Origin of the sequence: Flavobacterium caeni, assembly GCF_900101895.1 — a bacterium.
Lineage (GTDB): Bacteria > Bacteroidota > Bacteroidia > Flavobacteriales > Flavobacteriaceae > Flavobacterium > Flavobacterium caeni.
The window spans coordinates 1-57,671 of the sequence record NZ_FMVF01000013.1 but is presented as its reverse complement, the minus strand read 5'-3'; the positions used below and the strand labels follow the sequence as shown (position 1 = coordinate 57,671).

General features: G+C 48.2%; 49 protein-coding genes and 1 tRNA gene (1 of these 50 running past the window's edge). 29 read left to right on the top strand and 21 right to left on the bottom strand.

The features are described 5' to 3' along the window. The 3 genes in view from mnmG to BLP55_RS12705 are tightly spaced (at most 22 nt apart) and all read right to left on the bottom strand, a layout consistent with a single transcriptional unit that may run on beyond the window. Nucleotides 1–1,054, bottom strand: the 5' portion of a protein-coding gene (gene mnmG, locus BLP55_RS12715) for a tRNA uridine-5-carboxymethylaminomethyl(34) synthesis enzyme MnmG (RefSeq protein ID WP_091144864.1). It extends 818 nt beyond the left edge of the window; 1,054 of the gene's 1,872 nt are visible here — the first part of the coding sequence; the start codon lies at nucleotides 1,052–1,054; its stop codon lies off the left edge, out of view. 22 nt (nucleotides 1,055–1,076) lie between these two features. Beyond that, nucleotides 1,077–1,493: an rRNA maturation RNase YbeY gene (gene ybeY / locus BLP55_RS12710; RefSeq protein WP_091144861.1), complete on the bottom strand. Its 417-nt coding sequence runs from the start codon at nucleotides 1,491–1,493 to the stop codon at nucleotides 1,077–1,079. Next, on the bottom strand, nucleotides 1,490–4,834 hold the full coding sequence (locus tag BLP55_RS12705; RefSeq protein WP_091144858.1) for a hypothetical protein: 3,345 nt from the start codon (nucleotides 4,832–4,834) through the stop codon (nucleotides 1,490–1,492). The genes ybeY and BLP55_RS12705 overlap by 4 nt, the downstream gene beginning before the upstream one ends. Nucleotides 4,835–5,109: 275 nt before the next feature. On the opposite strand from BLP55_RS12705, the gene gltX reads away from it, so the two are divergent. Further along, a complete protein-coding gene (gene gltX / locus BLP55_RS12700; protein WP_091144854.1) occupies nucleotides 5,110–6,621 on the top strand; it encodes a glutamate--tRNA ligase in 1,512 nt (503 codons plus the stop codon). 28 nt (nucleotides 6,622–6,649) lie between these two features. On the opposite strand, the gene BLP55_RS12695 is transcribed toward gltX, so the two are convergent. Next, nucleotides 6,650–7,234 (bottom strand): hypothetical protein, encoded by a 585-nt coding sequence (locus BLP55_RS12695; protein WP_091144850.1) that lies wholly within the window; start codon nucleotides 7,232–7,234, stop codon nucleotides 6,650–6,652. Between the two features lies 1 nt (nucleotide 7,235). Continuing rightward, the gene (locus BLP55_RS12690) at nucleotides 7,236–7,889 is read right to left on the bottom strand and encodes an outer membrane beta-barrel protein (protein WP_091144847.1); all 654 of its coding nucleotides are present in this window, start codon (nucleotides 7,887–7,889) and stop codon (nucleotides 7,236–7,238) included. A 70-nt stretch (nucleotides 7,890–7,959) separates the two neighbouring features. Between BLP55_RS12690 and BLP55_RS12685 the strand changes: the two genes are divergently transcribed. Next, nucleotides 7,960–8,946, top strand: coding sequence for an SPFH domain-containing protein (locus BLP55_RS12685; protein WP_091144844.1), 987 nt, complete (start codon nucleotides 7,960–7,962; stop codon nucleotides 8,944–8,946). Nucleotides 8,947–8,956: 10 nt separating this feature from the next. Here the strand turns inward: BLP55_RS12685 and BLP55_RS12680 are convergent, their stop codons facing one another. The 4 genes from BLP55_RS12680 to BLP55_RS12665 all read right to left on the bottom strand — a co-directional run bounded on the left by BLP55_RS12680 (nucleotide 8,957) and on the right by BLP55_RS12665 (nucleotide 12,229). Next, a complete protein-coding gene (locus BLP55_RS12680) occupies nucleotides 8,957–9,226 on the bottom strand; it encodes a DUF6327 family protein (protein ID WP_091144841.1) in 270 nt (89 codons plus the stop codon). A gap of 1 nt (nucleotide 9,227) precedes the next feature. Beyond that, the gene (locus BLP55_RS12675; RefSeq protein WP_091144837.1) at nucleotides 9,228–9,578 is read right to left on the bottom strand and encodes a competence protein; all 351 of its coding nucleotides are present in this window, start codon (nucleotides 9,576–9,578) and stop codon (nucleotides 9,228–9,230) included. Continuing rightward, nucleotides 9,578–9,907, bottom strand: a complete 330-nt coding sequence (locus BLP55_RS12670; protein ID WP_091144833.1) for a YtxH domain-containing protein — start codon at nucleotides 9,905–9,907, stop codon at nucleotides 9,578–9,580. Before BLP55_RS12670 ends, BLP55_RS12675 begins: the two co-directional genes overlap by 1 nt. A gap of 288 nt (nucleotides 9,908–10,195) precedes the next feature. Continuing rightward, nucleotides 10,196–12,229, bottom strand: coding sequence for a glutamine--tRNA ligase/YqeY domain fusion protein (locus BLP55_RS12665; RefSeq protein WP_091144830.1), 2,034 nt, complete (start codon nucleotides 12,227–12,229; stop codon nucleotides 10,196–10,198). Between the two features lie 142 nt (nucleotides 12,230–12,371). Here BLP55_RS12665 and folB point away from each other — a divergent pair, with 142 nt between their 5' ends. Together folB and BLP55_RS12655 are read left to right on the top strand one after the other, a co-directional pair. Then, nucleotides 12,372–12,731, top strand: coding sequence for a dihydroneopterin aldolase (gene folB, locus BLP55_RS12660; RefSeq protein ID WP_091144826.1), 360 nt, complete (start codon nucleotides 12,372–12,374; stop codon nucleotides 12,729–12,731). A 71-nt stretch (nucleotides 12,732–12,802) separates the two neighbouring features. Then, nucleotides 12,803–12,873, top strand: a tRNA-Cys gene (locus BLP55_RS12655). A 1,040-nt stretch (nucleotides 12,874–13,913) separates the two neighbouring features. Here the strand turns inward: BLP55_RS12655 and BLP55_RS12650 are convergent. The 3 genes from BLP55_RS12650 to rnr form a co-directional block, all read right to left on the bottom strand. Beyond that, on the bottom strand, nucleotides 13,914–14,597 hold the full coding sequence (locus tag BLP55_RS12650) for a LysE family translocator (protein WP_091144819.1): 684 nt from the start codon (nucleotides 14,595–14,597) through the stop codon (nucleotides 13,914–13,916). 63 nt (nucleotides 14,598–14,660) lie between these two features. After that, nucleotides 14,661–15,332, bottom strand: a complete 672-nt coding sequence (locus BLP55_RS12645; protein WP_091144815.1) for a head GIN domain-containing protein — start codon at nucleotides 15,330–15,332, stop codon at nucleotides 14,661–14,663. Nucleotides 15,333–15,337: 5 nt separating this feature from the next. Then, the gene (gene rnr / locus BLP55_RS12640; RefSeq protein WP_091144809.1) at nucleotides 15,338–17,521 is read right to left on the bottom strand and encodes a ribonuclease R; all 2,184 of its coding nucleotides are present in this window, start codon (nucleotides 17,519–17,521) and stop codon (nucleotides 15,338–15,340) included. A gap of 176 nt (nucleotides 17,522–17,697) precedes the next feature. Between rnr and BLP55_RS12635 the strand changes: the two genes are divergently transcribed. From BLP55_RS12635 to BLP55_RS12620, 4 genes are all read left to right on the top strand, one after another. Next, nucleotides 17,698–17,937, top strand: a complete 240-nt coding sequence (locus BLP55_RS12635; RefSeq protein WP_091144805.1) for a putative signal transducing protein — start codon at nucleotides 17,698–17,700, stop codon at nucleotides 17,935–17,937. A gap of 604 nt (nucleotides 17,938–18,541) precedes the next feature. After that, the gene (gene rpiB / locus BLP55_RS12630) at nucleotides 18,542–18,973 is read left to right on the top strand and encodes a ribose 5-phosphate isomerase B (protein WP_091144801.1); all 432 of its coding nucleotides are present in this window, start codon (nucleotides 18,542–18,544) and stop codon (nucleotides 18,971–18,973) included. Further along, a complete protein-coding gene (locus BLP55_RS12625; RefSeq protein WP_091144796.1) occupies nucleotides 18,974–19,876 on the top strand; it encodes a cation diffusion facilitator family transporter in 903 nt (300 codons plus the stop codon). A gap of 341 nt (nucleotides 19,877–20,217) precedes the next feature. Further along, the gene (locus BLP55_RS12620) at nucleotides 20,218–22,353 is read left to right on the top strand and encodes a Tex family protein (RefSeq protein ID WP_091144793.1); all 2,136 of its coding nucleotides are present in this window, start codon (nucleotides 20,218–20,220) and stop codon (nucleotides 22,351–22,353) included. 184 nt (nucleotides 22,354–22,537) lie between these two features. Here BLP55_RS12620 and BLP55_RS12615 read toward each other — a convergent pair whose 3' ends face one another. Then, nucleotides 22,538–22,714 (bottom strand): Sec-independent protein translocase subunit TatA/TatB, encoded by a 177-nt coding sequence (locus BLP55_RS12615; RefSeq protein ID WP_091144790.1) that lies wholly within the window; start codon nucleotides 22,712–22,714, stop codon nucleotides 22,538–22,540. A gap of 194 nt (nucleotides 22,715–22,908) precedes the next feature. On the opposite strand from BLP55_RS12615, the gene BLP55_RS12610 reads away from it, so the two are divergent. From BLP55_RS12610 to BLP55_RS12600, 3 genes are read left to right on the top strand one after another with little or no spacing between them, the layout of a single operon-like run. Further along, nucleotides 22,909–23,778, top strand: a complete 870-nt coding sequence (locus tag BLP55_RS12610; RefSeq protein ID WP_091144786.1) for a M23 family metallopeptidase — start codon at nucleotides 22,909–22,911, stop codon at nucleotides 23,776–23,778. Continuing rightward, a complete protein-coding gene (locus BLP55_RS12605; RefSeq protein ID WP_091144782.1) occupies nucleotides 23,775–24,116 on the top strand; it encodes an SdpI family protein in 342 nt (113 codons plus the stop codon). Before BLP55_RS12610 ends, BLP55_RS12605 begins: the two co-directional genes overlap by 4 nt. Next, nucleotides 24,116–25,615 carry a GH3 auxin-responsive promoter family protein gene (locus BLP55_RS12600; RefSeq protein ID WP_091144779.1) on the top strand — a complete coding sequence of 500 codons (1,500 nt, stop codon included), beginning with the start codon at nucleotides 24,116–24,118 and terminating at the stop codon, nucleotides 25,613–25,615. Before BLP55_RS12605 ends, BLP55_RS12600 begins: the two co-directional genes overlap by 1 nt. A 32-nt stretch (nucleotides 25,616–25,647) precedes the next feature. Here the strand turns inward: BLP55_RS12600 and BLP55_RS12595 are convergent, their stop codons facing one another. Then, nucleotides 25,648–31,050, bottom strand: a complete 5,403-nt coding sequence (locus BLP55_RS12595; protein WP_170826866.1) for a putative Ig domain-containing protein — start codon at nucleotides 31,048–31,050, stop codon at nucleotides 25,648–25,650. 169 nt (nucleotides 31,051–31,219) lie between these two features. Continuing rightward, complete coding sequence (locus BLP55_RS12590; protein WP_091144774.1) at nucleotides 31,220–34,573, bottom strand: CotH kinase family protein; 3,354 nt, start codon at nucleotides 34,571–34,573, stop codon at nucleotides 31,220–31,222. A 337-nt stretch (nucleotides 34,574–34,910) separates the two neighbouring features. Between BLP55_RS12590 and BLP55_RS12585 the strand changes: the two genes are divergently transcribed. The 9 genes from BLP55_RS12585 to BLP55_RS12545 are packed head-to-tail and all read left to right on the top strand — an operon-like array spanning nucleotide 34,911 to nucleotide 44,639. Next, the gene (locus BLP55_RS12585; RefSeq protein WP_091144771.1) at nucleotides 34,911–36,602 is read left to right on the top strand and encodes a DUF6909 family protein; all 1,692 of its coding nucleotides are present in this window, start codon (nucleotides 34,911–34,913) and stop codon (nucleotides 36,600–36,602) included. An 11-nt stretch (nucleotides 36,603–36,613) separates the two neighbouring features. Continuing rightward, complete coding sequence (locus BLP55_RS12580) at nucleotides 36,614–37,627, top strand: hypothetical protein (protein WP_091144769.1); 1,014 nt, start codon at nucleotides 36,614–36,616, stop codon at nucleotides 37,625–37,627. Between the two features lie 9 nt (nucleotides 37,628–37,636). Beyond that, a complete protein-coding gene (rfbA, locus tag BLP55_RS12575) occupies nucleotides 37,637–38,494 on the top strand; it encodes a glucose-1-phosphate thymidylyltransferase RfbA (protein WP_091144767.1) in 858 nt (285 codons plus the stop codon). 8 nt (nucleotides 38,495–38,502) lie between these two features. Next, nucleotides 38,503–39,054, top strand: coding sequence for a dTDP-4-dehydrorhamnose 3,5-epimerase (gene rfbC, locus BLP55_RS12570; RefSeq protein ID WP_091144765.1), 552 nt, complete (start codon nucleotides 38,503–38,505; stop codon nucleotides 39,052–39,054). Then, nucleotides 39,048–39,902 (top strand): dTDP-4-dehydrorhamnose reductase, encoded by an 855-nt coding sequence (gene rfbD / locus BLP55_RS12565; protein ID WP_091144762.1) that lies wholly within the window; start codon nucleotides 39,048–39,050, stop codon nucleotides 39,900–39,902. Before rfbC ends, rfbD begins: the two co-directional genes overlap by 7 nt. Beyond that, on the top strand, nucleotides 39,895–41,205 hold the full coding sequence (locus BLP55_RS12560; RefSeq protein ID WP_091144759.1) for a lipopolysaccharide biosynthesis protein: 1,311 nt from the start codon (nucleotides 39,895–39,897) through the stop codon (nucleotides 41,203–41,205). The genes rfbD and BLP55_RS12560 overlap by 8 nt, the downstream gene beginning before the upstream one ends. Before the next feature lie 3 nt (nucleotides 41,206–41,208). Next, nucleotides 41,209–42,279, top strand: coding sequence for a hypothetical protein (locus tag BLP55_RS12555; protein WP_091144756.1), 1,071 nt, complete (start codon nucleotides 41,209–41,211; stop codon nucleotides 42,277–42,279). Between the two features lie 4 nt (nucleotides 42,280–42,283). After that, nucleotides 42,284–43,552 (top strand): O-antigen ligase family protein, encoded by a 1,269-nt coding sequence (locus tag BLP55_RS12550; protein ID WP_170826865.1) that lies wholly within the window; start codon nucleotides 42,284–42,286, stop codon nucleotides 43,550–43,552. Further along, a complete protein-coding gene (locus BLP55_RS12545; RefSeq protein ID WP_244503462.1) occupies nucleotides 43,539–44,639 on the top strand; it encodes a glycosyltransferase in 1,101 nt (366 codons plus the stop codon). The genes BLP55_RS12550 and BLP55_RS12545 overlap by 14 nt, the downstream gene beginning before the upstream one ends. A gap of 36 nt (nucleotides 44,640–44,675) precedes the next feature. Here the strand turns inward: BLP55_RS12545 and BLP55_RS12540 are convergent, their stop codons facing one another. Both BLP55_RS12540 and BLP55_RS16840 read right to left on the bottom strand, forming a co-directional pair. Next, nucleotides 44,676–45,071 (bottom strand): hypothetical protein, encoded by a 396-nt coding sequence (locus BLP55_RS12540; RefSeq protein ID WP_091145001.1) that lies wholly within the window; start codon nucleotides 45,069–45,071, stop codon nucleotides 44,676–44,678. A 139-nt stretch (nucleotides 45,072–45,210) separates the two neighbouring features. Continuing rightward, nucleotides 45,211–45,465, bottom strand: coding sequence for a hypothetical protein (locus BLP55_RS16840; RefSeq protein ID WP_139149669.1), 255 nt, complete (start codon nucleotides 45,463–45,465; stop codon nucleotides 45,211–45,213). 12 nt (nucleotides 45,466–45,477) lie between these two features. On the opposite strand from BLP55_RS16840, the gene BLP55_RS12535 reads away from it, so the two are divergent. Genes BLP55_RS12535 through BLP55_RS12520 form a run of 4 tightly spaced genes read left to right on the top strand, consistent with a single transcriptional unit; the run spans nucleotide 45,478 to nucleotide 49,694 of the window. Then, complete coding sequence (locus tag BLP55_RS12535; RefSeq protein ID WP_139149668.1) at nucleotides 45,478–46,590, top strand: O-antigen ligase family protein; 1,113 nt, start codon at nucleotides 45,478–45,480, stop codon at nucleotides 46,588–46,590. Further along, nucleotides 46,587–47,570: a UDP-glucuronic acid decarboxylase family protein gene (locus BLP55_RS12530; RefSeq protein WP_091144747.1), complete on the top strand. Its 984-nt coding sequence runs from the start codon at nucleotides 46,587–46,589 to the stop codon at nucleotides 47,568–47,570. The genes BLP55_RS12535 and BLP55_RS12530 overlap by 4 nt, the downstream gene beginning before the upstream one ends. Continuing rightward, nucleotides 47,570–48,913 (top strand): exopolysaccharide biosynthesis polyprenyl glycosylphosphotransferase, encoded by a 1,344-nt coding sequence (locus tag BLP55_RS12525; RefSeq protein ID WP_091144744.1) that lies wholly within the window; start codon nucleotides 47,570–47,572, stop codon nucleotides 48,911–48,913. Before BLP55_RS12530 ends, BLP55_RS12525 begins: the two co-directional genes overlap by 1 nt. A 1-nt stretch (nucleotide 48,914) precedes the next feature. After that, nucleotides 48,915–49,694 (top strand): glycosyltransferase family 2 protein, encoded by a 780-nt coding sequence (locus tag BLP55_RS12520; protein WP_091144741.1) that lies wholly within the window; start codon nucleotides 48,915–48,917, stop codon nucleotides 49,692–49,694. Here the strand turns inward: BLP55_RS12520 and BLP55_RS12515 are convergent. Next, on the bottom strand, nucleotides 49,672–51,006 hold the full coding sequence (locus BLP55_RS12515; RefSeq protein ID WP_317040308.1) for a phenylacetate--CoA ligase family protein: 1,335 nt from the start codon (nucleotides 51,004–51,006) through the stop codon (nucleotides 49,672–49,674). The two genes, BLP55_RS12520 and BLP55_RS12515, sit on opposite strands and share 23 nt — an antisense overlap. A gap of 110 nt (nucleotides 51,007–51,116) precedes the next feature. Here BLP55_RS12515 and purD point away from each other — a divergent pair, with 110 nt between their 5' ends. Beyond that, a complete protein-coding gene (gene purD / locus BLP55_RS12510; protein WP_091144739.1) occupies nucleotides 51,117–52,391 on the top strand; it encodes a phosphoribosylamine--glycine ligase in 1,275 nt (424 codons plus the stop codon). On the opposite strand, the gene BLP55_RS12505 is transcribed toward purD, so the two are convergent. Further along, the gene (locus tag BLP55_RS12505) at nucleotides 52,383–52,613 is read right to left on the bottom strand and encodes a DUF6341 family protein (RefSeq protein WP_091144995.1); all 231 of its coding nucleotides are present in this window, start codon (nucleotides 52,611–52,613) and stop codon (nucleotides 52,383–52,385) included. The genes purD and BLP55_RS12505 overlap by 9 nt on opposite strands. A 95-nt stretch (nucleotides 52,614–52,708) precedes the next feature. Here BLP55_RS12505 and BLP55_RS12500 point away from each other — a divergent pair, with 95 nt between their 5' ends. After that, nucleotides 52,709–53,638, top strand: a complete 930-nt coding sequence (locus BLP55_RS12500) for a DUF6427 family protein (RefSeq protein ID WP_091144736.1) — start codon at nucleotides 52,709–52,711, stop codon at nucleotides 53,636–53,638. On the opposite strand, the gene BLP55_RS12495 is transcribed toward BLP55_RS12500, so the two are convergent. Both BLP55_RS12495 and upp read right to left on the bottom strand, forming a co-directional pair. Further along, nucleotides 53,639–54,058, bottom strand: a complete 420-nt coding sequence (locus BLP55_RS12495) for a RidA family protein (protein WP_091144733.1) — start codon at nucleotides 54,056–54,058, stop codon at nucleotides 53,639–53,641. Nucleotides 54,059–54,103: 45 nt separating this feature from the next. Beyond that, on the bottom strand, nucleotides 54,104–54,757 hold the full coding sequence (upp, locus tag BLP55_RS12490; protein WP_091144730.1) for a uracil phosphoribosyltransferase: 654 nt from the start codon (nucleotides 54,755–54,757) through the stop codon (nucleotides 54,104–54,106). A 65-nt stretch (nucleotides 54,758–54,822) separates the two neighbouring features. Between upp and BLP55_RS12485 the strand changes: the two genes are divergently transcribed. The 3 genes from BLP55_RS12485 to BLP55_RS17465 all read left to right on the top strand — a co-directional run. Next, on the top strand, nucleotides 54,823–55,428 hold the full coding sequence (locus tag BLP55_RS12485) for a DUF4254 domain-containing protein (RefSeq protein WP_091144727.1): 606 nt from the start codon (nucleotides 54,823–54,825) through the stop codon (nucleotides 55,426–55,428). Between the two features lie 196 nt (nucleotides 55,429–55,624). Further along, nucleotides 55,625–56,638: a glycosyltransferase family 9 protein gene (locus BLP55_RS12480; RefSeq protein ID WP_091144725.1), complete on the top strand. Its 1,014-nt coding sequence runs from the start codon at nucleotides 55,625–55,627 to the stop codon at nucleotides 56,636–56,638. A 786-nt stretch (nucleotides 56,639–57,424) separates the two neighbouring features. Then, nucleotides 57,425–57,671: helix-turn-helix domain-containing protein (locus tag BLP55_RS17465; RefSeq protein WP_394331926.1), on the top strand; the 247-nt coding region annotated here is incomplete at its 3' end.

The window sequence follows — 57,671 nt, the reverse complement described above, 5'->3', positions numbered from 1 at the left end:
GCTGCGTCGGTGGGAAATAGTCGTACTCGATGGCATACCCCGGTCTGAAAAACTTGACGTTTTCAAACCCTACGACAGAACGCAGCGCCTTAAACTGTACGTCCTCGGGCAGCGACGTAGAGAATCCGTTGACGTACACCTCAACGGTATTCCAGCCCTCGGGTTCAACAAACAATTGGTGCCTTTCTTTGTCGGCGAACCGGTTGATTTTGTCTTCGATGGACGGACAATAACGCGGTCCCAAACTCTGGATTCGCCCATTGAACATCGGCGACCGGTCGAATCCCTCGCGCAACAGTTCGTGCACGAGTGGCGACGTATAGGTCATGTGGCACGACTTCTGAAAAACCAACGGTTTGGTTTGGTCGGAATAGGAAAATTTATCGGGCTTGGCATCGCCCTTCTCTTCGTTCATTTTCGAATAATCGAGCGAACGGCCGTCTACACGCGGTGGTGTTCCGGTTTTCATCCGTCCCGATTCGAAGCCCACGTTCACCAAGTCTTCGGTAATCCCGTAAGCGGCACTCTCGCCTGCGCGTCCGCCGCCAAACTGTTTCTCGCCAATGTGGATGAGCCCGTTTAAAAACGTACCATTGGTCAGCACCACCGCCTTGGCTTTGATCTCGACGCCGAGCGAGGTTTTGATGCCTCTAATGCGTCCGTTCTCGATGATCAGCCCGCGCACCATCTCCTGGTAAAAGTCGAGGTTGGGCGTTTGTTCGAGCATCAGCCGCCACTCCTCGGCGAACCGCATACGGTCGCTTTGTACGCGCGGCGACCACATGGCCGGGCCTTTGGATTTGTTGAGCATCTTGAACTGGATGGCCGTCTTGTCTGACACGATGCCCGAGTAACCCCCAAGTGCATCGATCTCGCGCACGATTTGCCCTTTGGCAATCCCACCCATGGCCGGATTGCACGACATCTGCGCGATGTTCTGCAAACTCATCGTCACCAACAAGGTTTTGGATCCCATGTTGGCGGCGGCGGCGGCGGCCTCTGAACCAGCATGCCCTGCACCCACCACGATTACGTCATATTCATTCTCAAACATACTCATTGTTCCACGTGAAACATTATTGTTTTGGAAATAGTTTCATCTTCTCTTCTTCCTTACGGCGCATCAATTGTTCGTCGGCTTCGGACTTGTCCTTGTATCCGCAATAGTGCAGTACGCCGTGTGCCATCACCCTGCGCAACTCCTCCTCGAACAAAACCTTAAAATCGTCGGCATTGTCCTTGACGCGTTCAATCGAAATAAAAATATCGCCTTGTAAGACATTTCCTTCAGAATAATCGAAACTGATGATGTCAGTAAGTGTATCATGCTCCAAATACTGGCGGTTGATTTCAATCAAATAATCGTCGTCGCAGAAGATGTAATTGATCTCGCCTTCGTCCTTCTGCTCGCTTTTAATGACTTCGGAAATCCAGTCGGCATAAAGCGTCTCGTCGGCTAATTCGAAATCTGTCTCGTAATTGAATTGAATCATTGCTTGAAATATTCTTGCACCTTCTGGTTAAAATTGGCGCGCAAAGGTAAGCTTTGTCTGTTTAAAATCTCGATGGCATTCAAATAATCTTGCAGGTTGGCTGGCAGCGCGTTGGCAGGATTGTTGAACTCTTTTTTATTTGTCTCGGCCTGCCGTTTCTTTTCCTCGCCTTGCAACTGGACTGCTTTGTCGAGTTTCAACAGTTCGTACTTGAGGTTGAGCGCTTTTTGCAACGTCTCGTTGTTAAAACCTTTGTTGAGCAATTGCTTCTCGATTTGCTTCATCTGGTCGAGCGCGTTTTGTCCGTTGCCCCCAAGTCCTTTCTTGTTCAATTCGTTTTGCAGTGCTTCGCGCAACTGCTTTTGCTCTCTGTAAATTTCCATGATCGCGCGTGCGTCGCCCTCGCCGTCTTCTCCTTCCTGTCCTTCGCCATCGCCCCCGCTCGATTTGCCGTCTTTGCCTTGCTTGCCTTTCTCGCCACCTCCTGGTTTTTCACCGTCGCCGGGCCTCTTGCCATCGCCAGGCTTTTTGCCTTTTTTCATCGCCTCCTTCATTTGTTCGCTAAGGCCTTCTTGTTTCTTGATGATGTCGGGCAGTTGCATCCCCGCGCCCTGTCCCTGTCCGGGTTTGGGCTTGCCGCCCGTTCCAGAACCCGACAACGACATTTGCATCCCGTTGAGGATGTCGCTCAGAAAATCGGCGAGCTTGTTGGCCGACGACACCGTGTATTGCTGATGCGAAACGCCCTTGGCGACGTTGGCCTCGACCAGGTTCTCGAGCGATTTGTCGATGTTGTAGTGCACGTTCCCGATTTCCTTGGTCACGTCTTCGGCAATCTTCGGGTTGCGCAACGACATCGCAAACAAACTGTCATCGACGTGTTTGAACTGCAATTTCAGATCCTGCTGCAGCTTGAGGTTTTTATTGAACGACGGCGATCCGCGCTTAAGCCCTTTGAACTGCCCCATCAAATCTTCCTGCGAAAACGAAAATGCCAGCAGGTTGTCGAGTATCTGACGCAACATCTTGACGTCTTCTTCGAGCTGCTCCATCTCGCCGCCCGCCATGCTGTCCTGCATGCTCTGGCTCATCTCCTTCATTTTCTTGGACGCGCTCTTTTGTTTGGGTTTGGCCTTGTCTTTGGCATCCTTTTGTAACTCGTCCGACGCCTTTTTCAAATCCTCGTCGATGCTTTGCTCCTTTTCGGGGTCTTTTGGAATGTCCATCGGCGACTTCAATTCCTGGTTCTCCTTGTCGAGTTCCTTGAGTTCTTTCTGGATTTTGTCGAATTCCTTGTTGATCTCGTCCTGCTTCTTGGCGTCGTTCTCCTTGCCGCTTTCCGAGAGTTTATCTTGCTTTTCAGAAAGTTTGTCGAGCTTGTCGGCCAGTTGTTCGGCCTTTTTCTCGACATAATATTTCTTGGTCAGCTCGACCAATTGTTCTAGGTTCTTGACCTGGTTCTTGCTGTTTTGTTTGAACTTGTCGAGCTTGTCCATGAGCTCCTCGTTCTTGATCTTGTCGTTGAGTTCCTTGAGCTCGTCGAGCAGTTTTTGGTTCTTCTCGAGGTCTTTCTCGGCATTTTCCAGACGCTTTTGCAATTCTTCCTTGAATTCGTCTTTTTTCTCCGATTGGAATTTGTCGAGGTTTTCGTCCATCTTTTTCGAAAACTCCTTCATCATCTCGTCTTGTTGCTTTTGGCGTTTGATGAAATCGTTGATCTTTTGCTGGTCCTTGAATTCCAGATTGTCGCGCTCCTTGCCCGCCTTTTGCAGCTTGTCGATCTCGGATAACTGCTTGTCCTGGTTGCGCAACGATTTCTCGAGACTGTTGATGTTCTCGCTTTGCTGCTGTAGCATCGCATCGGCTTTCTCTTCCTCGGTTTGGATGCGGTTCGAGAACACCGACGATTTGGTGCTCTTGAAATGATGGATTGCATCGTTGTCGAACACCTCGAAATAATACTCGTAATTCACGCCAGGCTCCACGGGCAACGTACTCGGAAACGCAAAAACGAATTGGTCGAACACGCCATTCTTGACCGCGATGGTTCCGCGGCGGGCCTTGTCGGGTGCGTCCTTCGGATAGTAGACGATTTGCAATCTCGACAATCCATAATCGTCGGAAACCTGCCCAAGCACGTAATTCTTTTGCACCTTCAGGCTGTCGGGCGCCGGATTGACGTTGATGGTCGGGAACTGGTCCTTGACAACCGACAACTGGTAATTGAGTTTCTCGTAATGCGTAACCTTGTCGTTCGAGGTCAAGATCTGGTAATCCGTATTTTGCAAAATGCCTTTTGAAATCGTAAAGACGTCGTCATTTTTCAGAAACGGAAAACTATGGCCCCCGGCGCTCCACTCGATTTTTTGCGTGGCCAGCGTTTGCATGCGCCAGGTGACGCTGGTGCCCTCGGGGACAATGGCGTTGCCCGTCCCTTTGATGGTCTCGGTTTTCTTGCCCAGGTAATTCGGATAGTTCAAAACCATCTCGAAATTCGCGATCGACGGCACGGCCACCACGGCCAGTTCGTACTCGTGCGACGAAATATCGTTGGCTTCGATATGGAACGAAACGTTGTCCATCGGCTTGGCGATCTTAAAGCTGAACGTGCCCGGCCCCGACGATTCCATGAAGTAGCTTTCGTCGCCAATAACCATCATCGCATTTTCGGGAACGACCTTGCCGCGCGATTGGACGCGTACGGTAAAATCTTTGTTTTGTTCGGTTTGAAGATTGTCATTGAGCAACACAAATTCGAACGGAGCCGGCGGCAGGAATTGTTCGCGGTGGTGCACGACGCGGTTGAGACTTGCCGAAATCACGTCGGCATTGCCCGAAAGATAAAAGAACGCGAAAAACAACAACGGCAACAACGCCAACGGCAGGTATTTTTTGTTCTTCGAGAAATTGACGGCGTTCGAAAACGGTATGGGTTGTAACGCATGCGCCTTTTGTTCGATCGACGCAAGCAACAATTCGGATTGGTTCGAATCGTTTGAAAGTTGCAGGAAATTGGTGAGCTTGTCATCGACTTCGTTAAAATGGCTGCCGATGATTTGCGACGCCTCGGCATACCCTATCCCCTTTTGCAACTTGAAAAGCTTGAAAATCGGGAACAAAATATAGCGCGCCAGCAGAAACAATTCTACGCCGACGAACAACCAGAACAACACGGTGCGTCCTGTGGGTTTGAGCCATAAAAAATACTCGACAAACAACGTAAAGAGCAGGTACAGCAAGCCCAGTCCGACAAAAAACAGTATGCCGCGGATGAGTTCGTTGGTATAGTATTTTCGGATAAACGCCTCGAGTTTCTCGTAAATGACCGTCGCTGTCGCCATGGGCCAAACTTATAACCGCTAAAAGTACGATTTTATCTGAATTGGAAAAGGTTAAAAAAAATGCAAAAAAACTATCGTAAAACTTTGGGTCGAAAGTCCATCTCTTACATGCCCAAATCTTTCTCATCACACACTTTCCTGCCCTTTGGCTGGCCCCTTTCTTTTGTATGCCAACAGCTTCCTCTCGCAGGGCGCATTTCCAAATTTTCAAATTTTCAAATTTTCAAATTCCGGAAAAGCGATTCCAATCGTATCTTTGCGCAAAATTCTACAAAATGTCGAAGCCAGTACGAGTGCGTTTTGCACCCAGTCCTACCGGACCTTTACACATAGGCGGCGTGCGCACCGCGCTGTTCAACTATCTTTTCGCCAAGAAACATGGCGGGGTTTTCTACCTGCGCATCGAGGACACCGACCAAAACAGGTTTGTCCCGGGTGCCGAAGCCTACATCATGGAAGCCCTCCAGTGGCTTGGGATTTCGCCCGAGGAAACCGTAGGCAAGAACGAAAAGTTCGGGCCGTACCGACAAAGCGAGCGCAAAGCCATCTACAAACAATACGCCGACCAGCTGATCGCGTCGGGCCACGCCTATTATGCGTTCGATTCTGCCGAGAATCTCGATGCGATGCGCAAGGACAAAGAGGCTTTGGGACAAACGTTCATCTACAACCATTCGGTACGCGAACAATTGGACAATTCACTGACGAATTCGGCCGAAGACGTCGCCAAACGATTGGCCGCCGGCGAAGATTACGTCATTCGATTCAAAACTCCCGTAGGCGAAACGTTGCAGCTGCACGACATCATCCGCGGCGACATTAAATTCGATACCAACCTGCTCGACGACAAGGTGTTGTTCAAAAGCGATGGCATGCCTACCTACCATTTGGCCAACATCGTAGACGATCATCTGATGCAAACCTCTCACGTGATCCGCGGCGAGGAATGGTTGCCATCGATGCCGTTACACGTACTGCTCTACCGCGCATTTGGTTGGGACGCGCCCGAGTTTGCGCATTTGCCGCTGATCTTGAAACCCATCGGCAACGGAAAACTCTCCAAACGCGACGGCGACAAGATGGGCTTTCCGGTGTTCCCGCTCGAATGGAAAACCGACGAAGGCGTTTCTTCGGGTTATCGTGAAAAAGGATTTTTCCCGGAAGCGGTTATCAATTTCCTCGCGCTTTTGGGCTGGAACGACGGTACCGACAAAGAACTGTTTTCGCTCGAAGAACTGTGTAATTCATTCGATTTGGGTCGCGTACACAAGGCCGGCGCCAAATTCGATCCCGAAAAGAACAAATGGTTCAACCACCAATATTTGATCGGTAAAGACGATGCCGAACTCGCGCAAGCGTTTGCCCCGGTCGTCGCTTCGAAAAACCTACCACGCACCTATTCGCCCACCAAACTCACGCGCATCGTCGGTTTGATCAAGGAACGCGCGCATTTCGTGTCGGAATTCTGGGAACTCAGCGATTACTTCTTTGTCGCGCCTACATCGTATGACGAAAAAGCCGCCAAGAACTGGAAAGAAGACACGCCGGTATTGATGAACCAATTGGTCGAAGTATTGGCCAACATCGAAGATTTCCGATCTGCAAACATCGAAACGATCGTCAAGGATTGGATGACCCAAAACGAAATCGGCATGGGCAAAGTGATGCAACCGTTCAGACTAAGCCTTGTGGGCGCGCTAAAAGGCCCGCATTTGTTTGATATCGCCGAAATCATCGGTAAGGAGGAAACGATCAGCAGAATACAAAAAGCGATCGCTACATTATAACACAAAAGCGCCCCGAGAGGCGCTTTTTTTATAGGCATTTAACAAGCGTCGGTTCGTTGAGTAAAACCAATATGGTCTTGTTCTGGGTATCGCTGGCCGGGCTTTCGAACGCTCTTGTCTTCTCGATCAGCTTGGTACAACCGGCGAAATGGGTTTCGATCATGGGGATGATTTTGGCACGTTCGCCGATTTTCTTGTCGGTGTTCTCGTCGGTAAATTCCAACGCGTCGACCATTTGCGATTGCGCGTCGACGATGGCCATTTCATAATGCGTATAAGTCGATTCGAATCCGCCCCGGCTTTTGACACGCGTCCGTTTGGATACGAGCAACGACTTGCCGTTTTGCTGCGCCACGACATAATAGCCGCGCGTCTTTCCTGCTATCTCGAACGTTTGGAACACAAAATCGTCCCAGCTGGCTTGTTTTAAATCCTTGAACTTGACGCGTTGCTCCTTTTTGCTGTCCTTTTCGAAATACACGATACGCTTGTTACCGGCTTCGACATGGATTTTGCCTCCTGCTAAATCAATCGTCGATCCGTCCTTTTTTTGGATCGATTGCGCCAAAACCGGCAATCCTGACAGTAAAAAAAGTGCAACTATCTTTTTCATCTTACAAATAAATAATGAGGTTGCCGCTCAATATACCCGCATTGCCTTTGAATTTGGTTCCCGGATAAAGCCCCGTATCGTTAAGATTGCCAAGGATGTTGTTCAAACCATAAGCGTATTGGATGTTCCCGCGCAGGTGTTTGATCCCGAACGTGACGCCCGCCACCGGATAAAAATTGAATTTCGAGATCTTGCGGATGTCGCCCGCCTTGAACGTCGTGCCGTCGATGATGTTGTTCACGTTGGCATCGTCGTCGATCTTGAATTTGTCGTTTACCTGCAACATCGGCCCGAATTCGATGCTCAAATGGTGCTCGACGATTTTGTAGCTGAGCATGAGCGAGATTTGCGCCGACGGTAATTTAAAGCCGACGTCCTTTTTTTGCGCCGTCAGCGGATTGGTCGTCTCGACCGAGAATTTGTTCTCGCTGAATTGCATCGCATAGACCATGTCGAAGTTGTTGTAGAAATTGCCGCGCATCGAAAGACCGGCGTTCCACCCTACTTCTGGCTTGGCGTCGAAATTATCGGTGTTCAAGCTAAAATGGTTGATCCCGCCAATGATCCCGATACGGTTCGAATCGCGGTATTCCCATTGCGCAACGGCCAAAATCGGGCACGCGGCCAGTGCGAGTGTCAAGAGCAACTTTTTCATAGGTTTCGTTTTGAAGGGCAAACGTAATTTATTTTTCGTAATTTAACGGGGATTTTAAAACTTAATTGCCATGAGTATCACCTCTATCATTTTTTTGGTCTTTGCCCTATTTGTTTTCCTTTCTTCTTTTTTTACGGTCAAGCAACAAACGGCCGTCATCATTGAGCGTTTCGGTAAATTTCTAAGCGTACGCAACTCGGGATTGCAGCTCAAGATCCCGATCATCGACCGCATCGCAGGCCGCGTAAACCTCAAGATCCAACAGCTTGATGTGATCATCGAGACCAAGACCAAGGACAATGTATTTGTCAAGATGAAGGTATCGGTACAATTCAAGGTCATACAGGACAAGGTGTACGACGCGTTCTACAAACTCGAATACCCGCACGACCAGATCACGGCCTATGTGTTCGATGTGGTGCGCGCCGAAGTCCCGAAACTCAAACTCGATGATGTTTTCGAAAGAAAAGACGACATCGCAATAGCCGTCAAACGAGAGCTCAACGAAGCCATGATGACCTACGGATACGACATCATCAATACGCTCGTGACCGACATCGACCCTGATTTGCAAGTCAAAAACGCGATGAACCGCATCAACGCCGCCGACCGCGAAAAGACCGCCGCCGAGTTCGAAGCCGAAAGTTCGCGCATCCGCATCGTGGCCAAAGCCAAGGCCGAAGCCGAGAGCAAACGTCTTCAAGGACAAGGTATTGCCGACCAACGCCGCGAAATTGCACGCGGACTCGTAGAAAGCGTCGAGGTGTTGAACAACGTGGGAATTAACTCGCAGGAAGCTTCGGCCCTGATTGTCGTGACGCAACATTACGATACGCTGCAGGCCATTGGCGCCGATACCAATTCGAACCTGATCCTCTTACCCAACTCGCCGCAAGCGGGCAGCGACATGCTCAACAACATGGTGGCTTCGTTCAGCGCATCGAACCAGGTGGGCGAAATGATGAAAAAGAACACGCCTGTCCTCAAAAAGCAAAAACCCGAATCGCGGTTCAGGGACGCACCCGAGAACCCCGAGAATCCAGACATTACGGTATAAAAAAAAGAGGCTATTGGCCTCTTTTCTTTTTGGATAACCAACCCATGATGAGCGGGATGGCCATGTTGAGTATACTGCCATAGGACTGTCGCAGCGCCTCTTTCCAGTCGAACGAAGGCAACGAGCCCAGGAAGCTCTTGACCATGTTTTGCGGCGTAAAGCTCTCGCGTGTTTGCTGCAGGCTGACGAGCAACTTTTGGTACTCGATGTCTTTCTCAATCTTGAGGATTTCGAGGTCGCGGTCGATTTCGGCATACGACGAATAACGTTTCTTTTCCATATCAGTCGTTAAAGAAAATTTCGGAGAACTTCTCGAGTATCGGGCCCTCGGCAATTTTGTCCTTGATCAAAAAAAGCAGTGCCGTGAACACGACATAAATGCCCGCGACAATCAAAAATCCGTAGGCGTAACTCCCTAGCGCCTGCCCGATTGCGAGCGCCGCAGCCACCGAACCAAACAACAATACCATCGACACGCACAACAAAATCAGCGTGAATTTGAGGATCATCACCGTCGATCTCATCGCCACCTTAAATCCCCAAAGTTTGTAATAAGCGAGGTTGCTGTCGATGAATTTTTGGGCTTGTTCCTGCAACGGTGCGGTGTTTTCGCGAAAATCTTCGAACGCCATTACTTTTGGAATTTGGCGTTCTTGGCCTTAAGATCGGCGAGTTTTTGTTCGAGGAACGTGATCGCATCTTCGGCCTTGTGGCTCAAATTGGACAGTAAATCTTCGTAACTGTGTTCTACGTCGTGCTTTTTGTTTTCGTACCCGTCCTGGAATTTGTGTTTGGCTTCGTTGAATTTGTCCTTGGCCTTGTTCTTGGCGTCTTCGAAACCGTCTTTGAGCTTGGCGCGTGTTTTGGAACCCTTGTCGGGTGCAAATAAAATTCCGGCCGCGGCTCCAATTGCGACACCGGCCAAAATGGCAACGACGGTACTTCCGTTATCTCGTGACATGACTTTAAAATTTGTAGTTGAATTTTAAAGATAGCGACAATTTTAACATTTCGTTGTTAACAGCCCGTTAAATTGGGTGCCGAGACAAAATTCGCAATTAAATCATCAGGGTTTGACTCAATTTCAAAAAACAGGCGCGGTGTCCGTCTAAAATCAATCGTTGCTTAAAAACGTGTTATGGAAGTCGTTTTTAAAAACAAAAACTTATCGATATGATAAAAACGATAGAAAACATTAATAATAAAAAACCCCTCTGGTTAGAGGGATTTGAATCGATACAATCTATTTTTACAATCCTAACGAAAGTGCCGTAAATTGAAGCTTGATTTTTTGATTTTCCAATTGCGCGCGCACAAATGGCGATTCACTTCGGTGGGAAAGGTCAAACCATTTTTCGACAAATTCCCGGTCAAAATCCGACAGCTTGATTTTGTCGGAATGTTTGATCACCCAATTCGAAAACAGGAGCGAAACCTTGTTGTTGTTGATGTTCTTGCGGATTGAACTCTGCAACAAACTAAAATTGCCCACCAATTGTATGTTTTGCGCCACAAATTGCTCGATGGCTTCGCGCTCGGCATCGGTCGAAACCTTGAAATATTTGTTGATTTCCTTGAGCGAATTGTTGATCGCATTCTCTTCTTTCTTGCCTTTTTCCTCCCAGGCATCCTTGAGCCCGACGGTTTTGTTGAATACCAATTTGCTCGCCGTCGAGTCCTTATCTACCGTAAAATAGCCCAGTCGTTGGAACTGGAACTTGTCTTCGTTTTGTGCCGATTGTAAGCTTGGTTCCACATAACCCGTCACGGTTTTCAACGAATCGGGGTTGACGAATTCAAGGAAATCCTTCTCTTTGTGTGTGTCGGGTGCCTCGTCGGTAAACAGGCGGTCGTACAAACGCACCTCGGCCGGCAGCGCATGTGCAATCGAAACCCAATGCAAGGTTCCGGATACTTTGCGCAAACTCGCTTCGGTGCCGCTACCGCTCAGGGAATCAACGTCGTAGGTCGCGTGGATTTCGGCGATGTTCCCTTCGGCATCTTTGACGACAGATTCGCCTTTGATGATATAAGCGTTCTTGAGCCGCACTTCTTTACCTATCGACAAGCGGAAAAACTTGGCCGGTGCATCTTCCAGAAAATCTTCCCGTTCGATGTAAACCTCACGCGAAAAAGGTACTTTTCTAAACCCTGCATTTTCGTCTTCCTGGTTGTTTTCGGCCTCGAGCCATTCTTCCTTGCCTTCGGGATAATTCGTGATCACGAGCTTTACCGGATCGAGAACCGCCATCACACGTGACGCGGTCTTGTTCAAATCTTCGCGGATGCAAAACTCGAGCACCGACACATCGATCAGGTTGTCGCGCTTAGCGATGCCGATCATGTTTGCAAAATTGCGGATCGAAGTAGGCGTGTACCCACGTCTGCGCAAGCCAGAAACGGTGGACATACGCGGATCGTCCCATCCGTTAACGTACTTATCCTGAACGAGTTTGAGTAGCTTTCGCTTGCTTACCACCGTGTGCGACAAATTCCTACGGGCAAATTCGCGTTGCTTGGGGCGTACCTTTTTGTCGTCGTAAATCTGGTCCAAAAACCAATCGTACAATTCACGGTGCGGCAAAAATTCGAGCGTACAGAACGAGTGCGAAACCTGTTCCAGATAGTCGCTTTCGCCATGCGCCCAGTCGTACATCGGGTAGATGCACCAATCGTCGCCGGTGCGGTGGTGGTGCTTGTGCAAGATGCGGTACATGATGGGATCGCGCATGAGCATGTTGGTCGATTTCATGTCGATCTTGGCGCGCAAAATGTGCGTCCCTTCTTCGAATTCGCCATTTTTCATGCGCTCAAAAAGATCCAGATTCTCCTCGACCGAACGGTTGCGGTACGGGCTGTCGACGCCTTCGGTGGTGGGCGTGCCTTTTTGCGCGGCCATCTCCTCGGAAGTCTGGCTGTCTACATAAGCCTTGCCTTTTTTGATGAATTCGACGGCCCAGTCATAGAGCTGCTGGAAATAATCAGAGGCATACAATTCCTTGTCCCATTGGTATCCGAGCCACTGTACGTCGCGCTTGATCGCATCTACATACTCCTGTTCTTCCTTGGCCGGGTTGGTATCGTCGAAACGCAGATTGACAGGCGCATTGTAATCGATACCGAGGCCAAAATTGAGCGCAATCGAACTGGCGTGCCCAATGTGCAAATAACCATTCGGTTCGGGCGGAAAACGAAAGCGCAATTTGTCGTTGGACAAACCGTCCTTCAAATCCTCCTCGATGATTTGCTCGATGAAATTCAGTGACTTTTCTTCGGATGACATTGTATAAATTTTGAAGCGCAAAGGTATGAATTGTTGTTTAATCGTGGAATCGTTTATTTGTTTAATCGATAGGTGACACCCACAAATAATCACTACTTTTGGAATCGGTTAAACGATTAAACAAATCAACGATTAAACCATTATGGGTGTCATCAAACTCAAAAACATCCGGACGTTCTCCTACCACGGATGCTTGCTCGAAGAAAGCAAAATAGGATCGGAATATTCGGTAGACCTCGAAATCAAGACCGATTTGCGCAAATCATCGGTATCGGACCAGCTTGCCGATACGGTCGATTATGTACTGCTCAACCGCATTGTCGCCGAGGAAATGGCCGTGCGATCGAACCTCATCGAACACGTCGCGCACCGTATCCTGAGCCGTATTTTCCGCGAAATCCCCGAGGTGTCGCGCATTGTGGTTGGCGTTTCTAAAATCAACCCGCCTATTGGTGGTGATGTGGAGGCCGTTACGGTAGAGATGGAGGAATACCGCAGCTAGCGGCGCAAATTGTGCGATTAAAATTTCAAATTCCAAATTATTTAGTTAGATTTGCCGTCCAAACCAATAATGGCGTCGTGGCCGAGTGGCTAGGCAGGGCTCTGCAAAAGCTCGTACAGCGGTTCGAATCCGCTCGATGCCTCTGGGAAAACCTCCTTTTCGGGAGGTTTTTTTGTTTTTATTTGGAGCTGTTTCCCGCTTTCCGTTGCAATCTTTTTTAGCTTTTTGCAAAAGCTAAAAAAGGATTTCCACTTCAAATGCCTTTTTCAGGCATTCACCGAACACCTATTTAATATTAACTAGGTGAGGTAATCGGGGCTAGGGTGAGCAGCGTAGCTATAGCTATTTTCAAAACCGGACGTTTTGAAATTCTAAGAAGTTTTCGCTACCGCGGGTCTACTTTTGTCTGGCAACAAAAGTAGCAAAAATGCCTGGCGCGCGTTCGTTCGGCGACCTGCTGGCTTTCGCTTGCTAAAACAAATGAACTCGCTTCGCTCAAACACCATTTGTTTCTTAACGCCTGCTTCAAGCCGCAGGTGCCCGCCTGCCACGACCAAAGCGCGCTGCCTCACGAAGAACGTTCATTGTAAATTTAAAATTTGTCGTCCGTTTTGGGCGTTCGTCCAACGCGCCGGGAAGATCGTCGTGGCGGAAAGATTTTTCCCCGCGAGGACGTTTTGCGACGAATGTTCCAAGCGAGACGATTCATCGAACGTTGAACACACGTTCCCCGTGTGGATTTTTGGCGCAGCGGGCAAGCCAAAAATGCAAATATTACTTTCCTGCCTGGCGCGCAATCGACCGTGCAGGCGGGTACCAGCCGTTTGAAGATGGCGTAAAATCAAAAGCTGTTTGAGCCGTAGGCGAGTTCTTTTGATTTAGCCATCGAAAACCTGGCTGGTCGCCGAGCGGTCTTGCGCTACGCCTTTTTGCAACTTTTGCGGCGAGGCAAAAGTTGAGAAGCCCGCGGCAGCGAAAACTACTTAGAATTCCAAAACATCTAGTTTTGCACTTAGCGCTAGCGATGCAACGCGCCCTAGCCCCGATTACCTCACCTAGTTAATATTAAATAGGTGTTCGGTGAATGCCTGAAAAAGGCATTTGAAGCGTAAATCCTTTTTAAAGCTTTTTGTAAAAGCTTTAAAAAGATTGCAACGGAAAGCGGGAAACAGCTCCAAAAAATCAATCCTGTTGCTCCAACTTATCAAGCGCCTTATCCATAATTTTCCGTTCCTGCGGAAACCAGCCCTGAGAAAGTAGGAATACGCCCGAAATGATCAGCACCACACTGATGGCTTTTTTGATGAGCAGGATGTTGTTCGGATTGAGTTGGCTGCGCAGTTGTTTGGCGAGCAGTATCTTGAAAATATCGGTGACAAAATAACTCAGGATCACGGCCGTGAAAAACGTAAACATACGGGTTGGGTCGAGTTTGAGCGTAGGCCCGACGGTGATCAGGATCGCCAACCAAAAACCCAGTACGCCAATGTTGATGAAATTCAGGAAAAAGCCCTTGATGAACAAGCTGAAATAGTTGTTCTTGGCCAGTTCTGCCGGGTCTTCGGGGTCGATGTTCTTTTTTTGCTTCTTGTTTTTGGCGAGCGAAATCACGCCGTAGGTAAGCATCACGATGCCGCCGAATACAAACAGTGCGGGATCGTCCTTGATGCTTTGTATCAAACGATAAGACGAAAAATAAGCGATCAAAATGAAGATGATATCGGCCAGCACAACACCTAAATCGAACACGGCGGCGGCCCGGAATCCTTTGACGACACTGGTCTCGAGCAGTACAAAAAATACAGGCCCGATCATAAAGCTCAAAAAGAACCCAAGCGGGATTGCCGTCAGAATATCTTCAATCATCGAAAGTGTTTTATTTTAACAAATATAGTTCAAAAAATAAAAAACGATGATGCAGATGGTCGGCTAATTTCGAACTTCCTCAATTTTACCGCCCAGCGTGGTTTTGCGTTTGATTTGCTTCGGGTTGCCGTAAAACACGATTTTACCACCGGCCGTGACACGTGCATCGGCCAATTCCGACGCATGGATTTCGGCTTCTCCGCCTGCCTTGACATCGACTTTGGCGGTTTGCGATTCGAGTGATTTTCCTTCCAGGAAACCGCCTGCACCCAGCGCGATGTCAACATTTTTAGCGGTTCCCGACACTTTTACCTTGCCTCCGGTGGCCGCCTTGAATTCAGCCGATTCGGTTTCTATTTTCAATTTGACTTGTGCGCCTTCCTGTGCCGAGGCATAAATAGAACCTTGTTTGAACGTCTTGTCGCAACCAATAAACGAGCCTTCGTTGGCATCGATGCGCGTCAGGTTCTTGAAGAAAACCTTGGCTTCGATCGCTTCGCCTTCGAGCAACTTGCCGGTGCGCATCCTGATCTTGAGCTCGCCATTTTTGTTGATGACTTCTACGTCTTCGGCGCGATTCCCGGTGATCTCAATCCTCTCCTGATCGGAAGCGATGAGTTCGACCGTGATTTGATCGAAAGACTTGATTTTGTTGAATTCACCCACGTCTTTCTTGACCTGGGCGTTTACCGATACAAGGCACAACAACAATGCGACTTGGACTAACTTTTTCATTTTTTCTAGGCTTGGTGTTTACGGATAAAGTGAAAATCGAGCTGCTTCTTGACCAAGTCGGCGTTCTTGACCTTGACGATCACCTCGTCGCCCAACTGCAGCACATTTTTGGTAACGGCGCCCACGAGCGCATATTGTTTTTCGTCGAACGTATAGTAATCTTCCTTGATCTCGCGGATGCGGCACATGCCTTCGCATTTGTTTTCGACAATCTCTACATACATGCCCCATTCGGTCACGCCCGAAATGACACCCAAAAACTCCTGGTCCTGGTGGTCCTGCATGTACTTGACCTGCATGTATTTGATCGAATCGCGTTCGGCTTGCGTGGCCAGGTTTTCCATGTTCGACGAATGTTCGCATTTTTCTTCGTATTCCTCTTCGCTGGCCGATTTGCCACCATCGAGATAGTGCTGCAACAAACGGTGCACCATCACGTCGGGATAACGACGGATGGGCGAGGTGAAGTGCGAATAATAATCGAACGCCAGCCCGTAATGCCCGATGTTGTCGGTAGAATATTTGGCCTTGCTCATCGTGCGTATGGCCAGCGTATCGACCAGGTTCTGTTCTTTTTTGCCGTGTACGTCGTCGAGCAATTTGTTGAGCGAGGCCGAGATCGACTTTTTGTTCTTGAAATTCAAGCTGTGTCCGAACTTCGAAATCACACCTTGCAAGGCCATCAGTTTTGATTCGTCGGGTTCGTCGTGGATACGGTATACAAACGTCTTTTTTTGCTTGCCGATAAACTCGGCTACCTTGCGGTTGGCCAGCAGCATGAATTCTTCGATCAAATGGTTCGCATCTTTCGAAATCTTGAAATACACACCGGTCGGGTCGGCTTCGGAATTGAGGTGGAACTTAACCTCGACCTTGTCGAACGAAATCGCGCCGTGCGCCATACGCTTGCTGCGCAGGATCTTGGCCAAATCGTCTAATTTGAGCGTCGCTTCGACAATATTTGCGGGAACTTTGTATTGTTCGCCCGTGAGTGAAATATCGGCCGGAATCACATCTTTTTTGGTTTCGATGATGTGCTGCGCCTCTTCGTACGCGAAACGTTGGTCCGAATAAATCACGGTACGCCCGAACCATTGGTCGACCACCTGCGCGGTCTTGGTGATTTCGAACACGGCCGAAAACGTGTATTTTTCTTCATGCGGACGCAGCGAACACGCGAAGTTAGACAACACTTCGGGCAACATCGGCACGACACGATCGACCAAATAGACCGATGTGCCGCGTTGGTAGGCCTCGTCGTCGAGCGCGGTGCCTTCCTTGACATAGTGCGAGACATCGGCAATGTGTATCCCGATCTCGAAATTGCCGTTGTCGAGTTTCTTGAACGACAGCGCATCGTCGAAATCCTTGGCATCTTTCGGATCGATCGTAAAGGTCAACGTGTCGCGCATATCGCGTCTTTTGGCGATTTCGCTGGCTTGGATAGAAGTGTCTAGCTTTTGCGCATAGGCCTCGACATCGATCGGAAAATCGTACGGCAGTCCGTATTCAGCTAAAATCGCATGGATTTCGGTGTTGTGCTCGCCAGGTTTGCCGAGTACTTTGATCACAAATCCGAAAGGGGAATCGGCTTTCTTGGGCCAATCTTCGATCTTGACCAGCACGACATCGCCGTTTTGCGCCTCGCCGATCTTGTCCTTTGGGATAAAAATATCGGTATACATCTTGGCGTTGGCCGTCGATACAAACGCAAAGTTTTTTTGGATGTCGATCACGCCCACGAATTCGTCCTTCAAACGTTCGATGACTTCGATGACTTCGCCCTCGGGACGTTTGCCCTTACGTCTGTTGTAGACGTACACCTTGACCTTGTCGCCGTCGAGCGCGCGGTTCAGGTTGTTGTTCGGGATAAAGACGTCTTCCTCAAATTCGTCGCAGATAAAATAGGCGGTCTTGCGCGAAGTCATGTCGATCGTACCTTCGTAATAGTCCTGGCTGATGGCCTTGATCAGGTATTTTCCGGGTTCGGTCTCGATGATTTGCTTTTGCGAGGCCAGTATCTTCAAATCCTTGATGATTTCGTTGCGGCTCTTGGTATCGTCTACCTCTAAAAGCGCCGCGATTTGCTTGTAGTTGAACGCACGGTTGGCGTTCTTGGAGAGTATCTTGAGAATCTTGTGGGAGAAGTCCTTGGCTTTCTTCCCGGTATGTTTGTGTTTTTTGTTCATTGTTTTGGGTTGAAGTTCGAAATTACAAAGAAGAATCGTGACTTGGGCCAACGGATCGATATTTAGGGAAAATATAACGTTTGACGTTTTCCCGCAAACTCAAAGAATCTCACAAATAACCATCTATTTTCGAAACTTTGCGCTAACTTTAAGGTACCAACAACCCACGATCTTTTATGGAAGATTTCATCACCGCCGCCATATTCAACTATCCGCACGAAATCACGATCCTCAAGCACCGGCTCGAGCAGGAAGGCATCGCCTATTTTTTCGAGAACGAGGCCACGGCATCGGTGGCACCCATGTATTCGCTCGCACTCGGCGGCATCAAGCTCAAGGTGCACCCGAACGATTTGCAGGCGGTACAGGCCATACTCGACGAACTCAACAACCGAAGCCAGCTGACCATCGTATGAGCCCATCGGATTTTTTCGAAAAGGAACAAGAGCAGTTTTCAACAAACATTAATTACATCAAAAAGAAGAAGGAATTTTAAATTAAATTTTTGATGGTTATTATAGGGTGTTGATTGTAGGAATAAATTTTTTCTCAAGCGTTTTGTTATTTCGTTTAACCTTGTTATAACAATTTATTAACATAGAAAATGACACACAAAACGCTCATTTTTAACCTTTACTTTAAAATAATAAACAACTGTTAACAATCAAAATCACTTTGTTTTTGTCGATATTTTCGAGTGGGTTTTTATGTTGAAAACCATTTAAAAAGTATGGAAAACTAAACCAAAAATCCCGCAAACTTTATTTGCTTTTCTTGATTGCGTTTTTGATTAGAAATTTATCCGATAGATGCTAAAAAATCTTCTGAAATTCTATCCAGACTTATGAACAATCAATGTTAATTTAAAGTAAACTGATTTCCAATGTTTTATAAAAATACGTTAACAATGCAATCATACGTTTTCAAAACTACTATTTCTGGTTAGAACACGTCTTTAAAAACCATGACCTTACCGTATTTTAACGTCGTGAATTCGTAAATTTGCACAAACAACACAACATGACTATTTCAATAGGAAACGACCACGCCGGTCCCGATTACAAAAAAGCCATCGTTCAAATGCTCGAGGCCAAAGGGCATACCGTCATCAACCACGGAACCGATACATTCGACAGCGTCGACTACCCCGATTTTGGCCATCCCGTAGCCAACGACATCACCCAAGGCAAAGCCGATTTCGGCATCGTCATTTGCGGATCGGGCAACGGCATCGCCATTACGGTCAACAAACACCAAGGCATCCGTGCGGCCATTTGCTGGACCAAGGAAATTGCCGGTTTGGCGCGCGGGCACAATAACGCCAACATCGTCAGCATCCCGGCGCGTTTTACGTCGATCCCGCAAGCCGTAGAAATTGTCGATACTTTCCTGAACACCGCTTTCGAAGGCGGACGCCACGCCACACGCGTCAACAAAATAGACTGTATGTAAATGCACGACCACAGCCACCATTCCCAGGAGGTCACCGACAAAAACCTGTCGGTGTCGATTCTTTTGAATATTGGGATTACGGTGGCGCAAATCGTGGGTGGTATTGTCTCGGGCAGCTTGTCGCTGGTCTCCGATGCGTTGCACAATTTGAGCGACGTGGTTTCGCTTGCTTTGAGTTTTGTCGCGCACCGTCTGGCCAAGAAAAAAGCGACCGTCCACCATACCTTTGGGTACAAACGCGCCGAGATACTCGCGGCCTTCATCAACGCGGCGACACTTATTATCGTGGCGGTCTATTTGGTCTACGAAGCTGTTTTGCGTTTTTCGAGCCCGGTTGCGATCGGCTCCGAGATCGTCATTTGGCTGTCTGCACTCGGTATTGTTTTCAACGGGATTTCTACCTTGCTGTTGAAAAAAGACGCGGCGCACAGCGTCAACATGAAATCAGCCTATCTGCATTTGCTGACCGATACGATGGCTTCGGTCGCGGTGCTCATTGGCGGATTGCTCATGAAATACTTTGGTTGGTTTTGGATCGACAGCGTCATCACGCTCGCCATTGCCATCTACCTGATTTTTATGGGATGGGGTTTGCTGCGATCGACCACCAAGATGTTGTTGTTGTTTACGCCCGAAAATCTCGACATCGAACAAATCGTGCAAAAGGTCCATGCGGTGACCGGTGAAAACAAATTGCACCACATTCATCTTTGGAGCCTCAACGACAACCAATTGCACTTCGAGGCGCACCTGGACTGTCGCGAGAATATTACGATTGCCGAATTCAACCGGATCGTTCACGAAATAGAGGAGGTGTTGCACCACGAATTCCACATCAACCACTCGACAATCCAGCCAGAGTTTGCTGGGCAATGTTCGGGCGATTTTATCGCGCAGGATTAAACGTTTAAAAATACAGATTTTCTGTACCAGCCGCATCTTTAAAAATCGTATTTTTACCGTAGGGAAGGGGGCTATGAAGGTATCCCCTACAAAATAAAAAAATCACTTCGCTACAGATTTTCTGTACTTTTTGTTAAAGTTTTTCCTAGGTTTCAATAGCTTTTTTTTGAACCCATTCCGGCTGTCCGCTGCAGGCTTCGCTAAAAAACGTTATTTTTGACACGCTGCAAAATAGCTTCCTGCGGTCGCTTTTTCCATCGGCAAAAATGTACGTTTTTCACGCAAAGGCTTTTCGCTTCTATCCGGGGTAGGGCCGCGTCATCCATAACAAAGTTTCAACAATGACCCACATCGATTTCATCGCACAAACCGTCCAGGCGCCTGCCAAATCCATCGCAAATACCGTCCAGCTTTTATCAGAAGATTGCACCATCCCGTTCATCTCGCGCTACCGCAAGGACCAAACCGGAAACCTCGATGAAACCGTCATCGAACAAATCGCCAAGCAAAATACAGCCTACGAGAACATCGTTAAAAGAAAAGAGGCCATCCTCAAATCCATCGAAGAACAAAAGGCGCTCACGCCCGAACTCAAAAACAAGATCGACAACAGCTTCGATTTGAACGAACTCGAAGATTTTTACCTGCCGTTCAAAAAGAAAAAGAAAACACGTGCCGACGTTGCGCGCGATAACGGCCTCGAACCGCTGGCCAAAATCATCATGGCGCAAGGCAATGACGACATCGATTTCATCTCGTCGCGCTATCTGAACAAAAATGTCAAGAACGAAGACGAAGCTTTGCAGGGCGCGCGCGACATCATTGCCGAATGGGTCAACGAAAACCCTTACGTACGCAAGCAATTGCGACGATTGTACCAGCGAAAAGCCACCATAGAAACCAAGGTCGTCAAAACCAAAAAGGACGACGAAGCCGCACAGAAATTCGCACAATATTTCGAGTGGAATGAACCGCTCGGCAAAACGCCGCCACATCGATTGCTGGCCATGTTGCGCGCCGAGAACGAAGGTTTCGTCAAGATGAAAATCGAAGTCGATGCCGAAAATTCGGGCGATGAGGCATTGGATCTCATCGAACAAATCGTCATCAAAAAGAACAACGACACCACGCCGCACATCGCCCAAGCGATCACCGATAGCTACAAACGTTTGCTTGCACCGGCCATTTCCAACGAATCGCTACAGGAAGCCAAGCTCAAAGCCGACTTGAATTCGATCGGGGTTTTTGCGAACAATTTGAGCCAGCTGTTGCTCGCGCCGCCGCTCGGCGAAAAACGCATTTTGGCCATCGATCCGGGATTCCGAAGCGGTTGCAAGATTGTCTGTCTCGACGAAAAAGGCGATTTGTTGTACAACGAAACGATTTTCCCGCACGCGCCACAAAACGAATTCACGATCGCGATGAAGAAAGTAAAGTCGATGGTGAATGCCTATAAAATCGACGCCATTTCAATCGGCAACGGTACGGCCTCGCGCGAGACCGAACATTTCATCAAGAAGATCGCGTTCGACAAGCCTGTACAGGTTTTTGTCGTGAGCGAAGCCGGTGCGTCGGTCTATTCGGCATCGAAGATTGCACGCGAGGAATTCCCGAAATACGACGTGACCGTTCGCGGCGCGGTTTCCATCGGACGAAGATTGTCTGATCCGCTGGCCGAATTGGTCAAGATCGATCCCAAGGCCATAGGTGTCGGGCAATACCAGCACGATGTCGACCAAACCAAACTCAAGGAAGAACTCGACACCGTGGTCGTGCGTTGCGTGAACTCGGTGGGCATCAACATCAATACGGCGAGCAAGCATTTGCTCAGTTATGTGAGCGGAATAGGGGAGAAGCTGGCCGAAAATATCGTCGCTTACCGTTCCGAGAATGGTCCGTTTGAGGATCGGAAACAACTTAAAAAAGTACCGCGGCTTGGCGACAAAGCTTTCCAGCAAGGCGCGGCGTTCATCCGCATCAAAGGCGCCAAGAATCCGCTCGACAATTCGGCCGTACACCCCGAGGCGTATCCGATTGTCGAAAAAATGGCCAAGGATTTAAAGCTTTCTGTCAACGATTTGATTGCGAACAAAGAAAAAACCGCGCTGATCAAACCCGAAAATTACGTCTCGGGCGACATCGGTTTGCTGACGCTCAAAGACATCATCAAGGAGCTTGAAAAACCAGGGCTCGATCCGCGGCAATCGGCCAAGGTGTTTGAGTTCGATGCGAACATCAAGACGATCAAGGACGTCAAAAGCGGGATGGTTTTACCGGGAATCGTCAACAACATCACCAATTTTGGGTGTTTTGTAGACATCGGTATCAAGGAAAGCGGGCTCGTGCACATTTCGCAGCTCAAGGCCGGATTTGTGTCTGATGTCAATGAAGTGGTCAAACTGCACCAACACGTTCAGGTCAAGGTCACTGAAGTAGACGAGGAGCGCAAACGCATCGCGTTGACCATGGTCATCTGAAATTTACCGCAAACGACAAAAGTTTACCGCAAAGGATACAGAGTTTTCCGCAAAGAACACAAAGCATAGTTGCGTAATATCTTGGCAAACTTTGCGAAAAGCTTAGCGTACTTTGCGGTAAAAAGGTAAAAAAAATCCCGTCTTCCGCACAGGAAACCGGGATCTTCAATTCGGATAAGCCGAATTATGCTTTGGTATCGTCTTCTTTTTTGGCTGCGGGTTGATCGTCTTTGGCCGCGTTCTTGAATTCCTTGATGCCGCTGCCAAGGCCTTTCATCAGTTCAGGGATTTTCTTACCGCCAAAAAGCAGCAAAATCACCGCTACGATAATCAGTATTTCTGTTAAGCCTATCTTGCCCATGTTAAATTATTTGCGCCTAAGCGAATGAATATAGGGGCAAAGATAACAAGAAAAAACATTTTCCGTTGGCGTGTCTTGGCAAATATTTGTGATTTTGATGCGTTAAAATGTTGACGATGTGTTGCGGCCACGCATCGCGCTTAATTGCTATATTTGCAACACACCTTACCATTACCCTCGGAATGTAGCCCGACATGACAGCCAAAAGACTCAAACGAAAAAAAATCGCCAAAAAGCTCTTCACCAAAAACCGGTTGGTTATTTTGAACGAGGAGACTTTCGAGGAGGTTTTTTCGCTTCGGCTCACGCTCATGAACGTGTTTGTGGTGGCCACGGTGGGCGCGATCTTGATCATCACGGCAACCACCTACATCATCGCTTTTACGCCGCTGCGCGAATACATTCCGGGTTATGCGTCGAGTAAACTCAAAAAAGAAGCCACCGAACTCGCGCTAAAATCCGACTCGCTGGCCAAGGCCGTACAAAAAAATGAGGCCTATCTGCATTCGATCAAACGCGTGCTTACGGGCGATCTCGATCATGCCGCACTCAACAAAGATTCGATCCTGGCCACCAAGATCGAACCCGTCTCCGCCGAGGATTTGCAACCGTCCGAAACCGATTTGCGACTGCGCGCCGAGGTGGCCAAGGAAGACAAATACAACCTGTTCGAAAAAGCACATCCCAAAGTCGATCTGGTTTTGTTCCCGCCGCTCAAGGGCATGGTGACCGAAAAGTTCAGCCCGCGCAACAAACACTATTCGGTAGATGTTGCCGTGGCCAAGAATACACCCATCAAGTCGGTGCAAAGCGGCACGGTGATTTTTGCCGATTGGACGCCATCGAGCGGCAACGTGATCATCCTGCGCCACAACAACGGCTTCCTGTCGGTCTACAAACACGCCGCCACGCTCAATGCCGCGCAAGGCGATGTGGTCAAGACCGGCGAAGTCATCGCGCTTGCAGGTTCGACGGGACAAGAATCCACTGGGGTTCACCTGCATTTTGAACTTTGGAAAGACGGCTATCCGATCGATCCGGAACAATTCATCGAATTCGAATGACAGACCATTTGCAAAATATACCGTTGGTTACGGGCGTCATTTTTTTGTTGGCTGCGGTTGTGCAAAAAATGTTTCCGCCGCGCAACATCAATTCGCTGTATGGTTACCGTACAGCAGCTTCGGGACGGTCTCAGCAGCATTGGGATTTTGCCCAGCGCTATTCGACTAACCGGATGTTTGAGGCCGCTGCGTTGTTGATTATTTGTGGTGTTATAATGACGCGGTTAGAATTGTCGCACAAGACACAATTGACTTTAGGTCTTTCACTCCTCTTGTTGTTTTCGGCCTACATGATTGTACGTACAGAGTTTGCACTCAAGAAAAAATTCCCAAAATAATGTCGCTCAAATCCATCGCCGCCAAAATATTCGCCAAACGCATCCATGTCCGTACGCAAAAATGGGCGACGCGTCCTGTCGAGACGCAGCAAAAGGTGTTGCGCGATTTGATCAGAAAAGCCAAGAGCACGCGTTTTGGGATCGACCATCATTTTGACCGCATCCGCTCGCACCAGGATTTTGCCGCCAATGTACCCGTGCGCGATTACGAAGACCTAAAGCCGTATGTAGCCGAAGTCCTGGCCGGACACGACAACATCCTGTGGCCAGGGAAGCCGCTGTATTTCGCCAAGACTTCAGGCACGACCTCGGGCGCCAAATACATTCCGCTTTCCAAGGATTCGATGCCTTTTCATGTGCAAGCTGCGCGCGACGCGATCCTGCATTACATCTACCAAACCGGCAAATCCGAATTTGTGGACGGCAAGATGATTTTTTTGCAAGGAAGCCCCGAATTGGAAGAAAAGAACGGTATCGGGCTCGGTCGTTTGTCGGGCATCGTCGCACATTATGTGCCCAAGTATCTGCAGCGGAACCGTATGCCGTCCTGGCGTACGAACTGCATCGAAGATTGGGAAACCAAGGTCAATGCCATAGTCGATGAAACGATCAACGAAAACATGGCCGTCATTTCTGGCATTCCGTCGTGGGTGCAAATGTATTTCGAGAAATTACAGCAAAAGACAGGCAAACCCGTGGGCGAGATTTTCAAGAATTTCAACCTTTTTATTTACGGCGGTGTCAATTACGAACCGTACCGCGCCAAGTTCGAGCACCTCATCGGTCGCAAGGTAGACAGCATCGAGCTGTTTCCGGCCTCCGAAGGTTTTTTTGCCTACCAGGATTCGCAAAACGAAAAAGGCATGTTGTTGCTGTTGAACTCGGGGATTTTTTATGAGTTCATCAAAGCTGACGAGTTTTTTACCGATCCCGACGGTTCGGGACCAAGACGTTACACCATAGGCGAAGTCGAAACGGGCGTCAATTATGCCATGATCATCTCGACCAACGCAGGGCTTTGGGGCTACAACATAGGCGATACCGTGCAGTTTACTTCGACCAGCCCGTACCGCGTGATCGTCTCGGGGCGCATCAAGCACTTCATTTCGGCCTTTGGCGAACATGTCATCGGAAAGGAAGTCGAGGCCGCGCTGCAAGAGGCCATGCAAGGAACACCCGTACGCGTCAACGAGTTTACCGTTGCGCCGCAAATCACGCCTGCCGAGGGTTTGCCTTACCATGAATGGCTGATCGAGTTCGAGAAAGCGCCAACCGATTTGGCCACTTTTGCGCTCAAAATAGACCAGGCCATGCGGCGCCAAAACATGTATTACGACGACCTGATTTCGGGTAATGTATTGCGGCCACTGGTGGTTACACCTGTCGGCAACGGCGGATTCCACGACTACATGAAATCGATCGGAAAACTCGGCGGGCAAAACAAAATCCCAAGGCTTTCGAACGACCGCACCATAGCCGATGGGTTGAAGCGCGTGTGATCGTTACAAAAAAAGAGGCCGAAGCCCCTTTCTTATTGTTTGACGATTTTGACCGTTTGGACACCATCTGCAGACAAACGCAACAAATAGATTCCGTTGGGTAAATCAGGCAGCATTAGCTCCGACTGGTTCGTTTGCCCTTGACGGATCAGTTTTCCATCGGCCGAGAACAACGAAAAATCAACTTTGCCGTTTATGCCTTTTACGTAGATACGGTCGTAGAACGGATTCGGATACACGACAAAATGGTCTATCCTATGTCCAACGGCAGACAGTTCTTCATCGACGGTGATTACCACATCAAAAGTTACCGAACCACCTGAATTGGTTGCCGTTACCGTGTATATCGTTTCTGGTGTTACGGTTGTTGGCGTACCCGAGATGATACCCGTGGTCGCGTCGAGTGAAAGGCCGTCAGGCAACGCAGGCCATACGCTGTAACCCACGACATTTCCGTTGACTGTAGGCATTAACGACGCAATGACTTCCCCCACATTGAACAGGTTAGGCGACGGATAGCTCAAGGCCGCCGGCGCGACATCGATTACCGCTATGGTGAGTACAAAACTGATACTTCCGCCCGAATTACTCGCCGTTACAGTATAGGTCGTCTCAGGCATAACGACGGTAGGGGTTCCAGAGATGATGCCCGTAGACGAATCAAACACAACCCCGACAGGTAAAGTTCCGTTCAACGTATAGCCCGAAATGTTTCCGTTTGCGGCAGGAACCAAAGTAAGCGGTGTGTTTACTGTGACTACGGTTGGCGTGTCATAGGACAAACCGGTCGGTGCCACGTCGTTGACGGAGATGATTACCGGGAAAGAGGTATTTCCGCCCGTATTGGTCGCGGTAACGGTGTAGGCTGCCAATGGCGTGACGACGGTTGGTGTACCCGAAATCACACCCGTGTTTACATCAAGCGAAAGCCCGGCAGGCAAGGAAGGCGATACGGCATACGATTCGACGTCGCCGGTTACCGATGGCGCCAAGTTGGCGATTGTGGTTCCTACGGTATAAACGTTCGGCGAATCATATACCAGATCCAAAGGAGCCACCGCATTGATGGTAATGATGACCGGGAACGAGGTGTTTCCGCCGGTGTTGGTCGCGGTCACAAGGTAGGTCGTGAGCGGTGTCACGGCCGAAGGCGTCCCCGAAATGATGCCCGTAGTCGCGTCGAGCGAAAGTCCGTCGGGCAATGTTGGCCATACCGTATACGAATCGACTTCACCAACCACTGCAGGTGTCAAATCGGCAATGGCGGTACCTACCGTGTATACATTGGGCGAAACGTAACTCAATTCCGTTGGCGCAATGGCATTGATGGTAATGAACAACGCAAAAGCGGTACTGCCACCCGTGTTCGAAGCCGTGATAAGGTAGGTGGTGTTCGGCGAGGTCGCGTTTGGTGTACCCGAAATGATGCCGGTTGATACGTCAAGCGAAAGTCCATCGGGAAGCGCAGGCGTGATCGAATAACCATCTACAGTTCCCGTGACGGTTGGTGTCAGGTTAGCGATGGCGGTTCCTACGGTAAATACGTTCGGATTAGGATAACTCAAATCCATCGGCGCGATGGCATTGACCGTGATTACGACCTCAAACGCAACCGTACCACCAGTGTTGGCCGCTGTTACCGTGTAGGCGGTGGCGGCTGAAACAGCGTTTGGTGTACCCGAAATGATACCGGTTGTCGCATCAAGCGAAAGCCCATCGGGAAGCGCAGGTGTGATCGAATAACCATCTACAGTTCCTGTAACGGTTGGTGTCAGGTTAGCAATGGCGGTTCCTACGGTAAATACGTTCGGATTAGGATAACTCAAATCAACAGGCGCTACGTCGTTTACGGTAATGATGACCGGGAATGATGTATTTCCACCGGTATTGGTCGCCGTGACAAGGTAGGTTGTCAATGGTGTGACGACGGTTGGCGTACCCGAAATGATTCCGGTTGATACGTCGAGTGAAAGCCCGTCAGGCAAGGCCGGCGCAATCGAATACGAATCGACGGTTCCCGTAACGGTTGGTATCAAATCTGCAATCATAGTTCCGACGGTATATACGTTCGGCGAGTTGTAGCTTAAATCCGACGGCGCGACGGCGTTCACCGTAATCAAGATACCAAAGGAAACACTTCCGCCCGGATTGGTCGCGGTAACGGTGTAGGTTGCCAATGGCGTGACGTCGGTTGGCGTGCCCGAAATGATACCGGTAACCGTATCGAAAGACAAACCGGCAGGCAGACCCGTGATGCTGTAAGCGGTTACATTGGCGGCTACTTGCGGAACAAGGTCGGCAATAGGCATGCCCACGGTGTACACATTTGGAGACGGATAAATCAACGGCAAACGAACGCCGTCTAAGGCGATGTTGTTGAACGTTACCCGATTGCCCGCAGCGGCCGTCATGTTTGGCCCGGTAAAGCGCAAACGCACCTTAAAATTTGCATTGTCGACAGTTGTCGAAATCGCACTGAAATCAATTTCATACAATTGGAACGTATTGGTGGCAAGCGGTAACGATGTGTCGGAAAGCCCAGTTGTGATCCAGATTGGTTCGCCGGCGCTCACCGAATAATCGACGCTGATGGCTTCGGCCGCATTTTCGTCCATGGCCGCGAAAGAGAGTTTGATGTCTTTGTATCCGGCGGTCGAAAGGTTGAAAACCATGGTATTTTCCAGGCCGTTGTCTTGGAAAGGTTGCGTAATCTGCAGGCCTTTCATATCGCCGGCCACATAAGGCGCGTCGTTGTTCGCGTCGGGACGGTAGTTGATTGGTGTAGGTTTGTTGCGGCGTTCCATCGATGCTTTTCTCCAGTTCGGATGTCCGTTTATAAAAGGATAGCCTTCTCCAAATGCCGACTGGAAGTCGATGCTCGCGTCGGCGGTGATTTCGTAGGAAGAATTGAGCGCGAGCAATGGTGTGTCGTTCGGGATGGCACCGCTCATCCACCAGAAATAGATCGGTTCGCTTTCTTCGATCGAAAACCCAGAAGGGATGAATACGGCCGTCACCGAAAAATCGACGGCAGAGGTAATCGTTATTTCGGCATCGGTACTGTTCGAATCGCCTGTCCAATGGCTGAACATATAGCCCGGCAGCGCCTCGGCTTTTAGCTTTACGGGAATATCCGAGAAATAAATGCCGGTCCACGGATACGGATTGGCGGCCAGGATACCATCGGTACCCTGTTTGATGTCGATCGTGTTGACCTTGACAAAACCATGCGCTACATCCGATACATCGACCGTTGCGTTGATGTTGCCGGCGATTCCGAATTTGGCGCGGATCTGATCGCGCTGTGGCGCGGGGCGGTTGTTGGCAAAATTGCGTTCCTGGTTCAAAAAGTAGTTCCAGTCGCCCAAATCCTCCGGCCCTTTCCAACGCGGCATTTGCTCGGGCATTTCGGCTTCGATCTCGGCTTTCATCTCATCGACCATCGCCACCACGCGCGACGGCAGAAACGTCGTGTTCATCAAATCGGCGAAACGCGTGATGAAATCGTGCTTGAAAGTGTCGTTCTCGAGCAACTTGCGCAATTGCAACGTAGACCAGTCTGGGTTAGGCCAATCGGTACCACCCGGTTCGGTGGCCACAGCCAGGTTGTTGTGGTTCGGGTTCGAAAACGTGGCCGTCATGTCGTGCGCGGCCCAACGCCAACGCCCATCGTTTCCGTATGGGGCACCAGGGGTGTACGCGGTATTTCTGCGCCAGAACACAATGTTGTTGCCCGGCCAATCGGTGTTGTTGAGGTAGATGTTCGTGATGAAGTAGTCGGTGAAACTCTCGGTGTCCATCTGGGTCTTGAGGTAACTGTAGTTCGCTTCCGGAACCAAAGAGTTGTTGGCGATGTAATCGGCCATCGCCAGATAGTGCGGGTTGTCGCCTTCCTCGACTTGGTAGCCGTCGTTCTCGAGCAATTCGATTTCGTTTTCAGGAATGTCGAATTTGCGCTTGAAGAATTTGTCGTCGTATTTCTCACGAATGGTCAGCATGCCCCAGTATTCGCCGTTGATGAACGTCACTGCAGGTTGAGACGCTTCGGATACGGTGTTTATGTTCTCGAGCAATTCGGCACACAAAGCATCTTTGATGAACGAATTGAAGTAATCACTACCGCCGTTCTTGGCCACTACGCGGGTGTAGCCCAAATCGTCGCGGTCGTCGAAAAACTTGTAGTTCATCTTGTCTGCGCCGAACTCCTGACGCGAATAAAAATTGAGCGATTTGTTCGGGTAGATGCGCGAATAGTTCCCTTGCACGCGAATGCCGATGTCTTGGTTGAGCACCTGCTGCCCGTTTACAAAATAACTGAAATTGGCGCGGCGCTCAAAACCCGATCCTTTTTGGGTATAGTTTCCGATGGGATAATCGGGCACATCGGTCGGGTTGTCGATACGGTAGTCGTCGAACAGTTTGCCCGCCACGTAAATCCCGTTCTCGTAGTCGAACAATTTGTCCTCGTTGATGCTCAAAGAAATCACAGGAATTGAATAACGGCCGGTACCTTGCGGCGATACAAAATAATTGCGCGTCACCACCGGGCTCGGGTCCGAACCAGGCATGATGGCTTTGACACGAACAACGGTTCCCTTGAACACATTGTACCCCGGAAAGTAATCGGGGTTGGCATCGTAGGTCGACGAAATGCCGGTAAGTTTGTTGGGTTGCGACGTTCGATCCGAAATCACAATCGGAGCGCTATAAGTCAAAGTCTGATACGTGTTCGTAAAGAAAGGTCCGAACGGATCGCCCGGATTTTCAGGGTAAATCGTTTTGTACTGATAGGTCGTGCCGCCCAAATTGTTCTCGTCGGGTTCCGAACCGTCGAGGGTATAAAGTATTGTTGCACCGGGTTCGGCCGACAAGGTCAGCGTGAAATCGGCAGGATAAAATCCGGCAACATGCGAAAATGTCGGCGCATCCAATACCGGATTCGAGGTACCACCTTGGTTAGCCAAACCGGGCGTCGGCGTGATCATGTTTTCGAAAGCGCCCGTCCCGTCGGGCAAGCGCCCCCAAGATGTGTTTTGGGCGATCACCGCCGGTGGAACCTGGTCGGCAATGGCACCGCCGGGTATCGTGAGCGTGATGGTTTCGCCGTCCGAAGATATTTTCCAGTTGGTGTGCAACGGCTGGCCTACGACAACGCGGTTTTTGTCTGAACAAAAGACCAACAGGAATTCTCCCGGATTGACCGTCACGGCCGGAAATACCCATTTGAAGGGCGTTAGCGGATCGTCGGAAAGGCCATAACCATCAAGGTTAACGGCAGCCGGTCCGTTATTGTAGAGCTCGACCCAATCTTGGTACGACCCGTCTTCATCCTGGTTGACGCTCGAATTGGAGGTGATGATTTCGTTGATCACGATGTTTTGGGCCGACAACGAAAGACCCCATAACAAGAATAATAAAAAAGTAATTTTTTTCATACAAAACAGCTTATGTGTTGTAAGATAGGATATTGACAAAACACCGATTCGTTTTTGTCGACACAAAACACAGATAAACGACCAACGACCTTTTTTAAGAGTCGATAAAAAGCAAAAAAAGAGGTGAATTTTAGTCCACCTCTTTTTCATTTCGTGTAAAAATACCCGGTTATTTTTTGATGATTTTCTTGGTTTGCGAAGCGCCGTTGGCCGACAACCTGAGCAAATACATGCCGTTGCGCAGGTTACCCAAATTGAGTTGCGCGCTGGTCTTGCCTTGCTGTACCAGTTTGCCGTCGATGCTGAAAATCTCGTAATCGGCGTTGTCGATGCCCTTGATGTACAGCATATCGCTAAACGGGTTCGGGTACACCGCCACTTGCGCCAGCGGATTTTCCTTGACGCCCATGGTGGTCTGCGTACCGTGCACTGAAATGTTGTTGAACGTGATGCGGTTGCCATTGGCCACGGTCATATCGCCCGAGCCCACAAAACGCAAACGGATCTTGAGGTTGGCGTTGTTGTCGGCGGCGGCAATCGATGCGAAATCTACTTCGAACAACTGGTAGGCGGCACCCAAGGTAAGCGTGGTGGCGGCCAAATCGGTGGTGATCCAAACCGGTTCGCCTGCGTTGATCGCATAATCTACCGCGATACCGGTGGCGTTGGTCAGTTCGTTCATCGCAGCAAACGCAAACTTGATGTCGGCGTAACCTACAGACGAGATGTTGAAAACCATTGTATTCTCGAGTCCGTTGTTGTGCAAAGGCTCGGTGATTTGGATGCCGCGCATGATGCCATCGGCATACGGCACATCGTTGTTGGCCTCTGGGATGTAGTTGATCGAAGTCGGGCGGTTGCGGCGCTCCATCGAAGCCGTTCTCCAGTTCGGGTGTGTGCTGTCAAACGGATAACCCACCAAACACGACTGGTAAGCAATCGAGGCATCGATGCCTTCCAATTCAAACGTACTGTTGAGCGAAAGCAAAGGCGTGTCGTTCGGGATGTTCGAGTCCATCATCCAAAAATAAATCGGTTCGGAAGTGGCGATGGCGGTCGGTTCGAAAATAGCGGTGACCGAAAAACTCGCAGCCGCGTCGATCGTGATCGTGGCCTCGGTACTGGTCGAAGCGCCTTCCCAGTGGCTGAAGGCGAACCCGTCGTTGGCAACGGCGGTCAAAGTGACCGGGATGTTCGAGAAATAGACACCCGTCCAAGGATATGGATTTCCGGTGATGCCCGGCGTGCCGTCCTTGATGTCGATGGTGTTGAGGTGGATGTAACCGTGCGCTGCATCCGATACATCCAACGTCGCGTCGATGTTCGAGGCAATCGCAAACTTGGCGCGAATGTGGTCTCTTTGCAACGCAGGGCGCTGGTTCAAGAAGTCCGATTCCCAGTCGATGAGCCATTCGTAGTCGCCCGGCAACAGTGTATCCCAACGGTCGATGTGCCCTTGGATTTCTGGTTCGAGTTGCGTTTCGTAGGCGGTCAAGAAGCCCATCATACGCGTCGATAAGAAATTGGTGTTCATCAAATCGGCGAAACGGTTGATGAAATTTTGCTGGAACGCAGGGTTCTCGAGAAACTTTCTCAAGTACAACGTAGACCAGGCTGGGTTAGGCCATTCCGGACCGTCGGTGGCGGTGGCTGCGGCCAAGCTGTTGTACTCGATCGCCCCCGATCCTACACCCAGCGTGTCGTCGAGGTCATGGAACGCCCAACGCCAACGCCCATCGTTTCCATAAGGCGCGCTTGGGTTGTAAGGGTTTCTGGTTCTCCAATAGTGCTGGTTGGTCCCCGGCCAGTCGGCGTTGTCCAAAAAGATGTTCGAGATTTGGTAGTCCATGAAACTGTTGATGTCCATACGCGTTTGGATGTAGGCGTAGTTTGCATCGGGCACCAACGAATTGTTGTTGATGTAGTTGTTCATGTCGATGAAGTCGAGGTTGTCGCCTTCTTCGATATTCGCTTCCCAAATACCTTCGTCTTCCAGAAAGTCGATATCATCGTTGCCGATCACGCGCTCGAAATAGTTGTTGTCGTATTTCTCGCGGATGTTCAAGATACCCCAGTATTCACCATTGAGGAACACCACGGCCGGCTGGTAGGATTCGATTTCACAGTTCAAGCCATCTACGATGGTTTGGTTGAGCTCGTCGCGGAACATCGTACCGTAAAAGTCACCGCCGCCGTTGCGCAGCATGATGCGTGCAAAGCTGTCGTCTTCGAGATCGTTGAAGAATTTGTAATCGAGTTTGGCCTCACCGAGTTCGGCACGGGCGTAAATGTTCATCGCCTTTTGCGGGAACGCACAGCTGTTGCCACCGCGCGAGCGGATGCCTACGTCTTGGTTGAGTACTTCGGCGCCGTTCACAAAGTAAGTGAAGTTCCCGATTTTTTCGTTGGCCGATCCGCGGCGGTAAAAGTTACCCACGGTTTCCCACAGCGGTTCTTCGGTCGGGTTTTCGGCACGCCAGGTGTCGAAATCGATGCCCGCCACCTGGATTCCGTCTTCGTAGTCAAAGAAACGGTCTTCGTTGAGGCTGATCGAGATCACCGGAAGCGCAAATTCGGCGCTGCCCGCGGCGGTGATGAAATAGGTCTTGGTTGCGATCGGGCTGGCCAAAGCACCCGGCTTGACGATCTTGGCGCGCACCACGGTTCCCTTGAACAACGGTTCGGTCGGAATGTAGGTAGGATCGTTGTCGTATGTAGTCGAGATGTTGGCGATCTTGTTTGGCAACGGCGAACGGTCGACAATGGCAATCGGTCCCGAATACACCATCGATTGGTACGATTGCGTGAGCAAAGGCCCCGAAACATCGCCCGGATGTTCGGCGTACACATTTTTGTATTGGTAGGTTGTGCCGCCCAAATTGTCTTCGCTTGGCTCCGATCCGTCGAGCGTATAGTAGATGACCGCGTCGGCCACCGTGGTCGAAAGCGTCAAATCGAAACCGGCGGCATGGAATCCACCTTCTTGAGAAAAGGTAGGTTCAGGGAGAATTTCAGAATAACCAGCGGTGTTGTTCGACGCGCCCGGCGTTGGTTCAGGAAAGAACAACAACGGTCCGGTGCCGTCCGGCGAATGTCCCGACGACATGTTTTGCGGGATCACGGTCGCGGGATAGCTGCTCTCGGTAACCGAGGCGGCGTTGGTGAGCGTAATGACTTCGCCCCCCGACGATATTTTCCAGTTGGTGTGCAGCGGTTGCCCGACCACCGTACGGTTTTTGTCGGAACAATAGATGAGCAGGAAGCTTCCGGGCTGCATGGTGACGGCCGGGAAGACCCATTTGAACGGGACAGAGGCGTCGTCGGTGAGCCCGTATCCGTCAAGGTTTACGGCGCTTGCACCGCTGTTGTACAATTCGACCCAATCCTGGTATTCACCGTCTTCGTCGGTGTTGACCGAGGTGTTCGAGGTCAAAATTTCATTGATCACCACCGATTGCGCGGTTGCCTCGACGGCAAACCCAAACAACAAAAAGGCGGTGAGGTAAAAAGTAATTCTCTTCATAACAAGTTAATAAATAGATGATGATTAATTAACAGGCGAAGTTATCAATAAGCGGTTGATACCCTGTTTTTTGTCGACACAAAACCAAATTAATCTGTAAACGACATGATTTGCGTAAAAATCTTCTCATTTTTTGGAATCGGTGATAAATCAGCAGGTAAGCCCTCAGAAAATCAAAAACCATGGTGCAGAAGTTGGCTTTTTGTTGGGAAATCCGCATAAAATCTAGCGGATAACAAAATAAAAACTACATTTGCAGGTTAGAAAGAAAAGTCAAATAAAAACCTCAAGCGAAGGGGTGGGTCGGCGGGTGCCGATCACAAAAACAAACAAACTAATGAAAGAAATCAAGAACATCGTTCGTTCGCGCGCGCAGGAATCGTCGAGCGCGGTCGAAAAGTTATACATCACGATGCGCCATTTGTTCAACCGCGGTTTTTACAAGCCGATGGGCGTATCCGGTGACACCTTAAGGGAAGCGTTGTTGTCATTGCGCCCCGAGATTTACGGCACAATCGCCGAAGAAAAAATAGAACTCAACGGGCTGTTGTATGTCATCGAACGTTTGCCGATTGGCATCGAGGAATGTCGTTTCATCAACCTGACCTCGGACGAAGGCTATTCGAAGTCGCACTTTACGGCCATCGTCCCACCCAAAAGAAAACGCAACTGCTACCGCATCGACGACGAACAAATGAACGTCGAGATCACACGCGGCCGTTCGGACATTTACGACATCCTAACGCACTTGACCTTTATCTTCATCGAATCGCACAAAATCAAACACAATGTGCTGATCGACGAAACGGGAGAAGTCACGCGCGATTGGAGCAAGCTCGAACAGGCAGTGCTCGCAGGCAAGAAACTCAACCTGGTCGAACGCGAAAAGACTTTGTCGCATACGGCCAACATTTTGGGACGCACGTTTGCCGAAGTGACCGACATTTACGATTCGTTCGGGACGGCCGAAAAACCGGATCGTTTCCTGCACGTGATTTATTGGCTCGGAAAGCTCGCGCTCGAAGAGGCGATGGGCGGCCCGAAACGCACCGTGACGTTCAGCCCTATTTTGCGCGAACGCCTTGGGCACCACATCCACGGCGAGATTTGGGCCACGAACATCAAGCAGGTCTTGAAGGAAAACGATTTGATCAACCGTCCGATCCACATCATCAGCGCCAACATGCACAGCGTGATGAACTCGTTGTTCGCCACGCACGTACACAAAGCCAAGTTCAAGGACAAATCCGATTTTGCGCTTTTTGAAGAACTCAGCAAATCGGGTGCGCATGATTTGCGCAACAAGGTCGAGGATTTTGCCAAGCAACACGGTATGATTTCGCTTCCCGATGCTTCGGGCACGAACATCGACGTGCAGATTTTTGATACGGCCAAGATCGATTGGAACAAATCGGCGTTCCCGGGCGCGAAGATCGAGGCGGGCAACCAACCGGTGATCATCGTCATGGACTATGCGTTTGGCGAACAGGCCTACGAAACCATCGACGAATTGCTCAAGCCGTTCAAGGAATCACCGGACAAACGCACGTTTTTGAATGTGGTTTCGGTGTCGATCATGGGCAAGGCAGGCATTTTGGAAGGCGGCAAGGGCGACATCATGATTCCGTCGGCGCACATCAACGAAGGCACAGGCGACAACTATCCGTTCGAAAACGAACTCACGGCCGAGATGTTCGAAGGCAACGACATTCCGGTGTATGCGGGCCCTATGGTAACCGTGCTCGGGACCTCGTTGCAAAACAAGGACTTGCTCAAGTTTTTCCACGATTCGACCTGGGGCGTGATCGGACTCGAGATGGAAGGTGCGTATTATCAAAAAGCGGTGCAGTCGGCTTCGAAAATCCGCAAAAGCATCAACCCAGACGTCAAGGTGCGCTATGCCTATTACGCATCAGACAACCCGCTCGAAACGGGCAGTACGCTGGCCTCGGGCGGTTTGGGAACCACAGGCGTCAAGCCGACGTATTTGATTACGATCAAGATATTGGAACAAATTTTTAACCTATAAATCAAGTTTAAATGAGCAACACGACAAAATCCGACGTTGATAATGAAATCGATTTGGCCGAAGTTGTCAGGCGAATCGGTCGCGCCTACGACAGTTTTTTGGCATGGATTTTTAATGGAATCCAATTTTTGATCAAGTACGCGATAGTAATTGTCCTTTTGATTATTATTGGAGTGGGAGCAGGGATTTTTATTGATGGGCGGACGAAAATTTATGAGAATGAAATCATTGTCGCGCCCAATTTTGGAACGACGGATTACCTGTATACGAATATCGAATTGATTAATTCTAGGATTGCAGATCGCGATACGGTTTTTTTGGCCTCGATTGGGATCAAGCGCCCCAAGGTAATCCGGAAGATAGAAATCAAGCCTATTGTAGACATCTATAACCTGGTGAACAAGACATCGTCGGAACGCGAAACTTACCGCAACAGCCAGAATTTTGAACTGGTGAAACTGCTTTCGGAGAGTGGCGACATCAATAAAGTCATCCAGGAAGATGTTACCAGCCGAAATTATCCAGAACACGTGCTGCGTATTACCACATCGGCAAAAATTCAAGACAAAGACGTGGTGGAACCATTGCTTAAGTTCTTAAACGCGAATCCCCATTATGAAAGGGTGCGTTTGGAGTACGTCAAGAACGTTCAGGATAAAATGGCGAAAAATGACGAGATGATTGGACAAATCAATACAATCCTTAATGATTTTGACACCCAATCGTCGGGTAATCAAAAAAGCGACAAGTTGGTTTATTACAACGAAAACTCGCAACTGAACGATATCATTGCGACAAAAAACAATTTGTTGGCTGAAATAGGAAGACAGCGGATAGATTTAATCAATTTTGATCAAATCATCAAGAAAAAAAGTCAGGTAACCAACATTCGGGAGAGCAAGGGAATCAATAACAAAATGAAACTGATTTTACCTGTATTTTTGTTGGGATTGTTTGGAATGGTCATGTGGTTTAGATCATTTTACAGCAGCCAAAAGGCAAAACATCAAGCAGCGAAACCTTAAACCGAGCTTATGAAAGGGATAATTCTCGCAGGGGGATCGGGTACCCGTTTGCACCCGTTAACGTTGGCAGTAAGCAAACAGTTGATGCCAATTTACGACAAACCCATGATTTACTATCCGCTGTCTACTTTGATGTATTCGGGGATTCGTGAAATACTGATCATTTCTACAGCGCATGACTTGCCACTGTTTAGACAATTGTTGGGCGACGGGACCAGACTGGGCTGTCGATTTGAATATGCCGTGCAGGACCAACCCAATGGTTTGGCCGAGGCTTTTTTGATTGGCCGCGAGTTTATCGGAAAAGACAAGGTGGCGCTCATATTGGGAGATAATATCTTTTATGGAAGCGGGCTGTCGGATTTGCTCAGAAAAAACAACGATCCCGACGGAGGTGTTATATTTGCGTACCATGTCCAAGATCCACAACGTTACGGCGTAGTCGATTTCGATGCAAACGGCACAGTACTTTCGATCGAAGAAAAACCAACTATCCCAAAATCGAATTATGCTGTTCCGGGTATTTACTTTTATGACAATGACGTCGTCGAAATAGCAGCAAGCATTAGTCCCAGCCACCGGGGAGAGTTAGAGATTACGGATGTCAACAAGGCGTATCTTGAAAAAGGAAAGCTTCAGGTGGGTATTCTAGACAGGGGTACCGCCTGGCTTGACACAGGTACTTTTGCTTCGCTCATGCAGGCCTCTCATTTTGTCCAGGTAATAGAAGAACGTCAAGGCCTCAAGATAGGAGCCATAGAAGAAGCGGCATTCCAAATGGGCTATATTTCGGCATCGCAAATGCATGAACTCGCGCAACCGTTGCTCAAGAGCGGTTACGGAACCTATTTGTTGGATCTCATTTAACCGATACCATGACCATTATTCCGACCAAGTTGCCGGGTTGTTACCTTATAGAACCAAAAATCATTAGGGACGATAGGGGCTACTTTATGGAAGCTTTTAACGAAAAAGAGTTCGTGGCCAACGTTGGCTCGGGTGTGCATTTCGTTCAACAAAATCAATCCCAATCCAAAATGGGTGTTTTAAGGGGATTGCATTATCAAACGGGTGAACACGCACAAGCCAAGCTAATTCGTGTTCTTTCGGGAAGCATATTGGATGTGGCGGTAGACATCAGACCTGAATCTGAAACGTATGGGCAGTATTTTTCAGTCGAACTCTCTGCCGAAAACAATCGGCAATTGTTCATTCCGCGCGGTTTTGCACATGGGTTTCAGGTACTTAGTAACGATACGACGGTTTTTTACAACAGTGACAATTTTTATAATCCGGCTTATGAGGCCGGTATCATTTACGATGATCCAACAATTGCCGTTGATTGGCGCGCCGAATCGTCGTTACCGTTGATATCTGAAAAGGACAAGAACTTACCAACATTCGAAAAATCTATAAAAGTATGGTAGTTTTGGTGACTGGCGCGGCAGGACAATTGGGGCGCGCGCTACAGCACCAAGCCTTCGGGTACCCTGGACTCACTTTTGTTTTTTGCGATGCACAAATGCTCGACATCACCAACAAAGCGCAAACGGAGTCTGTTTTTTCGCATTATCGTCCGGCCTATTGCATCAACACCGCAGCGTTTACCCGTGTTGACGATGCCGAATCTGAACCAGGCAAGGCACATCTGGTCAACAGTACAGGGGTTCGTAACCTGGCTGTTGTTTGCCGTGATTTTGATGTTACGTTGGTACATTTGTCTACCGATTTTGTATTTGACGGAAACGCTGAAATACCCTATCAAGAATCGTGTCCTACACATCCCAGCGGAGTATACGGCCAAACGAAACTCGAAGGAGAGGATGCAATTCGCGAAACAATGACACGCTATTTCATCATACGAACGTCATGGGTTTACTCGGATTTTGGCCATAATTTTAAACAGACAATACTGCGCCTGGCTGGTGAACGAGATGCTATTTCGGTGGTTGACGATCAAATAGGTTCACCGACGCACGCACTCGATCTGGCCGAAGCACTTCTGGAAATGATTGTACAATCGATGCATTGGACGTCCGATACCCGGTTTGGGACGTATCATTTTTCGAATGAAGGCCAATGTTCTTGGTATGAGTTTGCCCGCGCGATTGTGGATGCCTATAAAAGCCCGGTATCGATTTTACCAATCAAGACAAGCCAGTATCCAACAAAAGCCAAGCGTCCGCAGTACAGTGTTTTGGACAAATCGAAAATAAAGAGAACTTTTGGCCTAGCCATTAGTTCGTGGCAAGAAAGTTTAAAAAAACATGCTTAAGAGGGGAAAGGAATATCTTTACGGTGCCGTGACCAGCCCGTTGTTCTTACAAAGCGTAAAAACGATGGCGCTGCGTGTTTTTGGCATTGTAGTACTTTTTGCCCTGACAGTTTTTCTGACACGCAACTACCCGGCTGAAATTGTCGGCCAGTATGACTTCATCCGTACATTTTTACTTGTCATGGGGAGTTTTGTGATCTTGGGCACCGATCAATCGATTCTTTATTTTTCAGGCGTACTCAAAAAGACGCGAAATTTAGGCGAATTGCGAAGGATATACTACAAAATGTTGCGAATCCAACTTTTGATATCGGTTGCGGTATTGGCGATATTTCTCGCGATAGGCGAATTGCCGATCGAACGATTTTTGAACGACGATTCCATTTATCCTGTCGTGTTTCGAGCGATGGTCGTGTTGTTTTTTTATGCGGTAACGTTCTTCAATACCGAGGTTTTCCGAGCACTCGACAAGGTTTATGTGGCAGAGTTTTTCCGAAACACGTTTAAGTACGTATCTGTGGTGATCGGAGCGATATGGTTGGTCTATATTGTGCGGTTGGAGTTTTTGGTGGACACATTTTTGGTGGGATTTCTCGCGCTTGCGGTCATTTCGACAATCATGATTCACCGCTATTTTTCGCGAAACATACAAAATGACGAGGATTTGGGTTATGGTTACCGCGAAATTATCAGGAAATCATACCCTATTGCGGTAAGTACGATGGCTATTTTTTTGCTTACAACCCTGGATATCGTATTGCTCAAAAAATACTACGGAGACAAAATGGTTGCCCAATATGGCGTTGCCGTAAAGTTCATGACCATCATCAATATGGTTATACAAATGATCAATATCAATGTTTCTACAAAAATAGCGGCCTACCATTTTTCGCAGGAAACAGATTTGTTGCAAAGAACCATAAAAAGCAGTTCGCGTCTGATTGTCGCATTTGTGATACCGGTTATTTTTGTAACGGTGTTTTTTTCGCGTGAGATTTTAGGCCTGTTTGGGCCAGAATATGTGGTTGCAGACCAAACAATGAAGATTCTTGTACTCGGTCAAGGCATCACGGCCCTTTTTGGCGTTGCGCCTATTTACTTAAACATGACCAACAGACAGGGGTACTTTCAAGTGGTTTTGGTCTTGGCGGTGCTATTGAATTTAACGCTAAACAGTTATTTGATTCCCATTTATGGGATGCAAGGGGCGGCGGTTGCCTACATTATCAGTATGATCAGCTGGAATATTGTCATAACGTTAAAGGCTTACCGATCTGATCGGGTCAAATTATTTTTCCACTAGAAGATGAAAGTCAGAATCAAAAAAAATAAGTTTTTGTTTTGGGGGCTCTTCGCCTTGAATCTGGCTATCTCGGTATGCGCATTTGCGCTGCTTCCTGATCGGTTTTTTTACGACGCAAAATACATTACCGATAAAGCGCTCCACGGAAAGGAATTGATAGGAAGCTATGCGTTTACCATCGCTTTTTATGAAAAGTTAGGCTTGAGCACCATGCATTTTGCGCTTGTCGCATTGATCCAGTATCCGATACTGTTGCTGACGTTATATAAGCTAGGCCTGCCGCCCAATTTCCATAAGTTTACGGTCAAGAATGCCCTGATTTACTTGTCGTTTTTCATGCTTGCGATTTTTGTATCGATGCCGTCCAAGGAGTTCATCACATTTTTATTTCTTGCAATTACACCATTTATTTACCAGACACGTTGGAACAGAAATTTTAAGATCGTGTTCTCGATGGTGTTGTTTGTCGCGTTCGGACTGTTTTTCAGGATTTATTTTATTTTGATTCCCATCATCGCCGTAGGCATGTATTTGGTTTCGTTTATCAAATTCAAAAACAGGGTGCTTGCGGTTTTTTTCTACGGGATCCTTATTTCATTTTTCCTGTCGATGGCGCACGGCGTGCTCAAAGGCCAGTTCCTATCCCAAACCTCCCGAGAGCACGTTAATGTCGATCGCCGAGGGAAAAACGTCAACTCGATGATTGTCTCACCCGTAAAAACAGATGTCTGGTATGGCGAGGCGGTGGGCATTCTGCACGGATTCGTGTCGGTCAATTTGCCGATCGTCGAAGGCGCGAGACACATACTTTCGCCACAGATCGTAGCCTTTACACTATGGCAATTACTGATGTTTTACATATTGATTGTTCGGTATCTAAGGTGTTTAAGGGATAGGGAAAACAAAGCGTTGGAGCTTTGGTGTATATTGTTTTTATTTGCATATTTCATCGTTCAGGGTGTCTTTGAACCCGACTTGGGAACAGCTGTTCGTCACAAGATTGGTTTCTTGCCATTGATTTATTTTGTCTTCTATTATGACCATATCCGAGAAAAACCACAGCACAATTCTTAATGGATTGCTTTTAACCATAGCCACGCTAATGGTTTTTAGGATTCCGTGTACGGTTGCTATCATCGTATTTTCGGTCTATGGCTTGTCACAATTCAAACGAATAGACTGGAACAACGAAGCCAAGTGGATTCTACTGGGTGTTAGCGCGCCGTTCCTATTGCATGTTTTGTTTTTGTGGAATGATAGTTCCGTAGCCAATAGCATCAAGGCAACAGAGAAGTATTTGTCGCTTTTATTTCTTCCCGTTTTTATTATCGGAAACTACCGTTATATCGATTTTGAAGGGATTCTCAAGAAGTATTTGGTGGGTTTTGCGTTGGTATTGTTGGCGATGCTCGTGCGTTATATTGTAGTATTTCCGGAACAATTCAACAAGTATATGCAGGGAATACACATTTGGGAAATGGGTTACACCTTCGCCAAGAGTTTCTCGAACCATGCCCCGGCGATCAATATGCATGTGGCCTTCGCCGTAGTTTCGACCTTTTATTTTGCACTCAGGGCCTTTATGGAAACACCGCGTAAAATAGGGCAAGGGATACTGTTTTTAGTGACTTTTGTGGTCTTGTTCTTCTTTTTGTTGTACATCAATACCCGATTGGCGTTGGTTAATGCCCTGGTGGGTATTGGATTGGTTTTGGCCTACCGGATGCGTAAAGACCGACTCAAACAAACAGCGCTTTTTGGGTTTATCATGGCGGTAGTTGTGGGCTGCGGCATCGCTTTTTTTGTACACAAAAATCCCTACATGATCAAGAAATACACCAAGGAGTCGTTTGCGCATATGGACAAGATAGGACGGCTTGACGAAATTGACAACGCGCGCGCGGTGGCATACAATTCACTCGTTACCAGGCTCACCATATGGAAAACGACCCTAGAACTTGGGGCCAAAAAGCCTATTGTTGGCTATGGATCCGATAATAGTAAGGACCGACTTTTCCAGTATTATTACGATACAGAACAGTACTTTCTTTCTCAGGCCAAATTACCCGTGCACAACCAATTTCTTGATTTTTTCTTGAAGTTTGGTATTGTTGGGGTTTTGGCACTTTTGCTTTATTTCTGGAACCTGTTTAGGCTTGGGCGCCGCAGTGGGCATGTATTGGTTCTTGTTTTTTTCATGATTTTTTTGGTTTCCAACCTTAGTGACGATTTCTTGATTCGCTTTGACGGAATTGCCTACAGCGGACTGTGGATTTCAATTTTCGCATCCCATTACAGAAAGACTGTAGGTTTGAAACAACAATCAACTTCGGATGAAATCAATTAAGAAAGTACTTGTTGCCGATTGGTTGGATGCGTATGGTGGCGCGGAACGGGTTATTAAGTCAATCGAAGAGGTATGTCGATTTGACATCACTTATACGCTTATTTGCTTGATGCACCGGGACCATTTGTTTAAGATTTACCAAACCAAAACCCCTCGAATAGTCCAAACATTTGTTAGGCATTTTGGAAAACCTTTTCGGTACTTTTTTTTCACCTTCCATTTTTTTGTCGATCGGATCAAGGTGCCGAAAGATGTCAAGCTAATCGTTTCGTCGTCACATTCTGTAGCAAAAGGAGTCCGGAAATCTTCGCCAGACCAATTGCATATCAGTTATTTTCAAGCCCGAAACTTCAACTATATTTGGGAAGATGCGCCCTTGTTTTTTGGTAAGTTTCAATCGTTGTTTTCTCCGTTGATTCTGTTTTTGCGCAAAATAGATGTCGCACAAGCCCAGCGTCCTGATTATATTGTGGCAAACTCTAATTTCGTAAGAGATTGGGTCAAGTTTCGGTACAACCGGGACGCCGACGTCATTTATCCGCCCGTAGATTTGTCCCAGTTCGATTTGCAGGAGCAAAAAGAAGAGTTTTATGTGACGGTCGGCCGTATTGTAACGGTAAAGAAGTTCGACATAGTGGTCGAGGCTTTCAACCAAAACAAAAAGAAGCTGGTTGTCATAGGCGACGGACTGCATCGAAAGGAACTTGAGCAAATGGCGTCCCCCAACATTCATTTTACGGGATTTCTGGACACCAAAGAACTCCGTCAATACATTTCTAAAGCCAAAGGATTCATTCAGTCTGGCGTCGAAGGATTCGGGATAGCTACGCTCGAAGCCCAAGCTTGCGGAACACCTGTGATAGCTTTTGGCCAAGGTGGGGTTTTGGAAACCGTGGTCGAAGGGAAAACAGGCGTTTTTTTTGAGGAACAAACCACGTCATCGCTATTGAAAGCTATCGAGGTTTTCGAACAAACCACTTTTGACGCCGCTGCGGTGCGCATAGAAGCGCTGCGTTTTTCTGAGGAACGCTTTAAAAAAGAACTCGGTGAATTTATCGAACAAAAGTTACAAGAACACAATGTTTGATAAACACACCGAGTATATTTTACGGTAATTCAGCCGTTACTGAACCGGGACGTTGTTTGGTTTGTCGTCTTTCTTGAAGACGCACCCTGGTAAAATTTCGCCCACTTCAGGAAACTGTTGAAGTATTTCAATGGGAACATTTTTTACCACATAGTCCGGTCCTGGCGGAAGTTTTTTGAGATAGTCGTCCGACGAGGCCACTGAATTGGTTCTCCAACGTGCTCCTTCTTTAATAAGAAACCATTGCCCGGTAGACGCTTCGACAATTTTACCCTCATAACGTTCGTAATCATCTAATTCGACTTTCACCGCTTTCGACCCTTCCAATGCTGTCATAGGTTCTTCGTCCGCAGCTTCTTTTTTCTCGCTTTTGTCTCCACACGAACACAATACCATTGACGAAAGCATCAAGACAATCAACGTATTTTTCATAGTTAAATTTTTAGTTTTAAGGTGTAAAAGTAGTTTTTTTTTTTTCATTTCACAACCCGTAGAATCTTTTTTAGGCGGTATGAAATAGGGGACGGGAAAGCATCTGATTGACCAAACAAGTTTGCAGCCATATTTTGCATTAGTAAGCAAAAAAAGCTAAATTGCGGCGAATTTTGCAGCGATATTTTGTATGTCGTGACGACTTTTCATAACCCCCATTTTTAAAGAAAGAGTTTTGGATGTTGAGCGTATAATCGGAAAAGACCGTTTTGTTTATCTGTTGTCTGCATTGCTTGTCACCATCCCATTGAACTTCGCTTTTGGCAGCGTAGCGAGTATCTTGTTCGTAGTCGTTGGGCTTTTGTCCTTTAGAAAAAAACACTTTAGGTGGCATCCCGCCTTGTTGATGCCCATTTTTTTGTATGCTTTAATGGTTTGTTCACTGCTTTGGACCGAAAACTTCGAGGACACCAAAGATGGGTTGCAAAAAGAAGTGTTGTTTTTTTTGATGCCTTTTGTGTTTTTAGGTATTGGTCCATTGGAGCATCGTCAGGTAGAACGCATTTTCAAGATTTTCAGTTTCAGTATGATGCTGTATGCCGTATTTTACATCCAGCGTGCGGTATTCAATTTTCTGGCTACGGGAGAAACACGCTTTTTTTTCTACCACGACTTGGTTTCGATGGATTTAAGCGCGATTTACATGTCGGTTTTTGCCTCGTTCGGAATGTTCTATTTTATTTCCCGGGAACAAAAGTCGAAACTGGATCAAACTTGTACAGTTGTACTGGCGTTGTTCATCGTATTGTTATCGTCAAAAGTTCTCATTATTGTCAATGTCATACTCTTTGTGTGTTACTACATTTATCGCTCGAAAACCTCCTCCAGTGTAAAGCGATTTACCTTACTGACGTCCATCGGGTTTTTCATTTTTTCGTTTTTGTTTATCCCAAAAATACAAGAACGATTCCTGCATGAGTATGAAACCGCATTTGTAGACAATACGGTCAACATGGAAATAGGCGATGCCGAACACATGATATACAACTTGAGCTTGAGCCAGGCATGGAACGACCAACAGTTTGAGTCCAACAATTTTCTGCCAGGAACAGCGTTGCGGGTATTTCAAATTCGGATTTTTACCGAGATGCTTACCGAGCACGACATTTTTTTCACCGGATTTGGGTTCGATGCATCTCAGGAGCGAATCAGGGAAAAAGTCAAACAATACAATTTATTCTATGGCAACGGCGAGTTCAATTTTCACAATCAGTACGTACAAACGTTTGCCGAAATTGGAATTTTTGGATTGCTTATATTGTTGGGAATGATATGCTACAGCCTAAAAAAGGCATTCACCACCAAAGATTTTATGTATATTGTTTTTTCCCTAACGATGATAATCTTATTTTTGACCGATTCTTTTTTGTCACGACAAAGAGGGATTATTTTTTTCCTGACACTTTATTGTATTTTCACTACAAAAAGCGGGATTGAAGGTCAAAGAAAGCAACTATGAAAAGAATATTAATTACGGGTGCCGCGGGCTTTTTGGGTTCGCATTTGAGTGATCGCTTTATTAAAGAGGGTTATTTTGTTATCGGGATGGACAACCTCATCACCGGAGACCTAAAGAACATCCAACACTTGTTTGGCAACCCCAATTTTGAGTTTTACCACCACGATGTCACCAAGTTTGTCCATGTTCCCGGACAGCTCGACTATATTTTGCATTTTGCCTCCCCGGCGAGCCCTATTGATTACCTCAGGATTCCAATCCAAACACTTAAAGTCGGTTCGTTAGGAACACACAACTTGTTGGGCTTGGCGCGTGCAAAGAAAGCGCGTATCCTTATTGCGTCGACCTCAGAAGTATATGGCGATCCGTTGGTGCACCCGCAAACCGAGGATTATTACGGTAACGTGAACACCATTGGGCCGCGCGGCGTATACGACGAGGCCAAGCGTTTCCAGGAATCGATCACAATGGCTTACCATACGTTCCATGGCGTCGAAACACGTATCGTGCGCATTTTTAACACCTATGGACCGCGTATGCGACTCAACGACGGTCGTGTGATTCCGGCTTTTATCGGTCAGGCGTTGCGCGGCGAGGATTTGACCGTTTTTGGTGATGGTTCGCAAACACGCTCATTTTGTTATGTAGACGACCAAGTAGAAGGTATTTTCCGTTTGCTGCATTCAGATTATGTATATCCCGTGAACATCGGCAATCCCGACGAAATCACCATCCGGGATTTTGCCGAAGAGATCATCAAGCTAACGGGCACCGACCAGAAAATCATCTACAAACCGCTGCCCATGAACGACCCATTGCAGCGTCAACCAGACACAACCAAAGCCAAGGCGATACTCGGATGGGAAGCAAAAGTACCAAGACACGAGGGTATGAAGATTACATACGATTATTTTAAGTCGTTGTCCCCCGAAGAATTGATTAAGGAAGAACACAAGGATTTTTCCAAGTTTATTTATTAATGGAAGGCACCAAAAAAGGATATTCCAAATTTATTAGACCGGCCACCTATATCCTGGATTTAATTGCCATCAACGCGATTGCATTTTTGGTGTTGTCCACGAGTTTGGTGTCGGCCTATTTCCATATTTTCATTACCCTTTCATGGTCGATAATTTCGCTGAATGTCAGTTTCTATGAGGTTTTTAGATATACCAAAATCATAGAAATACTCAACAAACTAGTCAAGCAGTTTTTTCTATACACGATTTTGTGTTACTCGTTTGCAGGTTTTTATGAAGAAGATACCGACGCCAAAACGATATTTATTTACATATTGGTTTGCCTGTTTACCATTTCGAGTATCAAGTTTGCAATCTACCATTCGTTGAAAAAGTTCGGGTGGTTGCTTTTCGACAGCATCAAACACGCAATCATATTGGGCAAAGGTGTCAATATTGAGAACCTAACAGAAGTGCTCGAAAACCCGGACTACGGTTATCGTTTGGTAAAACGTTTTGGCGCCGGAGACACCAAAGAAGACATGGCGGCGGCATTCGACTTCGCTTTGCGCGAAGGCATAGATGAATTATTTGTCTCTTTGTCCGATTTGAGCAAGACCAAAATCAATGAATTTGTAGAGTTTTCAGAGCACCATCTAAAAACGATAAAATTTGTGCCGGAAAATAGAGAAATTTTCGACAACAATTTCAAGTTGGATTATTATGGTTATGTACCCGTACTTTCTATAAACCGTACGGTGCTTCACGAGCCGATAACCAAAATGTTCAAACGCACGTTCGACATTTTATTTTCATTGTTTGTGATCGTTTTTGTGCTTTCATGGCTCACACCGCTGCTCGCGATCTTGATAAAAATGGAATCCAAAGGCCCTGTTTTTTTCAGACAAGGGCGGCCCGGAATTGACGAAACCGAATTCATGTGTTTCAAGTATCGATCGATGCAAATTAACAAAACTACCGAAAAAGAAGCCTCCAAAAATGACCCACGGGTCACAAGAATAGGCAAGTTTATGCGCAAAACAAGTATCGACGAATTGCCACAATTTCTCAACGTCTTACTTGGCGACATGTCTGTTGTGGGCCCCCGTCCTCACTTGTGGTCGCAAAACAAAGCATACGGCAACCGAATCAAACGTTACATGGTGCGCCACTACGTCAAACCAGGCATCACAGGGCTGGCGCAGGTACGCGGTTTTCGCGGCGAGATCGAAACCGACGAAGACATGATCAACCGCATCAAATACGACGTGTTCTACATCGAAAACTGGTCGCTGATCCTCGATTTGAAAATCATCGCGCAAACGGTCATCAACATCTTCCAGGGCGAAGAAAAAGCATACTGATATGGACGCGCCGTTGGTATCGATCATAACGCCCACGTACAATTCCGAAGCTTTTATCAGGCAAACCATCGCTTCGGTGCAGGCGCAAACCCATACGAATTGGGAACTGATCATCGTCGATGATTGTTCTACCGACCAAACCCCGTCTATTGTCCAATCAATTGCCGAGACCGATGGACGCATTTCGTTCCATCAATTGGCCAAGAATTCGGGCCCGGGCGTGGCGCGCAACCAAGCCGTCGAAATGTCGGGCGGACGCTACATTGCCTTTCTCGATTCCGACGATTTGTGGCTACCCGACAAGCTCGAGAAGCAAATCGGCTTTATGCAAGCCAGTGGTCAACCGTTTACATTTTCTTTTTACGACTGCATAGACGAGTCGGGAAACCCAATCGATAAACGAATCGGAGCGCCCCTAACGCTACATTATTACCAGCTTTTTTTCTGTAATTTCGTCGGCAACCTTACCGGAATCTACGATGCCGAATTCTTTGGCCGCATTCCGATATCTGGACTGCGCAAACGACAAGATTGGATGGTTTGGCTCACGGTACTCAAGAAGATCAAAAAGGCCAATCCGGTGCCCGAGCCACTGGCGTTGTACCGCGTCAGGCAAAATTCGGTGTCCTCCAATAAGATAGGTCTGCTCGAACACAATTTCGCGGTTTACCGTCATTTTCACGGCTTGGGTGTTTTTGCGTCGTTGCTTTGTATGGCGGTCTTTTTGTTTGTCCAGCTTCTCGTCAAGCCATTTTACGTCAAGACGAAACCCGCGAAGTGAACTGCTTAAGTTTGCCGCTTTTGCTGCGCTGTAATCCGTCGCGGCGGATAAAGATGTAGTGCAGTCCGGGTTCAAGAAAATCACCAAACACTTTTTCCATGTTGTTTTTTTCGGCTTCGGATAGCGCCTGGTCGGCCACATATTCGATTTCGAACGTGTCCAGCTGTGTTTGCGTAATCACGAATTCCTTGACATTGCCTTCGTCGCCGAACAGTTTTTTGGTGATCGAGTAAAATGTCATCCCCGCGGGTTTTTTGCCCGACGGCAGTACCGCCACATCGTTGGTGCGTCCGATGAGCTTTTGAAGCACGGGGTGTTTTGCTGTCCCGGACAAATCGAGTACCCCGTAATCACCCACCTCGTAACGAATGAACGGATGTGCAAAATTGTACAGCGATGTGACGAGAATGCGACCCTGTTGTCCTTTTGGAACTACTTTTCCGTTTTCGTCGACGATCTCGACAAAACACGTTTCGGCATTGACAAGCCAGCGGCCATCGGGATTTTCGATCGCAATCACATCTACCTCAGAGGCGCCGTATTCGTTGACCACGGGCACGCCAAGGTATTGCTCGAGCAAGATGCGGTCGTCGTCAAAAAGCATTTCAGAAGTCACGATACACACACGCAAACTCGGACAAAGATCCTTGAGCACGAGGTTTTTTCGCTTCAGGTAGTGCGCGACCTGCACGATCGAGCTGGTGTAGCCGTTGATGTAGTCGAATTGGGTCGAACGGAATTTGTGCAGGATTTTCTCGATGCCCGCATCCGAAAAATCAAAAATCGAGAACCGGTAGCGGTGGCTTAAAAAATCCTTCAAACGCAGTACCAGCCGCGCGAACCAATCCATCGACTGTCCGTAAAAGCGCGCCTGCAGCGAACGGTTGAAATCAACGCCATACCAGCCAAACCTACGCATGATGTTGGCCCAAATGAGCGCATGGCACGGTTTGTCCTTGGCAAAAACCATCGGATCGCCGCTTGACCCCGACGTCTTGTTGACGAACACCTTTTTTTCGGAATAGCCGTTTGAAAGCCTTTCGGCGAGCGGTCGTTGGAAATCGATCTTGCGCATGATGGGCAAATCTTCCCAATTTTCGAAAGCATCTTTCCCGACAAGCGCCTGGTAAAAAGGATTGTGTTTGAGGTGAAAGTGGGCGAGTTCACGCTTTTTTTCTTCGAGGAACGTTTCGTAGTCGCGGTCGTTTACGGCCAAAATCGAATCCAATTTTTGCCTGGCCTGCCCGATGGGGAAGCCGTTGAGACGCAACGTTAAATCGAAAATCGGGAACACCAAGAGAAATTTTCCCAAAAATACTATTTACGCCGCAGCTGCCGTTAACCAAGGAGGAGTTTTTTAAAGATTAATTATTTTTTGAGTGCAAAAGCCGCTATTTTTGTGCCCAACAAAACAACAACACAATGACCATTTTACTGCTCGGATCAGGCGGACGCGAACATGCGCTGGCCTGGAAAATGTTACAAAGCCCACACTGTTCCAAACTCTTTGTCGCGCCCGGCAACGCAGGTACCGATACGATCGCGACCAACGTGGCCTTGAGCCCTACCGATTTCCCGGCCATCAAGACCTTTTGCATCGGCAACAAGGTGAACATGGTGGTGGTTGGTCCCGAGGATCCGCTCGTAAAAGGTATTTTCGACTTCTTTGAAACCGACCACGATTTGGCGCACATTCCTGTCATCGGCCCATCAAAATTGGGCGCGCAGCTCGAAGGCAGCAAGGAGTTCGCCAAGCAATTCCTGGTCAGGCACCAGATCCCGACGGCAGCCTATGATAGTTTTACGGCCGAAACGGTCGAACAAGGTTGCGCGTTTTTGTCGACACTCAATCCGCCGTACGTCTTGAAAGCCGACGGACTAGCAGCGGGCAAAGGCGTACTCATCATCAACGATTTGAAGGAAGCCCAAACCGAATTGCGCAACATGCTCGTGGGGCAAAAATTCGGCGCAGCGTCGTCTAAGGTGGTCATCGAGGAATTCCTCGACGGCATCGAACTCAGTTGTTTTGTGTTGACCGACGGGCAGCACTATAAGATATTGCCGACGGCCAAAGATTACAAGCGCATCGGCGAAGGCGACACCGGATTGAACACCGGCGGTATGGGTGCGGTTTCGCCCGTCCCTTTTGCCGACAAGACGCTGCTCGACAAGATCGAGAACCGCATCGTCAAACCCACGATTGCGGGCTTGCAACAGGATGGTATTCCGTACAAAGGATTTGTTTTCATCGGGCTCATCAACGTCAAGGGCGAACCTATGGTCATCGAATACAACGTGCGTATGGGCGATCCCGAGACCGAGGTGGTCATCCCAAGGCTCAAGTCGGATTTGGTCGAATTGTTCGTGGCCGTTTCGAACGAGCGTCTCGATGAGGTTGCGCTCAAGATCGACGACCGTAGCGCCGCCACCATCATGGTGGTTTCGGGCGGATACCCCGAAGATTATGAAAAAGGCAAGGAAATTTCGGGGCTCGAAAACATTGACGGTTCGATTGCATTCCATGCCGGCACGCAAACCCACGAGGGCAAGGTCGTGACCAGTGGCGGACGTGTGATTGCCGTGACTTCGTATGGCGACGACTTCCAACAGGCCATAAAAAAATCTTACCAAAACATAGCGGGACTACATTTCGATAAGATGTATTTTAGAAAGGATATCGGGTTCGACCTACTTTAAGAACGAGTGGGCCGTGGTATCCTGGTTCTCTTCGTTGTTTTGTTGGTGGATCGTGAGCTGCTTGCACCAGTACCAGGTGTAGTACGCGCAAATGGCCATAAAGACCCAGTTGATGATGTTGGCAAAAGTCCAGCTTGTCAATTCCAGTTGTCTGAAAAAGTTGTGTGGGGCAAACATGATGGTTTCAAAAAACCACTGGATTCCTTCGAAAAATGAACGCAACATAAGACTTAATTTTTACAGATTCCGCGCCATGGCAGCGGTTTCTTTTTTGAACATTGGTATATTTACACCAGCAAAAGTATAAAAATAGCTACATGATAACAAGCCTTTTTAGAAAATCTACGCCGTTAAATTACACCGTGGTGATCGTGGCGCTGGTTATTTTCTTTTTCCTGTACCAGATCGGGCAGGCCGAACAGGTTCGTTCTTTTGGCGATTACTTTTTGAAATTCAGCGTTTTGGCTTTTGTGTTTGCCTCGTTGTTCATGGCCAATTTTATCGTCAAGAAAAACGGGCTGAGCAAAGACAGCGCCTACACGGTGTTGTTTTATTTGGTATTTGTGCTGTTTTTCCCGTCTACGCTCGACAACCTGCGGCTGGTCATGGCCAATTTTTTTATCCTTTTGTCGATGCGAAGGCTCGTATCGTTACACTCGGTCAAGGCCACCAAGGAAAAAATATTCGACGCCTCGCTGTGGATTTTTCTCGCGGCCATGTTCCACTTTTGGTGCGTTTTGTTCATCATTTTGGTGTTCATCTCGATCCTGTTCCATGCCGCGCGCGACTACCGCAACTGGTTTTTGCCGATCATTGCTTTTTTTACGGCGCTCACCATTTTTGTGTTGTTTGCGTTGTTGATCGAAAAATCCTGGATCGCCGATTTGTTCGCAGGCATGGCGTTCGACTTTAAAGTCAACTATTTTACGAGTAATTTCCAGAACGCCGCGCTGTCGGTTTATGCGACCATAGCGGTATTTTTCTTGGCCTCGCTGCTCATGTCTTTGTCCAACAGACCGCTCATCCTGCATTCGTCGTACCAAAAAATCATCTGGTATTTTGCCCTTGCGGCACTCGTCTTTTTGGTTTCGCCCCACAAAAGCAACGACTTGCTGGTCTTTACGTTTGCGCCGCTCGCCATCATGGCCACGAGCCACATCGAATGGGTGCCAATCCAGTGGCAAAAGGAGCTTATTTTGTTTGCGGTGATGGGCTGCGGCGTGGTATCTTTCTTCCTGCAGCTGTAGTTATTTGGGCAGGTGCGCGATCACCTCGACTTCGAGTTTGGCTTCGGGCATGTAAAGCCGATCGACCTGAACCCAGGTGGCCGCGGGATAATCGTTTTTGTAAAACTTCTTGCGCGTTTCGTTGACCTTTTTCATCGCTTCGATATCGGTCGTGTACAAATTTTCCTTGACCACATTTTGGAACGTTGCGCCGTACTTGGCCAGCGACATCTCGATGCCTTTGTACACGCGTTCGACGTCTTTTTCGGTGAGTCCTATCGCCGGGACGCCCGACAAATAAAGGATGTTGTCTATTTTGACCACCTGGGCATAGCCCGCATCGGCGTCTTGGGTGCTGTGGTCCCAATGCCACTTTTGTTTGTCGATGTTTTGCGCCGAACCCATCGCGACACACAGCAAAACCGGTAGGAATCGTTTCATTTCTCAGTTGATTTTTAGCAATGGGTCTGCACGTGAGCCAATCCGTTACAACTTATTCCCATACGCCAAATCCCCCGCATCGCCCAACCCCGGCACGATGTAGTTCTTCTCGTTGAGTTTTTCGTCGAGCGTGGCCACCCACAAATGGCAGTAATCGGGCAGGTGTTGCTGCAGATAGGCCACACCTTCGGGCGCCGCGATCACCACAGCAATGTGGATTTCTTTGGGCTGGCCCTTTTCGAGCAGTTTGTTGAACACGGCCACCACCGATTGCCCCGTGGCGAGCATCGGATCGATGAGCAGCAGGTTTTTGCCCGCGATTTGCGGTACGGCCTGGTATTCGACGCGAATTTCGAACGCATCGTCATTGTTGGGATGGTGACGGTAGGCCGACACGAATCCGTTCTCGGCGGCATCAAAGTAATTCAGGAATCCCAAATGCAGCGGCAACCCTGCGCGCAGGATCGAACACAGGACCAAACGGTCTTCGATTTCGGTGGTTTTCTTGATCCCGAGCGGTGTTTGGATCTCGACATTCTTGTAGTGCAAATCCTTGCTCAATTCATACGCCATCACCTCGCCGATGCGCTCGATGTTGCGGCGAAACCGCATCGAATCGTTTTGCACATTGACATTGCGGATTTGCCCCAGAAAATGGTTCAGGACACTGTTGGCTTCGGATAGGTAATGGATTTGCATAAACGGGATTTTTTTTCCTCCGTAAAAGTATAAAAAGTATCTTTGTCGTTTAAAAACTTAAACTTATGTTTTCTAAACTCGCCTACTCCGTTTTCGAGCAAAGCATCAACGACTACCATCAATTCGACAATGTCGACCAGCCCATCGCCAATCCGTATGGCAAAGACCAGTTCGAACATTTGTTGTACATGAAAAACTGGATCGATACGGTACAGTGGCATTTTGAAGACATCATCCGCGACCCGCAAATCGACCCGGTGGCGGCGCTGGTCTTGAAAAGACGCATCGACGCTTCGAACCAGGAACGCACCGATGTGGTCGAGTACATCGACAGCTACTTTTTGCAAAAATACCAAGGCGTTCAGGCCAAGGCGGGCGCGAAAATCAATTCGGAGTCACCGGCGTGGGCGTTCGACCGCCTCTCGATTTTGGCGCTGAAAATCTACCATATGAACGAAGAGGCCACGCGCGCCGAGGCCACCCAAGCGCACCGTGACGCGTGCCAGGCCAAGCTCAACATTTTGCTCGAGCAACGCACCGATTTGTCTACGGCCATCGACGAACTCTTGACAGACATCGAAAACGGCGACAAATACATGAAGGTCTACAAACAGATGAAAATGTACAACGACGACGATTTGAACCCTGTGTTGTACCAGAATAAGAAGTAATTTTAGGAGCTGTTCCGGCTATCCACTGCAATCTTTAATTGCTATTTTCATTTCGACGAAGGAGACCCGAGGTTTGAAAAACCGAACTGACCAAAGGTAAATCTCAGTCAAGCAATTAAAGGATTTCCGTTACTATCCGGGCTAGGGCATCTCTTTCCAAAACAACTTGTCAGCCAAGACCAAACATATAGCCGTCATGAGACTGTCCGCCATGGGCGACGTCGCCATGACGGTTCCTGTTTTGCGCGCATTCGCAGCGCAGTATCCCGATGTAAAGCTGACGGTGGTTTCGCGTCCGTTCTTTAAGCCATTTTTTGACGGCATCCCGAACATCGATTTCTTCGCGTTCGACGAAAAAGTGCGCCACAAAGGATTCTTCGGACTGCTTCGCCTGCACGCCGACTTAAAGGAACGGCACATCGATGCGTTTGCCGATCTGCACAATGTGTTGCGCTCAAAAATCGTCCGCAGCCTGTTCCGGCTTTCGGGCAAAAAAGTCGCCGCCGTAGACAAGGGCCGCGCCGAGAAAAAGGCACTCACGCGCGCCGAGAACAAAATCTTCGAGCCCGTCACCTCGATGTTCGAGCGCCACCAACGCGTTTTCGAACAGCTCGGTTTCCCCATCGATTTGTCGCATCCGGAATTCCCTGCGCCGCAACCGCTCGACCAACAAATCCGCGACATCGCCGGAGCCAAGGATGGAAAATGGATCGGCGTCGCGCCATTCGCACAATACGATGCCAAAGTCTATCCGCAAGATTTGATGCAGCAGGTCATCGACAGTTTGGCGCAAAATCCAGGATACAAGATTTTTTTGTTCGGCGGCAAAAGTGAAATCCCGGTCCTGGACGCGTTCGCCGAAGGGAAATCCAACGTTGTCAATATGGCGGGCAAAATCAAATTCCAACAAGAATTGCAACTCATTTCCAACCTCGATGCGATGCTCTCGATGGATTCGGGCAACGCACACATCGCCGCGATGCTGGGCGTGAAGGTCTTGACGCTTTGGGGCGCGACGCATCCGTATACCGGTTTTTCGCCGTTCAACCAGCCGCTCGAAAACGCGATTACTTCAGATCGCAACCAATATCCTAAACTGCCGACCTCGGTTTACGGGAACAAAAAAGTCGAGGGTTATGAAAACGCGATGCGGACGATTGCGCCCGGAATGGTGGTGGAGAAAATTGACTTGTTGCTTGCGCGATCGTAAATTCCAAAATCCGGCACTTTCAGACACGTTCCGTACTCATTGAAATTTGGCGCCGGAAACACCCGTTGAATTCGATTTGATTTTTCCCGTTCATGGGGCCCCCAATGCCCCGGCCCGGTATACAAGCTATCCAAATTTTTTAAAACATTGAGGCAGAAAATCTAGAATGATGTTTCCAAATTTTCCATAAAAGAAAGCTGGTTTTTTGGATTAAATAACGCCATTAAAAGCAATTGATGCGGTCTTTTTCCAGGGGCCCCAATGCCCCGTCCCCTACGAGCAAGTTAGCCAAAAGATTTCAAAGTTTACGGCAGAAAATCTGTACCATGGTTCCCCATTTTTTTCGTAAAAACAATCGGCATTTTACACCAAAGGCAGTTTGGCAAGAAGAATCGATTTCGACCTAACGGTGGGGCCCCCAAGCCCCGTCCCCGCATACAAGTTACCGTAAAAAATTATAGTGGAAGTACAGAAAATCTTCAATATTGTCCGCTATTTTTTTCGTAAGACGCTGCTGCCGCTTAATGGTTCCGCAACCAAAGCCCTGACCATTGCGTCCAACGGTTCACCCATTTGCGTGGTCGCGTCAGCGCGAACTCAGTTCGCAAGGTTCACGAGACCAAGCGTTCCGGCCAGCGAAAACCAGCGATCACGTAAATGCGCTGTTATACCGGCGCCATAATGCTGTTTAGACCCAAAAATATCTTCCGCGTCCGCTCAGCCAAGGCCTTTCGAGGTGTAGGGTCACGTATATTTGAATGAAATATTTTTGAAACGGATAACTGTATGGTGTTACAAAATTTCTGTTGCAAATATTTTGCAACAGAAATTTTGCAACAGATGAACTGCCCCCCAAAAGTTGGACACTATTTGAGGGTATTTATGGAAAGAAAAGTCAAGCACAGTTATGATTTCAAACTTCGCTGTGTAGAGGAGGTTTTAAAAGGCCGTTCGGCCATTTCTGTCGCAGCTGAATTCAAATGTGACAGATCCCAGTTATGGAAGTGGGTTGTTTTATACAGACGTCGCGGGG

Coding starts and splice junctions, on each gene's coding strand:
- BLP55_RS12535 (WP_139149668.1), top strand. CDS start 45,478: ATGCCCATTTTTTTGTATGCTTTAATGGTTTGTTCACTGCTTTGGACC.
- BLP55_RS12485 (WP_091144727.1), top strand. CDS start 54,823: ATGTTTTCTAAACTCGCCTACTCCGTTTTCGAGCAAAGCATCAACGAC.
- BLP55_RS12500 (WP_091144736.1), top strand. CDS start 52,709: ATGATAACAAGCCTTTTTAGAAAATCTACGCCGTTAAATTACACCGTG.
- BLP55_RS12670 (WP_091144833.1), bottom strand. CDS start 9,907: ATGTCACGAGATAACGGAAGTACCGTCGTTGCCATTTTGGCCGGTGTC.
- BLP55_RS12620 (WP_091144793.1), top strand. CDS start 20,218: ATGACCCACATCGATTTCATCGCACAAACCGTCCAGGCGCCTGCCAAA.
- BLP55_RS12675 (WP_091144837.1), bottom strand. CDS start 9,578: ATGGCGTTCGAAGATTTTCGCGAAAACACCGCACCGTTGCAGGAACAA.
- BLP55_RS12665 (WP_091144830.1), bottom strand. CDS start 12,229: ATGTCATCCGAAGAAAAGTCACTGAATTTCATCGAGCAAATCATCGAG.
- BLP55_RS12605 (WP_091144782.1), top strand. CDS start 23,775: ATGACAGACCATTTGCAAAATATACCGTTGGTTACGGGCGTCATTTTT.
- BLP55_RS12685 (WP_091144844.1), top strand. CDS start 7,960: ATGAGTATCACCTCTATCATTTTTTTGGTCTTTGCCCTATTTGTTTTC.
- BLP55_RS12690 (WP_091144847.1), bottom strand. CDS start 7,889: ATGAAAAAGTTGCTCTTGACACTCGCACTGGCCGCGTGCCCGATTTTG.
- BLP55_RS12635 (WP_091144805.1), top strand. CDS start 17,698: ATGGAAGATTTCATCACCGCCGCCATATTCAACTATCCGCACGAAATC.
- BLP55_RS12650 (WP_091144819.1), bottom strand. CDS start 14,597: ATGATTGAAGATATTCTGACGGCAATCCCGCTTGGGTTCTTTTTGAGC.
- BLP55_RS12595 (WP_170826866.1), bottom strand. CDS start 31,050: ATGAAAAAAATTACTTTTTTATTATTCTTGTTATGGGGTCTTTCGTTG.
- gltX (WP_091144854.1), top strand. CDS start 5,110: ATGTCGAAGCCAGTACGAGTGCGTTTTGCACCCAGTCCTACCGGACCT.
- BLP55_RS12545 (WP_244503462.1), top strand. CDS start 43,539: ATGAAATCAATTAAGAAAGTACTTGTTGCCGATTGGTTGGATGCGTAT.
- upp (WP_091144730.1), bottom strand. CDS start 54,757: ATGCAAATCCATTACCTATCCGAAGCCAACAGTGTCCTGAACCATTTT.
- BLP55_RS12585 (WP_091144771.1), top strand. CDS start 34,911: ATGAAAGAAATCAAGAACATCGTTCGTTCGCGCGCGCAGGAATCGTCG.
- BLP55_RS12495 (WP_091144733.1), bottom strand. CDS start 54,058: ATGAAACGATTCCTACCGGTTTTGCTGTGTGTCGCGATGGGTTCGGCG.
- BLP55_RS12560 (WP_091144759.1), top strand. CDS start 39,895: ATGCTTAAGAGGGGAAAGGAATATCTTTACGGTGCCGTGACCAGCCCG.
- BLP55_RS12580 (WP_091144769.1), top strand. CDS start 36,614: ATGAGCAACACGACAAAATCCGACGTTGATAATGAAATCGATTTGGCC.
- BLP55_RS12590 (WP_091144774.1), bottom strand. CDS start 34,573: ATGAAGAGAATTACTTTTTACCTCACCGCCTTTTTGTTGTTTGGGTTT.
- BLP55_RS12695 (WP_091144850.1), bottom strand. CDS start 7,234: ATGAAAAAGATAGTTGCACTTTTTTTACTGTCAGGATTGCCGGTTTTG.
- purD (WP_091144739.1), top strand. CDS start 51,117: ATGACCATTTTACTGCTCGGATCAGGCGGACGCGAACATGCGCTGGCC.
- BLP55_RS12645 (WP_091144815.1), bottom strand. CDS start 15,332: ATGAAAAAGTTAGTCCAAGTCGCATTGTTGTTGTGCCTTGTATCGGTA.
- BLP55_RS12525 (WP_091144744.1), top strand. CDS start 47,570: ATGGAAGGCACCAAAAAAGGATATTCCAAATTTATTAGACCGGCCACC.
- BLP55_RS12680 (WP_091144841.1), bottom strand. CDS start 9,226: ATGGAAAAGAAACGTTATTCGTCGTATGCCGAAATCGACCGCGACCTC.
- BLP55_RS12555 (WP_091144756.1), top strand. CDS start 41,209: ATGAAAGTCAGAATCAAAAAAAATAAGTTTTTGTTTTGGGGGCTCTTC.
- BLP55_RS12610 (WP_091144786.1), top strand. CDS start 22,909: ATGACAGCCAAAAGACTCAAACGAAAAAAAATCGCCAAAAAGCTCTTC.
- rfbA (WP_091144767.1), top strand. CDS start 37,637: ATGAAAGGGATAATTCTCGCAGGGGGATCGGGTACCCGTTTGCACCCG.
- rpiB (WP_091144801.1), top strand. CDS start 18,542: ATGACTATTTCAATAGGAAACGACCACGCCGGTCCCGATTACAAAAAA.
- BLP55_RS12520 (WP_091144741.1), top strand. CDS start 48,915: ATGGACGCGCCGTTGGTATCGATCATAACGCCCACGTACAATTCCGAA.
- BLP55_RS12480 (WP_091144725.1), top strand. CDS start 55,625: ATGAGACTGTCCGCCATGGGCGACGTCGCCATGACGGTTCCTGTTTTG.
- rfbD (WP_091144762.1), top strand. CDS start 39,048: ATGGTAGTTTTGGTGACTGGCGCGGCAGGACAATTGGGGCGCGCGCTA.
- rnr (WP_091144809.1), bottom strand. CDS start 17,521: ATGAACAAAAAACACAAACATACCGGGAAGAAAGCCAAGGACTTCTCC.
- BLP55_RS12600 (WP_091144779.1), top strand. CDS start 24,116: ATGTCGCTCAAATCCATCGCCGCCAAAATATTCGCCAAACGCATCCAT.
- rfbC (WP_091144765.1), top strand. CDS start 38,503: ATGACCATTATTCCGACCAAGTTGCCGGGTTGTTACCTTATAGAACCA.
- BLP55_RS12615 (WP_091144790.1), bottom strand. CDS start 22,714: ATGGGCAAGATAGGCTTAACAGAAATACTGATTATCGTAGCGGTGATT.
- BLP55_RS12530 (WP_091144747.1), top strand. CDS start 46,587: ATGAAAAGAATATTAATTACGGGTGCCGCGGGCTTTTTGGGTTCGCAT.
- BLP55_RS12625 (WP_091144796.1), top strand. CDS start 18,974: ATGCACGACCACAGCCACCATTCCCAGGAGGTCACCGACAAAAACCTG.
- BLP55_RS12540 (WP_091145001.1), bottom strand. CDS start 45,071: ATGAAAAATACGTTGATTGTCTTGATGCTTTCGTCAATGGTATTGTGT.
- BLP55_RS16840 (WP_139149669.1), bottom strand. CDS start 45,465: ATGCCACCTAAAGTGTTTTTTTCTAAAGGACAAAAGCCCAACGACTAC.
- BLP55_RS12705 (WP_091144858.1), bottom strand. CDS start 4,834: ATGGCGACAGCGACGGTCATTTACGAGAAACTCGAGGCGTTTATCCGA.
- folB (WP_091144826.1), top strand. CDS start 12,372: ATGGGTGTCATCAAACTCAAAAACATCCGGACGTTCTCCTACCACGGA.
- ybeY (WP_091144861.1), bottom strand. CDS start 1,493: ATGATTCAATTCAATTACGAGACAGATTTCGAATTAGCCGACGAGACG.